The sequence below is a fragment of the Pseudomonas sp. 2995-3 genome, assembly GCF_002742565.1.
Lineage (GTDB): Bacteria > Pseudomonadota > Gammaproteobacteria > Pseudomonadales > Pseudomonadaceae > Aquipseudomonas > Aquipseudomonas edaphica.
Map to the genome: position 1 here is coordinate 225074 of NZ_LJSB01000038.1, position 57074 is coordinate 282147.

Below are 57074 nucleotides of genomic sequence, written 5' to 3' on the forward strand. Positions count from 1 at the left end.
GCATCGAAATCGGTGAAACCGTGCAACTGGCCTGCGTGGATCAAAGCCGCGAAGACCTGGACGGCAGCAAAACGGTATTCCAGCAAGTCTCCGAGGGTTCCGACCAGATCCGCATCGGCAACTATGAGATTCCGTCGCGCACTTACGTCGGCCGTTTCAACTTCAAGGGCGGCGATCAACAGAAGTTCGTCAAGGACCTGTCCGGTGGTGAGCGCGGTCGCTTGCACCTGGCACTGACCCTGAAAGAAGGCGGCAACGTGTTGCTGCTCGACGAACCGTCCAACGACCTCGACGTTGAAACCCTGCGTTCCCTGGAAGAGGCCCTGCTGGACTTCCCGGGCGCCGCCATTGTGATCTCTCACGATCGGTGGTTCCTTGACCGCGTCGCGACGCACATCCTGGCGTACGAAGATGACTCCCAAGCGGTGTTCTTCGAAGGTAACTACACCGAGTACGAAGCGGACCGTAAGAAGCGTTTGGGCGATGCTGCTGCCCAGCCGCACCGTGTACGGCACAAAAAACTGGCCTGAGTTGGCTGGTTTGAAAAAGCGGAGCCTTCGGGCTCCGCTTTTTTTTGCGTGTGTTTCAGGAAGACCGAGGTGGATTTATCGCAGGCAAGCCAGCTCCCACCTTCGACCGCATTTCACATTGGCAACCCGATCAAATGTGGGAGCTGGCTTGCCTGCGATAGCGGTTTCACGGTTGGTGCATTTACTGATTTGAAATCCCCTTATTGGTGCAAAAAATCAAAGTAATTTATATATAAAGCACCATTTAAATTCACAAAGGCGACATTTTGCGCTTTTCAGGTGCAACATGAATTGCTAAGGTCCGGCTCAATCTCATTTAAAAACAATCAATTTGCCGAGACTTCTCCATGATCGAATCTGTCGAATCCTTCCTTTCGCGCCTCAGGAAACGCGACCCCGACCAGCCGGAGTTCCACCAGGCCGTAGAAGAAGTCCTGCGCAGCCTGTGGCCGTTTCTTGAAGCCAACCCCCACTACCTGACCTCGGGCATTTTGGAGCGCATCTGCGAGCCGGAACGCGCGATCACCTTCCGGGTGTCGTGGGTGGATGATCACGGCAAGGTGCAGGTCAATCGCGGGTTTCGCATCCAGATGAACAGCGCCATCGGCCCCTATAAAGGCGGCCTGCGTTTTCACCCGTCGGTGAACCTGGGCGTGCTGAAATTCCTCGCCTTCGAACAGACCTTCAAAAACTCCCTGACCTCGCTGCCCATGGGCGGCGGCAAAGGCGGCGCGGACTTCGACCCCAAGGGCAAGAGCGACGCCGAAGTGATGCGCTTCTGCCAGGCGTTCATGAGCGAGTTGTACCGCCACATCGGCGCAGATGTGGATGTGCCGGCTGGCGATATCGGCGTGGGTGCGCGTGAAATCGGCTTCCTGTTTGGCCAGTACAAACGCCTGAGCAACCAGTTCACCTCAGTGCTGACCGGCAAAGGCATGGCCTACGGTGGCAGCCTGATCCGCCCTGAAGCCACCGGCTTTGGTTGCGTGTACTTCGCTGAAGAAATGCTCAAGCGCAACGGCCAGCGGGTTGAGGGCAAGCGCGTGGCCGTCTCCGGTTCCGGCAACGTCGCGCAATACGCAGCGCGCAAAGTCATGGACCTGGGCGGCAAGGTGGTTTCCCTCTCCGACTCCGAAGGCACCTTGTACGCCGAAAGCGGTTTGACCGAGGAGCAATGGTCGGCGCTGCTGGAGCTGAAAAACGTGCAGCGCGGCCGCATCAGCGAACTGGCCGTGCGTTTCGGCCTGGAGTTCCGCCAAGGCAAAACCCCTTGGGAGTTGGCCTGCGACATCGCGCTGCCCTGCGCGACCCAGAACGAACTCGACGCCGACGCCGCCCGCACGCTGCTGCGCAACGGCTGTCTCTGCGTGGCCGAAGGCGCCAACATGCCGACCACTTTGGAGGCTGTGGATATCTTTATCGAGGCGGGCATTCTGTTCGCACCGGGCAAAGCCTCCAACGCCGGTGGCGTGGCCGTGAGTGGCCTGGAAATGTCGCAGAACGCCATGCGCCTGCTGTGGACCGCGGGCGAAGTCGACAGCAAGTTGCACAACATCATGCAGTCGATCCACCATGCCTGCGTGCATTACGGCGAAGAAAACGGCCGGGTCAACTACGTGAAGGGCGCGAACATCGCGGGCTTTGTGAAAGTCGCTGATGCGATGCTGGCCCAAGGCATCGTCTAGGCCTCGGGTTCGACCCGCAGCACTTCGATCAACTGATCGCCGACGGGGCGCTTCCACAGTACTTCGTCGCCGACCTGGGCGCCCAGCAATGCGCGGCCCAGCGGTGAGCCCCAGTTGATCAGGCGGGCGTGGGCGTCGGCCTGGTCTTCGCCGACCAGTTGAATGCGCTGCTGCTCGTCCTGCTCGTTGGCGAAGGTGACCCAACTGCCGATTTGCACCTTGTCGGTAGACGTCGCTGGTGGCATCACCTGGGCGCTTTGCACACGCTGGTTGAAGTAGCGCAAATCGCGCTCAAGGTCCGCCAGCCGCTGCTTATTGTCCCGGGCGGATTCGAGGCTGTATTCCTGCTGCAACTGCGCAACCTTGGCCTGCAACTGCGCTAACCCTTGCGCGGTGAGACGATTGGGCTGTTCACTCACCAGGCGCTCCACCGGCTGGTCGGCCTGGGCGGCGGCGTTGTCCTCATTTACAAAAGCTCGGCTCATGGAGTTCTCCCTCTATGGAGTTTGGGCCATGATCGCCGCGTGATCGTTCCCACGCTCTGCGTGGGCATGCAGCCCTGGACGCTCTGCGTCCGCTTTTCAGAAAAACCACCTACTACTGGCGATAGACGCGGGCAGCGTCGCGATCCTTCTCCTGTTGCCAGGCGCGTTCACGGTCATCCCAGTGGTTGTCCTTGTAGTCGCGCAACTCCTCGTTCTCGCGCATGGCCTTGCACTGGCGAAAGCCATCTTCCCAGCCTTCGGCGTATTGACGGTCTTTGAGATAGCGCGGCACATTCTTGCGAAACTCCCCACTGATGACCCCAGCGGCCTGGCGACCACTGCTGCAACCGTCGTCAAAGCCATCGGCAAAGGCCGGAGGATAACCCTTGGCGATCAAATCCTGATGGGTGGACTGGCAACCCGACAACCACACTAGCGCACACAGCATTACTGCAGACCGCCACATGGCGTACTCCCTGGCCGCTTTACGGCTGATAGGGGAAGTCTAGTCAGGGATTTGTCGGGGAGGCGTGAAAGGGCGGTGAGAAAAGTGTTGAGTTAAAGGGCCAGGCCACGCTCTGCGCGGGAACGACCTAAAGACAGGCGCTGTCCTGTGGCGAGGGAGCTTGCTCCCGCTGGGGCGCGGAGCGGCCCCAAAAGATCGGGGCTGCTGCGCAGCCCAACGCAGGGCAAGCCTGCTCGCCACAAAGGGGGTTATGTCGTCTGGTCGGTCGTCAGTGCGGCATGTTCAGCCAGCTCTTGCTGAATAAACGCCGCAATCATTGCGCGATACACCTGCTCAGTGACCTCAGGGTTGGCGCCCACCGCCTCGGATAAACCCCGCACTTTGGCGATCACCTGTTCAACCCGTTGTGGCGCCTTGACGCCATCGGCGTCTTTCTTAAAGCGCGCAGCCTGGGAAACGTAGTGGCCGCGCTCGGCCAGCAGGGTGACGATTTGTTGGTCGAGGCGGTCGATGTTTTCGCGGACTTGTTCAAGGGAGGTGCAGTTAACAGCCATGTTGATGGAACTCCTGATTGCGATGTGTCGGGATATGCACGGACCAAATGTGGGAGCGCGCGTGCTCGCGAAAGCGGTGAGTCAGTCAATGCATCATTACCTGGACGACCGCCATCGCGGGCAAGCCCGGCTCCCACCTTTGAACTGTGAACGGCGCAGAGCTCAAGTCAGGCGCAAAAAAGTGTGGGAGCTGGCTTGCCTGCGATAGCGGTATGTCAGCTAAAAATCAACAACTGACACTCCGCCATTGATCGCTCCCACGCTCTGCGTGGGAGCGATCTGGGGTGGTTAGTAGTGATACCACTTCACTTCAAGCATCACTTCATTCACTGGCGTCGACAAATGGCTGTACTCACGCTGGGCACTCAACCGCAGGCCCAGGTTGCGCGACAATTCCCACTGCTGGTTCAGGCTGATACTGCGCCGCACTTCGCCATTGGTGAAGAAATCACCCTTGGCCTCAAGGCTCAGATTCCCCAGCGGGTTTTTCCACAGCACGCCGGTGTTGAACCCGGCAGCCGGTGAGATGGCTTCGCTGAAGTCGTTGTTATGTTCCACACGCACGGTGCCGAGGGCAAAACCCAGCATGTCGTCGGTGAGTTGCCAGGTACCGCCGGCGCCGCCGTTGACATGGGCGACGAGGGTTTCGTCGTCGTGCTTGCCCGGCACGCGCTCCAGGCCGCCGGTCACTTGCCATGACCACGGCTGCAACAGCGCATTACGCGGGGTCAGGGAGCGGATGGTGGCCAGGTCCAGCTGTTGCAGTTGCCAGTGGTTGCCTTCGTATTGGCGCAGTTTCATCTGCAAAATTTCAATCTGCGCGCCCAGCGGGAAGCCTTCGGCGTTGTCATTGAGGTCGTGGTAGGCCATGCGCAGGCCGTATTCGCCGAAGGTTTTGCTGCCGCGGGTGCCGATGCCGGCTTGCCAGGTGCGCGACTCGTGGCCGTCTTCGGGCAGGCCGGGGCGTTCGATTTTAAGGTCGGGCGCCGGGTTCTGGTTGATCGCGCGCAGCAGTTCGAAGCTGCGTTGCGAGCGTTCGGTGTCGCGCTCCAAGCCATTGGCGCGGTAGCGGCCGAGGCGATAGGCGGCGTCGATAATCAGTGCCTGACGCTCGCGGGGCAGGGCTTTGAAGGCCGGCTCCTGCAATTGCTTCTGGTCATCGCTGATTTTCAGCACCCATTGCTGCTCGTCGCCATCCAACGGTTTGGCGCGTTCGAGCAGTTCACGTTCGCGGGACGGGCGATAGTCGATTTTCTCCACCAAACCCGCTTCTTTTACCGCTTTAACGGTGTCGGTGGGGATCGCCGTGAGCGGGAATTGCTCGGTCAGGCGCAGGCTCGGGCGCGCCACTTGCAGCAGCTCCAGCAGGCGATAGGAGCAGTTTTCATCGAAGAAGAAGTAGTCGAACTGGATCTGCTTGAGCTCCCACACGTGCCGGACCATGCGCTCGGTCTCAAGCTGGGTCAGGTTGAGGCGGTATTCCCACAGGTCGCGGTTTTCGAGGCTACGGTATTCCGAGAGCTTTTCCTGGTACGGCACCAGCGCAAACAGGCCGGGATAGCCGCCCATCAGGCCTTTCCAGGCATAGAGAATGCTGTTGTCGGAGCCTTCGATATAGGCGCCGAAGTTGATCGCGTAGCTCAGCAGCGCGGTGTTGTTGCTCTGCACGTCAGCCTGGTCGATACGCAGCAGGGTGTGGCCGAACATCGACGACGGGCTGTTGAGGTAGGCCGCCGGGAAGATCATCACCGCGCTGTGGGGCGCGACGTCCTTGAACCATTGGGTGAATTCTTTGCACTCCAGCGCGGGCAAGTCGGTGAGGTTCAACTGACTCTTGAGCCAGCGGGTACGTGCGGGGTAAACGCATTGGGCGTGCTTTTCGCCGAGGCTGGCCGGGGCGTACAGCGCCTCAACGGTGGCCTGCAGTTCCTGGTCCGGGTGGTGGGCGCCATCGGGGGCGAGGAAGAACTTTTTGTCGCTGACATAGCTGCGCCAGCCCTTGAGCTTGCCGGCTTCGTAATGGCCCAAAGACAGCCAGAACGGATCGTTGGCCAGTTGCTGCAAACGTTGATCATCAATATGCGGCGCCGCGTACAGCGGGGCGCAGGCGAAGAGTGCCAGCCAGGCAAAGCGTTTGAGCATAAGGGCAACTTAAGTCGGAAGTAGTGAGACCCAAAGGGGAGGCGGGCCCAAAAATAGAACCAAAAATAGAACCAAAAATAAAACCAGAAATAAAACCCGCGCCTCGAAAGGCGCGGGCCAGTCGAGCTTAAGCCTGGGTGGCGTATTTGGCCAGGCGGGTATCGCTTTTCAGTACAGCCAGGGTGTTGTTGTGCACGTCGTCGGCGGTCACGTCAGCTTTGCTGAAGATCTGCTGGAAGTGCTCGTGGGTCACGGCCGCGAAGTGCTCGCGATCTTCCGGTGCAACGCCCAGTACCACCGCGTAGGTGGTCAGCGCTTCGCCGTTGCCTTTGGCCATGTCTTCGGACAGCTCGTTCATCATGCCATTCATGGCAATCCAGGACTTGCCGCCGTAGGTCAGGGCGCTGTTGGTGCTGCAACCGTTGGTGCCCGAGGTCATGCCGAAAGTGGCGTTACCCGAGGTGCCGTTGGTGGTGGAAGCGAGGAAGTGAGCGGGAGTACCGCGCTGGCCTTCGAACAGCATGTTGCCCCAACCGCAGTTCGGGCCACCTGGCGATTCAGCCATTGCATTGAGGGAGACAACGGTGAAGAGAGTACCAAGAAGGATCCGTTTCATAGCTTTGTTCTCTTTGTGTGCAAACCAATGGACAAGGGTTCAGGCGCGTCGCAGCGCCCTAGGGGCCAGTTATTAGTCCAACCCGCGCAGTTTGGAGTTTAGGCACGTTCCTAGGGTTCCGTTATTTTTTATAAAACAATCCGTGTGGTTGTCGAGCGTGGCAGCGATTTTTTTGTAAGACGCATCCCCTGTCTATGCTTTCCCACAGGCTCGCCTTGCCAGAGCGCGTCAGCGAGAGCCAGAATGCCGTCATCTGCCCCGCCTGATGTAAGGAAGCCCGATGCCTGATCCTGTTGCTGCCAGCTTGCGTCTAGCGCCCGAAGCGCTGACTCGCCCTTTCTCCGCTGAACAGTTCAGCTTCTCGACCACCAATGATTTGGAGCCCTTTCGCGGTGTGCTTGGCCAGGAACGCGCAGTAGAAGCGTTGCAGTTCGGTGTGGCGATGCCACGCCCCGGTTACAACGTGTTTGTCATGGGCGAGCCCGGTACCGGCCGCTTTTCGTTCGTCAAACGCTACCTGAAAGCCGAAGGCAAACGCCTGCAGACCCCGGCGGACTGGGTCTACGTCAACAATTTTGACGAGCCGCGCGAACCGCGTGCCCTGGAATTGCCGGGCGGCGCTGCGGCGGCGTTCATCGCCGATATCAACGGCTTGGTCGACAACCTTGTCGCCACGTTCCCGGCCGTGTTCGAACACCCGACCTATCAACAGCGCAAAAGCGCCATCGACCGCGCCTTCAACCAGCGTTACGACAAGGCGTTGGACGTGATCGAGCGCCTGGCGCTGGAAAAAGACGTGGCGCTGTACCGCGACAGCTCCAACATCGCCTTCACGCCGATGCTCGACGGCAAGGCGCTGGACGAAGCCGAGTTCTCGCAACTGCCGGAAGTCGATCGCGAGCGCTTCCACACGGATATTTCCGAGCTGGAAGAGCGCCTCAACGAAGAACTGGCCAGCCTGCCGCAGTGGAAGCGTGAGTCCAACAACCAACTGCGCCAATTCAACGAAGAAACCATCACCCTGGCCCTGCAACCTTTGCTGGCGCCTCTGTCGGAAAAATACGCAGAGAACGCAGGCGTTTGCGGTTACCTGCAAGCCATGCAGGTCTACCTGCTGAAAACCGTGGTTGAGCAATTGGTCGACGACGCCAAGACCGACGCCCAGGCGCGCAAGCTGCTCGAAGAGCAATATTGCCCAAGCCTGGTGGTGGGCCATTCGGTCAATGGCGGCGCGCCGGTGGTGTTTGAACCGCACCCGACCTACGACAACCTGTTCGGCCGTATCGAATACAGCACCGACCAAGGCGCGCTCTACACCACCTATCGCCAGTTGCGTCCGGGCGCGTTGCACCGCGCCAATGGCGGTTTCCTGATCCTGGAAGCCGAGAAAATGCTCAGCGAGCCGTTTGTGTGGGACGCGCTCAAGCGCTCCTTGCAGTCGCGCAAGCTGAAGATGGAATCGCCGCTGGGCGAGCTGGGCCGCTTGGCCACCGTGACCCTCAACCCGCAGATGATCCCGTTGCAGGTCAAGGTCATCATCATCGGCTCGCGCCAGCTGTACTACGCGTTGCAGGACGCCGACCCGGACTTCCAGGAGATGTTCCGCGTGCTGGTGGACTTCGACGAAGACATCCCGATGGTCGACGAAAGCCTGGAACAGTTCGCCCAGTTGCTCAAAACCCGCACCTCGGAAGAAGGCATGGCGCCGTTGACCTCGGACGCGGTGGCGCGGTTGGCCACTTACAGCGCACGGTTGGCGGAGCACCAAGGGCGTCTGTCGGCGCGCATTGGCGACTTGTTCCAACTGGTCAGCGAGGCGGACTTTATCCGCCACCTGGCGGGCGACGAGATGACTGATGCCGGCCATATCGAACGGGCGCTCAAGGCCAAGGCCACGCGCACCGGGCGTGTATCGGCGCGGATTCTCGACGACATGCTCGCCGGGGTCATCCTGATCGACACCGCCGGTGCGGCGGTCGGCAAGTGCAACGGGCTGACCGTGCTGGAAGTCGGTGATTCGGCGTTCGGCGTGCCGGCGCGGATTTCCGCCACGGTGTACCCGGGCGGCAGCGGCATTGTCGACATCGAGCGCGAAGTTAACCTCGGCCAGCCGATCCACTCCAAGGGCGTGATGATCCTCACCGGTTACCTGGGCAGTCGTTATGCCCAGGAATTCCCGCTGGCGATCTCGGCCAGTATCGCGTTGGAGCAGTCCTACGGTTACGTGGACGGTGACAGTGCGTCGTTGGGCGAGGCGTGTACCTTGATTTCGGCCTTGTCGAAAACGCCGCTCAAGCAGTGTTTTGCCATCACCGGCTCAATCAACCAGTTCGGTGAAGTGCAGGCGGTGGGTGGGGTCAACGAGAAGATCGAAGGCTTCTTCCGCCTCTGTGAAGCACGCGGCTTGACCGGCGAGCAGGGCGCAATCATCCCGCAGGCCAACGTGGCCACGCTGATGCTCGACGAGAAGGTGCTGCAAGCCGTGCGCGACGGGCAGTTCCATATCTATGCCGTGCGCCAGGCCGACGAGGCGCTGAGCCTGTTGGTGGGCGAGCCTGCCGGTGAGCCGGACGAAGAAGGGCAATTCCCCGAAGGCACAGTGAATGCGCGCGTGGTTGAGCGGTTGCGTGCGATCGCCGAGATGATCAGTGAGGATGATTTGAAGGAGGCGGAGAAGGAGCTGGCCCAGCAGGCGTTGGCGCAAACCCAGCCAACCTGATCTGCTGTTCGGAACGCGGTAAATGTGGGAGCTGGCTTGCCTGCGATAGCGGTGGGTCAGCCAGCAGAAGTGTCGGCTATGAGTCAGTCATCGCAGGCAAGCCAGCTCCCACATTGGATCGGTGGTGTTTCGTCACAAAATTGACTCCCATTTCAGGGACCAACGCCCGTTGGTCCCTACAACCTTGGTTTGTACTGGTTTTCTTCTATTCTGACTTTTAGGGATATCCACAGGAGTCGCAGGACAGAGACAGCCTCCCCGCGTGATTGAGGCTGAACACCGATCTACCGAGGGGCGCCGCCATGTCGCGCAACCTTTGCCTTACCCGCCAATGCCTGGGCCTGGTCACCCGTATCGAATGCTCCATTCGCCCGCTTGCGGGGGATAACGGCATGTGGACCTTGTTGTTTGCTGCCGGCATGACCGGCGAGCAGCCGTCCACCATCAAGTCCCAAGGCCCTTTCCATGGGCCATTCGTGGCAGAAACCATTCTGGAGTCGATTGTGCAAAGCCTGACCTTGCACGGCTATGCGCTGGCCGATGACCCGCAGATCTGGTGCCTGCACCTGCAGGCCCATCTGCGACAACTCAACGGCGGGCGCTCGCATCCGGTCAGCGATACTCACCATTGATCGTTCCCACGCTCCGCGTGGGAATGCCGCTCCGGACGCTCCGCGTCCCGCAGCCAGCGCATGTTCAAGCCGTGTGCAGGTGACGCGGAGCGTCACGGGATGCATTCCCACGCGGAGCGTGGGAACGATCGATAGCCTGACGTTGCATGGCTATGCGCTGCTGATGACCTGCAGATCTGCGACAACTCAACGGCGGGCGAGGGCGATTGGCGCTGTGATGATCGTTCCCACGCTCCGCGTGGGAATGCCGCCCCGGACGCTCCGCGTCCCGCAGCCAGCGCAGGTTCAAGCCGTGGGCAGGTGACGCGGAGCGTCACGGGATGCATTCCCACGCGGAGCGTGGGGAGGATCGGCGGGGTTACTTGCTCTCGGGCTTATCCAGCTTGACCTCAAAACCGTATTGCACGGTGTTCAGTTCGGTGCGCTGGTAGCTTTCCAGGCTGGTCGGCTGGCCGTAGAAGTAATGCACATCAAACAGCGCCGTGCCGTATTCCTCGGCGCGGTGGCTCACGCCGAGGATTTCCTTGAGGTACTTGCCCGTGGCGTCCTTGGCGTAGAAGCGCCAGCTGTCGGCGGGGAATTCCTTTTGGTCGACGATCAGCGCGTTGTCCTTGAGCGACAGGCCTTTAGGCAGCTTGGCCACGTCTATCGTGTTTTTTTCGATGGTGGCCAAAAACAGCGGCACCGAGCCCACCACAAAGGCCGGGTTTTCCGGGAACAGGTTGAGGTCATAGGTGAGTGTGCCGCTGCCGGCGTTCAGCTCGAAGGCCTCGGTGGGCAGTTCAATCGGCTCGCCGCGCTCGCCTTTGTCGTCCGCCGTGAAGAAGGTGATGGGCGCGTCGCTGTTGTTGCGATCAGCACCGACCAGGTCGTCATTGAACGTGAACGGGTGGTCAAACACGATCTTCGCCGCGCTGGCGTCTTCGGTCGACTGGGTGATGGTCACGCTTTTTTTCAGCTGGTCCTCGGTCATGGCGGCGTCTTTAAGCCAACTGGCGGCGCTGTCGTCGTACACGGTGACCGGCATCGGCAGCGCTTGCACGCTGCTTTGCAGGCTGTTCTTGTCGAAGCGCTGCACCGGCAGGTCCAGGTCTTTGCGGGTGAGGGTGGCTTTGGAGAAGTCCAGTACATCGACCTGCAGGGTGTCGATCAGGCCATTGAAATACACCTTGGCGTAGTGGCTGCTCTGTTTGTGCTCGAAGGCTTTTTGTTCGTCGGTGAGTTGTTTTTCAAAGGCATCCGACCAGGCATTCTGCTTTTGCATCTCGGCCAGTTGTTTCTCGTAGAACGCCACTTGCGCGGCATTTTCGTTGATTGAACCCGAGCGGGTCAGGTACTGCCCGGTGCTGTCGCGGGCCTGCACCAGCAATGGGTTGGGCGATTCATCGCCGACTTCCGGCGCCAGCGGTTCGCTGTTGGTCAGTTCAATCTCGGCGTAGTTTTTTTCAAGCAACAGCAGGTTGAGGGTGATATTGCCTTCGGTGCGCTTGTGGCCTACGTCTTTTTTCGACAGGTCGAAGGTCAGCACCTTGCCCGGCGCGACCACTTCAACCGAGCCTTTGAGGCTGACTGGCTGCGGCTGGCTCTTGTTGTCGGTCTCGACGCCTTCGATAAACGGGTAGGTTACGGTCAAGTCATCGGGGTTGGTCAGGTTGGAGCTGCTGGGGCTCAACTGGATACCCGGGTCGGTTTCCGACCATTCCGGCTGGAAGGGGATGACTTTATTGTTGCTCAAGGTCACCGACTGCCATTCCAGGCCGTGGGGGAAGGGGAACTGGTCGGGGCTGTTGGAGCTGAACGGGAATACCGGCTGCAAATCGGTCAGGTAGTCGGAGTGCGAGGCTTTGCGCAGCACGAACAGGCCGTTGATGTAGGTGTCGACCAAGGCTTGGGGCGTGGGGTAGTGCGTGAGCAGGGCCAGGGTATCTTCACCGTATTCGGCTTCGATAGGCTTGTTGGCGAGCTTGACGCGCGCCCGTTCCAGCAACAACAGGGAGCCGCCGAGGTCGGCGATGGCGTCTCTGAGTTTGGGGTCTTGAATGCTGTCCAGCGATTGTTCGAACTTTGCGGTTTTCTCTTCGAGGGTGGCCTGCTTCTGCTCTTCTTTCGGGGAGCAGCCACCAGCCATCAGCAACACCGCACACAGGCCAAGGGTGGCCAAAGGGGATCGCACATCCGTCATCTGAATCTTCCTGTCCGACATCATCGAGCCGAGTGAGAGGACTCGACACTAGCAGAAAAATTCTCTTACAGATGCCGTACAGATCAGTTTTCTCGTGGTTCCAGCTGTTTGGAGGCGGCTGGTATACTCGCGGCCATTTTTAGCCTGGCTGTGTGAGATCTGATGGAACGCTTTATCGAAAATACGATGTACGCCTCGCGCTGGCTGCTGGCGCCGATTTACCTGGGGCTTTCCCTGGGTCTGCTGATCCTGGCGCTGAAGTTTTTCCAGGAAATCATCCACGTCCTGCCCAACATCTTCACCATGTTGGAATCGGAAGTGATCCTGTTGCTGCTGTCGTTGATCGACATGGCGCTGGTCGGCGGTTTGCTGGTGATGGTGATGATTTCCGGCTACGAGAACTTCGTCTCGCAGCTGGATATCGATGAGAACAAAGAGAAGCTCAACTGGCTGGGCACCATGGACTCTTCGTCGCTGAAGATGAAAGTGGCGGCTTCCATCGTGGCGATTTCGTCCATCCACCTGCTGCGCATCTTCATGGACGCCAAGAACGTCGATCCGCAGCATTTGATGTGGTACGTGATCATCCACATGACCTTCGTGGTCTCGGCGTTTGCCATGGGTTACCTGGACAAGCTCACCAAGCATTGATGCCCCGCGTTAGCCTTACTGCGTCACAAAGTAGTAAGGCTGGCGGCCGATCTTCATTTCCTTGATCACGTTGACCTTCTCGCTCAACTGTTCGGTGCGGTCCAGCAACGCAATGTTGCCGGGCTTGGCGGTGAGGAAGCTGCGCAACTCGGCTTCGGTCTGCAGGATCGGCAAGTACGCCTGCAGATAGAACACGCTGGCCCCGGCGATACGCTCGTTAGGCTGGAACAGCACCACGTCCTTGCCTTCGGTTTGAAAGGCTTTGGCCTGGCTGATCACCGGCACGAACGACTCGCGTTTGTCGGCCTTTGGCGCGAACCAGAACGCGGCGCTCATATAGCTGAGGATGGCCAGGGTAAAAGCACCGACGATCACGCGCCGGTGGTAGCGGTAAATCGCCGGTTTGTGGGCTTTAAGCCATTCCAGCAACACCCCGGCATATTCCGCGGCCAGCACGGCGGCGGCTGGCGTGAGGGCCATCAAATAAACCGTGCGTTTACTCGACGCCAGGGTCAGCAGGGTGAACTGCGCCACCAGCCACACGCTGAAAAACAGGCGGTAGCGGTTGCGCACCAGGCTTTTGCGAAAGTGCCACAGGCCCAGGTACACCAGGATATTCCACGGCAAAAAGGCTTCGGGCAGCTTGGCGATGTAGTAGTAGATCGGTTCGTAATGCCCGGCCTCGACGAAGGAGCCGCTGAAGCGTCCTACGCTGTTGGTCCACAGCACTTCAGCCACCGCCTGCATACCGCCGCGCTGGAACAGGAAGCCCAGCCAGATCAACAGCGGCACCAGCGCCAGCAGCGTGAACAACGCCGGCTTGAGCCAGTCGCCGATGCGCAGGCGTTTATCCATCAGGCTGGTGCTGAGCAAATACACAAAAATCACAATGCCCGGCATCGCCAGGCCCAGCACGCCTTTGCTCAACGTGGCGATGACCATGCCGACGGTAAACATCGCCCAGGCCCAACCACTTGAGCCTTCGCGATCAGTCCGCACGGCCTGGTAGAACCCCAGCAGCGCTGTGGTCACGCCGAGGCTGAGCAATGAGTCCTCACCCACGCCGCGCACATTGCCCCAGTAACTGGCCATGGTCGCCAGGATCAGCGCGGCGCAGAACGCCAGGGTTTGCGGCCGCCCGAACTTGCGCAGCATCGCGTAAAACAGCATCACACTGAACAACCCGGCGAACGCCGACGCCAGGCGCACCGCCCAACTGGTGCCGCCAAACAGGCGAATGGCGCCAGCATCCAGCCACAGGCTCAGGGGTGGTTTTTCCAGGAAGGGTTCACGGAACAGGCGCGGGATCACCCAGTCATTGTCCAGGTGCATGGCCATGGCGATCCCGGCGACGCGGGCTTCAGTGGAGCCTTGCAGCTCATGGCTGCCAAGGGCGAAGAAGAACAACACAGCAACGAGAAGGAGCAGCAGAGGAACGGGACGCGTCATGGTTCTGGCTACCGAAGCAGGGGACCGCTCGGGGGAGCGGCCATGTTAATCGGTCAGTATATGTATCCGTTTCTTAACATTTCGTGAACGAGTGTGGGGTTTTTGTACGGCTCGCTCAGCCCCGTATTCAAGGCAGTTTCAAGCTGGGCAGCGCCGCTTTGCCTGGCTCGGTGAGTACCGGTTCCAATTGCGCCCAGGTGAAGCTCAACTCATTGTCGCAGCCGTCGCCCGTGGCGCGTGTGGAGAGTTGCAAGCCTTGGGTGTTGAAGCTCAGGTCGAAGCTGTCGTAACTGGTGATTGCCGGGCAGCCCTCGTCGGTGGTGGTTTGTTTGGCCAGCCAGGCGCTGAAGGTGGCAGGCAACTTCACGTGCCCGGAGTAGACGTCATACCCTTGTTGTTGGCCACCGAGCCAGGTCCACGGGTCAACACGTTCGCCGGTTTGCAGGTTCCAGGAGTGCAGGCCCCAGCTGATGCCCCGCGCGCCAGTGCCCGCCGCCCAGCGATAGAACTTTACGGTGATGAATTGCGATGACCAATACGTAGGCTCGACGTCGATTTCGCTGGTGTAGCCCGAGCCGTTTCGTGCGAGGTACTCACGGCGTTCCTGGAAGTAATCCGCCTGCGCCTCATCGTTGACGGCCAGAGCCGCGAGTTGCTGGTTGATCTTCTGAATCGCCGGGCTGTCGCCCTCGAGCTTGATCGTGACCTGTGCGCCTTGGGCCTTAAGCAGATACGCGTGGTTTTCGAAGCTTTTTTTCTCGGTCTTCACCGGCAGCGGCGCGGCTTCCATGGGCGCGTTGTAGGCGTCGCTGCCGCAGCCGTCGGTGCTGATGCGTTTCAAGGCCAGTGGCAGCGATTTGGCGTCCTTGGTTTTGCTCCAGGCGCCCGCGAGCGTATCGCCCTGAGGTTTGTCCAGCTTCCACAGCCCGGTATTGCCGGCTTCCACCCACGGTGCGTTGTCGTTGGCCTGGGTCAGTTGGATCGGCGTGAGAATGCGCTGGTAGTAGTAACTGCCCTGTTCGCCGTCGGCGCCGTTGAAACAGGCGGTGATGGCGGATTTACCCAGCGTGCCCTGCCACACGCCCGCGAGGTCGGCGGCGTTGGCGAGAAAGGGCGTGAAGGCGAGGGCGATGACGGCGAGGGGCTTGAGCACGGGTATCTGACTTCCGGTTGTCTGATAAAGGTCGTCAGGGTAATGGGAAAGAGGTGCCTACGAAACCTGGGGCGATTCAAACACCTTCTTTTTAGATAAGGTAACTCTCGGTTTTTATATCCTTAGTCATTAAGAATATTGGTGCCTGGCAGGTTGGCAGGGTACTAATCGCTACTTTGCCCCTTGGCAGTTCGGGCGTTCTACTGCTGCTTAACCAAGGCCTGTCACCCATGGAAAGTCCGAGCATCGAATACACCGACAAACAGCGCTGGTTTGCCTTAACCAAGATCAATACCCTCTCGGCACTCTCGCAGATCGTGCAGATCGGCACCGTTACGCCACTGCTTTCGCTGTCGCTGGAACAGCAAGGCGTGGAGCCGGCCAAGATCGGCGTGATCGTCAGCGCCTCGTGGCTGGCGATCCTGCTGCTGTACAAATGGGTGCCGCGTTTGCTCGCCCACCTGGGGCTGGTCAAGACCAACATCCTCAGTGCGCTGCTCACCGTGGGCGCATTGATCGGCATGACCTTGACTCACCACCTGGTGCTGATTTTTGCGCTGAATTTTGTCCTCGGTATCGGCCTGATCCTGCGCTGGATCGCCTGCGATACCTGGATCGTCGCCGTCGCTTCCAAAGACGAACGCGGCCGCGCGATTGGCGTACACGAAACCCTCATGGGCCTGGGCATCGCCGTCGGCCCGCTGCTGCTGGTGGTCTTCGGCGTCGGCAGCGCCGCGCCTTACTACGCCTGCGCCGTCATCGTCCTGCTCTCCGGCCTACTGGCACTCACCCTCAGACCCTACGACACCCAACCACAAACCCCGGCAGAAAAACGCCACGGCAAATTATTCAGCGTCATCCCCACCGCACTCTGCGGCGCATTTATCGCCGGCTTCGCCGAAACCTCATCCGTATCATTCCTGGCCAGCTACAGCCTCTCGGCCGGCTACCTGCTCACCGCCGCGACCCTGCTGATCTCCGTCTTCGGCATCGGCGGCACCCTGCTGCAACTGCCCATCGGCTGGATGGCCGACCGCAGCTCCTACAAAATCGGCCAACTGGTCTGCGGATTGATCCTGCTGCTAGGCACATTCGCCATTCCATTCAGCCAGCCGCTTCCCTGGCTGGCGACGCTCATCGTGTTTCTGTGGGGCGGGGCGATTGGCGGCATGAACACCCTGGCGGTGATTGAGGCGGGGGATCGGGTGGGGGAGCATCAGGTCTCTACGGCGATGACGGCGATTGCGATGTTTTATACGTTGGGGAGTGTGTTGGGGCCGATTGTTACGGGGGGGATGGTTTCTTATGTGAGTGGGCATGGGTTGATGATTGCGGTGGGGGTGGTGGGGGTGGTTTTTGTGGGGATGTTGGCGTTGCGCAGAGAGCCGGCGCGGGGGTGATTGGGGGCGAATTTCAGGTACAAAAAAAGACGTCCGTGGACGTCTTTTTTGTTGAAGGGCCTTCGGCGTAAATGCCGTTGAGCTGTAGGTATGGTGGTTTACTAAAATTGGATGTTTCATTTGGCGAAAATTCTCGCCACAAAGAAGGGGTGAAATCAAGCAGCGTTCATTCTGCTGGGGGCGCTCCAAGAATAGACGGATCGACTCGGAACCTCTTTTTTGGCGCTCTCGTCGAGTGGCGTTCAGCAGGTCTATTGCTGAAGCAGAGGGGCGTCAATTGACCCGATGAGTGAATGATTTCGCTATGTGAAGGGTTTTTTTTGCTTTCCTTAATAAGTAAGGTTGTTTTTTATTTATGCCTTAAAAATATATATAAACTTGTCAAAAATAGTTGAATATTTAATTCATCTGCGCGCGTTCAGCATCTAATCTATAAACTCAATTACGGAGGGGGATTTATGTTGATCTTTATGAAGTCGATGATTATCGGACTGTGCATAGCAGCCCCCGTCGGCCCAATAGGCCTTTTATGTATACAGCGCAGCCTTATGCGAGGCTGGAGGTCAGGTTTTGCAACAGGGTTAGGGGCAGCAACCGCCGACGCAATGTATGGCTTTATAGGCGCGTTAGGGATCACCGCGATTATCACAACACTGATTATGTTCAAACCCTGGCTGTGCATTTTCGGCGGGCTTTTTCTGGCTTACATCGGCTACCAGACGATAAAGTCAAAGGAGCCTGCAACCGCCTTGTCGGGCGAACGGGCCGGCATGATGAAAGCCTATTCGACGACATTGCTTTTGACCTTATCGAACCCGATGACCATCTTGTCGTTCATCGCCATATTCGCGTCAATGAGCGATGGCATGGTCGGCGACCAAGGCCAGCCTTCAGTGTGGCCAATGGTGACCGGTATATTTCTAGGTTCCGCGGTTTGGTGGCTTGGATTAAGCGGTTTTTCCTCCGCATTCAAAACCAGAATATCCAAGTCAAAACTCAAATTGATTAACTACTTTTCCGGATCGACCATCACCGTCCTTGGTGCGTATCAAGTGGTCACCGGTGTCATGCTTGCCGCTGCTGCATAAGGGCCACAGGGAGCGTGCAGCGGCCCCTATTAAAGCGCTAGGGGCTGCATTTTTAACTCGATATAGGCTTTCAAACGTCCTATCGCGAGATAGATGTCTGATACGGTTGCACTGCTAAAAGTAAGCGTCTGCCCAACACATCTTGCTCAATGTTCAGCGTTTGTCTGGGAGAAGGAAATCTACCTCGTAGATACCCCGTGCCGCACGGATGGTCACAGGGGGTGTGACTGGCCTTATGTCACTCAACTCCCATGCGAGCCAGCCGTCCTCAAAATAGCTTGCACAGGCCGCTTGCATATCAGCGAGGATGAAGGGACGCACGGCTTTCACGCGCACAATTGCCACGGCAATACCGTTATCGTCTTCGTCCCCATCGTTATGGAGAAATCGCTCGTTTTCCACAATCAGGAGATCCTCGCAAGGATCTAAGTCTGGAAGCCAACGACGGACTTCGAGGATTTTCTCGCCAGAAGCGATTCGGCCGCCACTGGGCCGTACAATTGATAAAGCCTTTATGGCTTTCTCCTAAAAATTAGACGCTTGGAAAATAGTCGCTTCGACAGGATTCCACTTATGCGGCAGAAGCTCGGTAATCTTCACTCTGTTGGGCAACGTTTCAAAAGTGAAGCAGTTCGTCGTTTGTTTTTTTTTGTAGAGTTTTCATGGGCTGAAAATAGGCTAGCACTTACTACTTTTTTGATGGATTATTTTTTAATGGAAATTGTATGAGCTTCATTAAAATTTTCACCTTTTTTCACGGAAGACCTTCATGGATCGTATAGACATCAAAATCTTGAGCGTGGTGCAAGATTTGGGGCGCATTTCCATTACCGAATTGTCAAAGCACGCGGGCCTTTCCATTCCTGCCACAACTGACCGTCTGCGAAAGCTCGAGGATGGGGGAATCATTTCTGGCTATTGTGCTCAGGTTGATCCAGCGAAGCTGGGGTTTGGCATATCAGCCGTTGTCGGCATGACGACCTTCAAACCATCAAAATCCAAGTTGATCGCGACGCTCAACGACATCCCAGAGGTCGTTGAATGCCTGCACGTTACGGGTAATGACTCTTACCTTATTAGAATCTATGCCAAGTCGATGGCAGACATTGAGAGCGTTATCGCGAAGATCAATAACTATGGCGAGACGCGCACCAGCATCGTTTTATCGGTGCCAATCGAGAGAAGGAAACTGGTACTCGTCGACAGATAGAAGCTGGTTACAAAGGGGGGGACCCTCCTGCATGCCAAGATGAGTGCCAGGCCAGTGCCGCCAGATCCTTAGTCGGGTGCGATGTTTATGTGGTGGCAGGAGAATGACTGGCCGTCAGTCATGTGCAGTCCATACCTCGAGCTCTGCCCAGCGGGTCAACGGCCGCCGATAGCCTGCTTGTTTTGAACCAAGGTGCGCCGAGGATTGAAGGTTCTTAAGGCCGAGTTGCTGCGTAGCAAATCGGCCTTTTGATTTTTACTACTGCGGGGAAGGTGACGTGCCGGTTGTGGGGTGAAGTACGGACAACACCCGCTCGATCAATAACTCACCCAGCACGATCAATTGTTGGCTACCCAATAGCTTCTGACGGTTTTCACCTTCGAGCTCGAAGGCCAGATCGGTGGTGATAGCGTTAAGCGAGGCCAGAGTTTCGCTGGCTTGAATCAGGAGGGTTTCGGTGTCGATATCTTGAGCGACCGTGAAAAGGTTCGCTGGGGGATTTGGGGTGATTTTTTTCATGGCGCAAACTCCTTGATTGGTGGAGTCGCCAGGCATCGCTGCTAAACGAAGAGGGTGGCGACTGTACGCGGGTTAGCAGACCAGGAATCAAGGAACCCAGCGCACCCGAAAGTGCCCCACGCACAGCCGCCATAACGCAGTCCAGCTGATGCTGAACGGATGGTGGCGTTGCAGGCCTTGATATTAACCGAGCTGCTAAACCCGGTCGCTGATTTTGCAGCGACAGGAGGAGGTTAGCCGTGTAGGGGGAGTGGGAACAGTTCACCAACGGCGCGACATCTTGAAGGAAAAATCCGAAGGCCCGCCGGCTGGGCTTTCCAGCCTCCAGAAACAACAAAACCCGCACTAGGCGGGTTTTGTCGATGCTTCGAATTGGTGGAGCCGGGGGGATTTGAACCCCCGTCCGCCAGTACTCCGCTGTCGGTACTACATGCGTAGCCGTTTCTATTAAGTTAACCCTCAGCGACCCGAAGGGCAGGGTGCTTTGGGCGAGTTGTGTAAGTTTTAGCCGCTTCGTCCACAACGTACTGCACGGCGATTCTGTTCTATATGACAATCACTTTGGGTTTACAGACATCCCCTGGTGATTGCTGGACCCGAAGGTACCAGAAGCTCAGGGCTAAGGCTGCTTACGCAGCGAGAGCGAATTCCTGGCCGTAGTTTTCGTCATTGGCAACTATAAGAAGTTGCAACAGTGGATTTACGAGTTCTGTTACCAACTCGGCATGCACCTAAAGTTTCGCGACCGGCGTCGAATCCTAAACGGCCCCGTGCTTGTAACTCGTTGTTTCTTAGTGAGTGACAAGCCTGTGCAGTGTACGCCAAACCGTCACGGAAGGCCAACCCGAAGGTTGGCCCTCAGCGAGTGAACCGCTTATTGGCCGCCTTTGTCGCCGTTCTGCAGATCTTGCAGGGCCTTGGAGGTGATCTCGATGCATTTTTTGTCATCGCCAGCGGCGTGCGCGGCTTTGGCCTGGGACACGGCGGTGTCAATTTCGCCCTTTTTGCCACTGGTGTCGGTGGCGAGCAGGGCTTGGCCGTTGTTGATTTTGTCCAGGTTGATTTTGCACAGGTCCGGCTCGCCGGCAGCAAAAACAGGCGAGGCCAACATTGCGGCGGTGATGAACACGCCAGCAAGAGCAGTACGCTTCATGGGGTATCTCCTTGAGCAAATAAGGCTCGATGCTGCGCCGAGGCGGGGCAGCCAGCGAGGTCACGGATGAGCCTCGTTCGCCGAGGCCTATTCAAGTGACTGCGCCGGCACGCAGGGGTTCTGTTTTATTTGCAGGTTTCATGGGCGCGGGCCTGGGTGACGCGGTCTACGAGGTAGACCAGGCCGTGGTAATCGATACCGCCATGCTGGCTCAGGCCGATCTCGCAGGTGCGGCTGGTGGAAATGCCTTCGCTGCAATGTTGCACCGCGTCCTTGAGCGAGCGCAGTGAGTGGGCGTTGAGTTCCGGGGTGGTGAAGCCTTTATCGCCAGCGAAGCCACAGCAGTGAATGCCTTCCGGGATCACCACGGTGGTGGCGCAGCGCCGCACAAGGTCGATCAAGGCCTGGCTTTCGCCCAGGTGCTGGGTGCTACAGGTGACATGCACGGCGATGGGGGCTTGCTGTGGCGTGAAGTCGAGGCGGTCCATCAGGTGGGTGCGGATAAAACGCACCGGGTCGTAGAGGTCCAGGCGGGTTTCGCCGAGGTCTTGCACCAGCCGCAGGGTGCAGGGGCTGGTGTCGCAGTAGATCGGGTCGAGGCCGCCACGGCTGGCGTGGAGCAGGGCGCCGATCAGCTCCTGGCGCTTGTGCTCGGCTTGTTCGGCGTAGCCTTTGGAGGCAAATGGCTGGCCGCAGCACAGGCTGTCCTGGTTGTCGGGAAACACGACTTGGTAACCGGCTTTTTCCAGCAGGCCGCGGGTTTTGTCGTACAGCGACATCTGCTCTTTATCGTCGGCTGATGGGCCCATGGCGCGTGAGACGCAGGCGGCCAGGTAAACCACGCGCGGGCGCTCGTCTTCAACTGCCGGGCTGAAGCGGATGGCTTTTTCCGGCTGTGGCATGGCATTGCTCCACTGCGGGATCTGCCCCTTGGACAGCTGTGTGATTTTTGCCGAGAGCTTCGCCAGGCGAGGCGCGCCCAGCAGCATGCGCGCGCCATTGGCGACATGCAGGGTAAAGCGCGCACCTTGCATGGCCGTGGAGAAATGGCCGGCCAGCCAGTCGGCGGTTTTCGTACGGTCGGCGTCGCGAGCACGCAGCTTTTTCACCAGGTCGCCGGTATTGATGCCGACCGGGCAGCGTTGCGCACACAACCCGGTGGCGGCGCAGGTGTCGATGCCTTGGTAATGGTAGGCCGCTTCCAGTTCGGTGGTGTCGACGCCTGCGCGTCTCTTTGCCTGGATATCGCGCCAGATCACGATGCGCTGGCGCGGGCTGAGCGTCAGGCCTTTGGAGGGACACACTGGCTCACAAAAACCACACTCGATGCACTTATCCACAAGCTCGTCGGCCGCAGGCAGCGGTTTAAGGTGCTTAAGGTGGATTTGCGGGTCTTCGCTCAGCACCACGTCGGGGTTAAGGATGCCGTTGGGGTCGAGCAGGCGTTTAAGCTGCCACATCAACTGGTAGGCATCGCTGCCCCATTCCAGCTCGACGAAGGGCGCCATATTACGGCCGGTGCCGTGTTCGGCTTTCAGCGAACCTCCGAACTCCACGGCTACCAACTGCGCCACATCGTCCATGAACGCCTGGTAGCGTGCGACTTCTTCACTGCTGTTGAAGCCTTGGGTGAACACGAAATGCAGATTGCCTTCCAGGGCGTGTCCGAAAAGGATTGCTTCGTCGTAGTGATGTTTGTCGAACAGCTCGATCAAGCGGTTTACGCCGATGGCCAGTTGCTCGACCGGGAAGGTCACGTCTTCGATGATCACCGTGGTGCCGGTTTTACGCACGGCGCCGACGGCCGGGAACGTGTCTTTGCGGATGGCCCACAGGCGGGCGTTTTCCAGCGGGTCTTGGGTGAAGTCGACCTGTTTTTCTACCGGGAAGGCGGCCAGGGACGCCATGATCAGCGCCAGTTGTTCCTGGAGTAATGAAGGTGATGCGGCACGGGATTCGATCAGCAGCGCGCAGGCGTTTTCCGATAGCTGCTGTACGAAAGCCGGCATGCCGGGTTTGTCCTGCACCGAGCGCATGCTGCGCCGGTCCAGCAACTCAACGGCGGAGACGGGTTGGGTTTTGAGCACCGTCACGGCATTGCAGCAGGTTTCCACGTCCGGGAACACAATCAGCGCCGAGGCCTTGTTCGGGTGGTCGATCACCGTGTCGTAGGTCACTGCGCTGATAAAACCGAGGGTGCCTTCGGAACCCACCAGTAGGTGGCTGAGGATATCCAGAGGTTCATCGAAATCCACCAAGGCGTTGAGTGACAGGCCGGTGGTGTTTTTCAGACGGTATTTGTGGCGGATTTTTGCAGCCAGTTCGGCATTTGCCCGCGTCTCCCGGCCCAGCGTGGCCAGGCGCTCCAGCAGCTCGCCATGCTGTTGGCGAAAGGCGCTGACACTGGCCGCGTCCTCGGTATCCAGGCGGCTGCCATCAGCCAGTACCAGGCGGATGCCGGCCAGGGTGTGATACGTGTTTTGCGCGGTGCCACAGCACATGCCGCTGGCATTGTTGGCGACGATGCCACCGATCTTGCAGGCGTTGATCGAGGCCGGGTCGGGGCCGATCTTGCGCCCGAACGGCGCCAACCACGCATTGGCCTGGGCGCCGATCACGCCGGGTTGCAGGCGGATCTGCGTGCCTTGGCCACGAATTTCGCGGCCATTCCAATTGTCGCCCAGCACGATCAGCACCGAGTCGCTGATGGCCTGACCGGACAAGCTGGTGCCGGCTGCGCGGAAGGTCACGGGTACGCGGTCGCGCTGGGCCAGGTGCAGCAGCGCCACGACTTCGTCTTCTGACTCCACGCGAACCACCAGCTGTGGGATCAGTCGGTAAAAGCTGGCGTCAGTGCCGAAGGCGAGGGTGGAAAGAGGGTCGTCGAAGCGACGATCTTTCGGGATCAGTTGTGCGACGTCGCTCAGGAAAGCAGCAGGCAGGCTCATCGGTCCTCCAGAAATAGCTGACGCCGGCATCGTTGTCCGGCGTCGATTCTTACCCTGTTACGCGCAGGTTTTAGTGCACCAGCATACCGGTGAACCAGTAGGCCTGCGCCAGCGTGATCAGCCCGACGATGGTGGCAAAAAACAGGCTGTGCTTGAGGGTAAAGCGGAACAGGTCGGACTCTTTGCCCACCAGGCCGGTGGCGGCGCAGGCCACCGCGATTGATTGTGGCGAGATCATCTTGCCGGTCACACCGCCGCTGGTATTGGCTGCTACCAGCAAGGTGTCGTTGACGCCGATCTGATGCGCCGTGGTGGCTTGCAGCGAGCTGAACAGGGCGTTGGACGAAGTGTCGGAGCCTGTCAGGAAAACCCCCAGCCAGCCGAGGAACGGCGAGAAGAACGGGAAGGCAGCGCCGGTGCCGGCCAATACCAGGGCCATGGTCGAGGACATGCCGGAGTAGTTGGTGACGAAGGCAAACGCCAACACCATGCCAATGGACAGGATCGGCCAGCGCAGTTCGTAGAAGGTCTCTTTTAAAGTGGTAAGACCAGTCTTGAGGTTGATTTTCAACACCAGCATCGAAATCAGTGCAGAGAAGAAAATCGCGGTGCCGGTGGCTGAAATCGGGTCCAGCTTGAACACGGCCGGAATCGCCGTGGGGTTGGTGACGATCGGGGCGACCTTGATCACCAGTTGATCCAGGTGCGGGATCGCGAAGTTGAACACCCAGCTGTACATCGAACCGCCGGCGGCGAACATCGCTTTGAACGGCTTGAGCGTCCAGATAGTGACCAGCACGGTGAGGATCAGGAACGGCGACCAGGCTTTGAAAATCTGCCCCAGGCTGTAAGGCGAGGCGACGGTTTGGCGTGGCTGGCCGAAGCCACCTGCGCTGGCGGTGACCGCTGCGGCGGAGGTGGCGCCGGCAATTTGTGCGCCGGCGCTGCGTTTGGGCTGCCAGACTTTCAGGAACAGCGTCAGCGCTACCAGGCTGGCCAGGGCCGAGGTGATGTCCGGCAGTTCCGGGCCGATGAAGTTGGAGGTGAAGTATTGGGTGACGGCAAAGCTCAGGCCCGCTACCAGTGCGGCTGGCCAGGTTTCGCGAACGCCGCGCAGGCCGTCCATCATGAACACCAGCCAGAACGGCACGAACAGCGACAGCAGCGGTAACTGGCGGCCGGCCATGGCGCCGATCTTGAACGAATCGATACCGGTGACTTGCCCGGCGACGATGATCGGAATGCCCAGCGCGCCGAACGCTACAGGCGCGGTGTTGGCGATCAGGCACAGGCCGGCGGCGTACAGCGGGTTGAAACCCAGGCCCACCAGCAGTGCGGCAGTAATTGCCACAGGGGCCCCAAAACCGGCTGCGCCTTCAAGGAAGGCGCCGAAGCAGAAGCCAATCAACAGCACCTGCAAGCGCTGGTCATCGGTAATCGACAGGACCGAGCTGCGGATGATTTCAAACTGCCCGCTCTTGACCGTCAGTTTGTAGAGGAATACGGCAGCGACGATGATCCAGGCGATGGGCCACAGGCCATAGGCAAACCCGTAACCGGCGGCGGCCAGCGCCATGTCTACCGGCATCTGGAACGCGAAAATCGCCACCAGGATCGACAGCGCCAGGGTGATGCTGCCTGCCACGTGGCCTTTTAGGCGGAACACGGCCAGTGCCAGGAAGAAAAATACGATCGGGATAACGGCGGCCAGTGCGGACAGGCCAAGGCTGCCGAGTGGGCTGTAGAGCTGTTGCCAGGTTTGCATAATGGGGTGGCCCCTGATTGTTGTTGTTTGGTCAGCTTGGATAATTGGTAATACCAATTTACAGTCGCTGTCGGCTAGAGTAAAAGCCTTGGCAGGGGTGTGTCAATTTGCCGCCCACGAAACTTTGGTCGTAGCGGTGTGGGTGAGGTGTTCTGGTTGGGTCAATCGAAGGCGTTCTGATAGGTGCCGCAAGCGCGGCGATAGGCGAGAATAGAGGGCCTGGCGAGTGGTCGGGTTTGTGGAGAGTGAGTTATGGGGTTTGATCAGGTGCGTCAGCGCCGTTTGTCTGACGATATTGTCGAGCAGCTTGAGGGCATGATCCTCGAGGGCACGCTCAAGTCGGGCGAACGCTTGCCGGCCGAGCGCGCTTTGGCTGAACAGTTTGGCGTGTCGCGCCCTTCGCTGCGGGAGGCGATCCAGAAGCTCGCGGCCAAGGGGTTGTTGGTCAGCCGCCAGGGCGGCGGTAACTATGTGGCGGATTCTCTGGGCTCGACCTTCAGTGATCCGTTGCTGCACCTGCTGGAAAATAACCCGGAGGCTCAGCGGGATTTGCTGGAGTTTCGTCAGACCCTGGAAGCGTCCTGTGCTTACTACGCCGCATTGCGTGCTACTGAGGTCGACCGCGAGCGGCTGACCGCAGCGTTTGAGGCGCTGCAGGATTGCTACACCCGCGCCGATGAAGTTAGCCGGCTGGAAGAGGGCGCAGCGGATGCGCGCTTTCACCTGGCCATCGCTGAGGCCAGCCATAACGCCGTGTTGCTGCACACCATTCGTGGGCTGTTCGATTTGCTCAAGCGTAACGTGGTGACCAATATCGGCGGCATGTACCAGCAGCGTACAGAAACCCGCGACATGCTCATCAGTCAGCATCGGGATTTGTATTTGGCAATTATCGAAGGGCGGGCCGAACAGGCGCGGGAAGTCTCAACACGTCACCTGCTGTATGTGCAGGAAGTGTTGGAGGAGGTGCGGCAGGAAGTTCAGCGCGTGGCTAGGGCGGAGCGACGTAAAGGGATGTAGCCCGCGTGGGCTACACCGTCACAAGGATTACTCTTCCTTGCCCTTGTTGCGCACGGCGCGATGCAACTCACGGTTGGAGTCGCGCTCACGCTCGGTATCGCGCTTGTCGTATTCCTTCTTGCCCTTGCCCAGCGCGATCTCGCACTTGACCAGGTGCTTGCTCCAGTACCAGGACAGGCAGATACAGGCATAGCCTTTCTGCTGTACGGCGGCAGAGAGCTTTTCCAGTTCGCGGGCGTTGAGCAACAGCTTGCGCGTGCGCACCGGGTCGGCAATCACGTGGGTGCTCGCGGTGGTCAGCGGGGTGATATGACTGCCCAGCAGCCATGCCTCGCCATCTTTGAGCAATACGTAGCTGTCGACCAGTTGCAGCTTGCTGGCGCGCAGACTTTTTACTTCCCAGCCGGCCAGGACCAGACCAGCCTCGAACCGATGTTCGATGAAGTAATCGTGTCGCGCCTTTTTATTTTGCGCGATGGTCCCTGTGGGGTGTTTCTTTTGTTTAGCCATAGGGGCGGCATTATAGGGAGTTGCGAGCGTGTCGGCTACGGTCAACCTGCGTGCTTGAGCGTGTTGGACGAATCCCGGACAATACCGGCAGTTCTCTGGTTTTTTTCTCTCGCGGATCGGGCTGTTCTTTCGCGATGTTTGCCTCAAGCAGTGGAAGTAACGCTCACATGACGACGCATATTCAACGTTCGGCTTTATTGCCTTATCCGGCTCAGGCGCTCTATGACCTGGTCAATGACGTAGCGCGTTACCCGGAATTCCTGCCTTGGTGCTCAACCGCCGAAGTGCTGGAAAGCAGTGATGAGCATATGGTCGCCAGTGTCGGGGTAGCCAAGGGTGGGCTTAGCCAGCATTTTGTTACGCGCAATGTGCTGGTGCCGGGCAAATCCATTGAGATGAACCTGCAGGAAGGGCCGTTCACCCAGTTGCATGGGGTATGGGTATTCAAGGCGCTGACCGACAAGGCCTGCAAGATCAGCCTGGACCTGTCCTTTGATTACGCCGGCCCGATTGTGCGGGCGACCTTGGGGCCTTTGTTCAACCAGGCGGCCAACACCCTGGTGGATGCATTCTGTCAGCGGGCCAAACAACTGCATGGTTGAGATTGAAGTGGTGTACGCCGCTGAGGACCGCCAGGTCTTGCTGGCGGTGACGGTGCCTGCGGGCACCAGCCTGAGGGCTGCGGTGCTGGCGTCGGGGATTGCTGAGCAATTTCCAGGCTTGGTATTGGCGGATTGCCAACTGGGCATATTCGGCAAAGTGGTCGCCGATGCGCACGTGCGTGTTGCGCAGCCAGGTGACCGAATTGAGATTTATCGGCCCTTGCTGGCAGACCCCAAGGAAGTGCGCAGGCTGCGTGCGGCCAAGGCGGCCTTGGCGCGGCAGCAGAACCCATAAGGCTGCCAATCGGCAGGCAACAAAAAGCCCGGCATGCCGGGCTTTTTATCGAGCGCCGCAAAATTACTGCGGGCTGGTGTCCAGAGGCTGTGGCGTCGGGACAGGAACGGTCTGCACGCCGTCGACGTCCTTCTGGATCTGATCCAGCAAGGAGCCAGGCTTGGCCGGTACTTCGGACTTAGGCTTCTCTGCTTCCTGCGCTGGCGCAGTCACATTGGTGCCGTTGTCCTTGCCGAGCAAGGCTTCATCACGGCTTACGCCGGGCATGAAGTCACCGGACAGGCTCACAAGCTGGTCATTGCCATTGAAGATGACACTGACGCGCTCCTGCTGGCGCTCACCGCCACCTGGCTGGATGCTGTAGAGATAATCCCAGCGATCGGCATGAAAAGTGTCGGTCAGCAGGGGGTTGCCCATAATAAACCGTACTTGCCGTCGGGTCATTCCCGGGCGTAACTGGTCTATCATGTCCTGCGTGACGACATTGCCCTGCTGGATGTCGATTTTGTAAACCCCGGGGAATGAACAACCGGCGAGTGCGAGCAGTCCCACAAGGGTGAAACTGGTTAGCAAGAGCTTGGTGTTTTGCATCGGTGGGCGACTTCCACTATCTTGGCTGGGACAACGTAAACGCCGATCATACCCGTATTAAGAGAAGCTGCGAAGCAGCATCCGCGAGAAAGCTAACCATGGTTGAAAATAGCGAACTACGCAAAGCCGGTCTTAAAGTGACTCTGCCACGAGTCAAGATTCTACAAATGCTCGATTCTGCTGAGCAGCGCCACATGAGTGCCGAGGATGTTTACAAGGCGCTGATGGAGTCTAACGAGGACGTTGGCCTGGCCACGGTTTACCGTGTGCTGACCCAGTTTGAAGCCGCAGGGCTGGTGGTTCGTCATAATTTCGACGGCGGTCATGCAGTGTTCGAATTGGCTGACGGTGGTCATCACGATCACATGGTTGACCTGGATACCAATGAGGTTATCGAGTTCACCAGCCCGGAAATCGAGAAGCTCCAGCACCAGATCGCTGAGCAGCATGGATTCGATTTGGTGGACCATAATCTGGTCCTGTACATCCGTAAGAAAAAGTAAAAATCGACACAGATTTGCTCTGTGAAACGATAGAAGGCGACCCTAGGGTCGCCTTCGTGCTTTCTACAAGAGAGAAAATAGAGCGAAAAAAGCTCGGTTCAAGCCTTGGCTGCCACTACCATCTTCTTCGCGTGGGCCAGGGACTCTTTCGTCAGGTCGATGCCGCCCAACATCCGCGCCACTTCTTCTACCCGCTCCGATTTGTTCAGCTTGGACACGGCCGTATGCGTCGCATCGCTGCCGCGCACTTTGTGTACAAATAAATGCTGATGCCCTTGGGCGGCCACTTGCGGCAAGTGAGTCACGGTGAGCACCTGGCCACGCTCCCCAAGGCGGCGCAGCAGTTGGCCGACAATCTCCGCCGTCGGCCCGCCAATCCCCACGTCCACTTCGTCGAATACCAGCGTGGGTACCCGCGAGGTCTGGGCGGTAATGACCTGAATCGCCAGGCTGATCCGCGACAGCTCACCGCCGGACGCCACTTTCGCCAGTGCCTTGAGCGGCTGGCCAGGGTTGGCGCTGACCAGCAGCTCCACCTGTTCCAGGCCATGGGGTTGCAGCTCGTTGCTGGTGTTGGCGTGCAGCTCAATGGTGAAGCGCCCGCCAGGCATGCCCAGGCGTTGAATTTCCTGCTCCACGGCACTGGCCAGGCTGGTAGCGGCTTGCTGGCGCAGGTGGCTGAGCTCGCGGGCCTTTTCCTGGTAATGGCGGGCGAAGGAGGCGAGTTCATCGCCCAGCCTTTCAATGGATTCATCATTGGCGTTGAGGGTTTCGATCTCATCCAGCAGCTTTTGCTGCATCGTCGCCACTTCGGTCGGCTGGATGCGGTGTTTGCGCGCCAGGGTATAGATAGTGTCCAGGCGCTCTTCGATTTCTTGCAGGCGCGCGGGGTCGGCGTCGAAGTGGTCCAGGAAGCGATTCAGTTCCCCAACGGCTTCTTCTACCTGGATCTGCGCACTGGTCAGCAGGGTGGTGGCCTCGCTCAAGGAGCCCGACCCGCTGTTCACGCTCGATAGGCGATTGAGGCTGGCGGTCAGTGCGTTCAGTACATTGCCCGAATCACTTTCGCTGCATTGCTCCACCACTTGGCGGCAGATACCCAGCAGGGTTTCGGCGTTGGTCAGGTTTTTGTGTTCCTGCTCAAGTTGCTCCAGCTCGGTTTCGCCAAGGCCCAGGCTCTCCAGCTCTTCAAGCTGATAGCTGAGCAGTTGATGGCGAGCGCGTTGTTCGTCGCCGGAATTGGAAAGTCGCTCCAGCTCCTGGCGGGTTTGCCTCCAGCGCTGGGCGGCAAGCTGCACCTGGCGCGCCAGGTCGGTGGCGCCGGCGTATTCGTCGAGCAGGCGGCGATGAGTGTCGGTTTTCAGCAAGGATTGGTGTTCGTGCTGGCTGTGGATATCGATCAGCAACTCGCCCAGTGCCTTTAAATCGCCAAGCGGGCAGGGCGTGCCATTGATGTAGCCGCGTGAACGACCTTCCGCCGTAATGACGCGGCGCAGGATGCACGGGCCTTCATTATTAAGGTCGCGCTCGGCCAGCCAGGCCTCAGCTTCGGGAATATCGGCCAGGTCGAACGTGGCCAGAATGTCGGCCTTGTCTGCGCCGGGGCGTACCACGCCACTGTCGGCGCGGTCGCCCAGGGTCAGGCCCAGGGCGTCGAGCATGATCGATTTGCCGGCGCCGGTTTCGCCTGTGATTACGCTCATCCCGCGATCCAGTTCGAGATCCAGGTGTTCAACGATGGCGTAGTTATGTACGGACAGGTGCACCAGCATGACGGCCGCTCCCAGGCTTTAGGTCTGGTTATTTATACAGTGTTTTATTCAGGGCTGGCAATCCTGGTGCTTAGCTCAATTTGCTTGAGTGCGCGGATTTTTTAGCGCAAAGCGCAATGACGCTGCCGGAATTGATCCAGAGCAAGCGAAAGACTTTTGGTAACGCCTGCGCCCTTGAACCTGAAAATTGTGGCCCCATATACCGGAACAGAAGCGCGAGTTGAGTTCGCGCATGATTTTGAAAGGAGAAATCTATGGCTGACGAACAGACGCAGGATACGCAAACTCCAGACGCCAATTCGGCTGCCGGTGATGAACTGGCAACTCGTGTGCAAGTGCTCGAAGAGCAATTGGCCGCTGCGCAGGATCAATCTTTGCGTGTTGCCGCCGATCTGCAGAACGTCCGCCGCCGTGCCGAGCAGGATGTCGAGAAAGCTCACAAATTCGCGCTGGAAAAATTCGCCAACGACCTGCTGCCGATTATCGACAGCCTGGAGCGTGGCCTTGAGTTGTCCAACCCGGATGACGAAAACATCCGTCCGATGCGCGAAGGGATCGAGCTGACCCTGAAAATGTTCCAGGACACCCTGAAGCGTTATCAGTTGGAAGCCATCGATCCGCAAGGCGGTGAGCCGTTCAATGCTGAGCATCACCAAGCCATGGCCATGCAGGAAAGCCATGACCTGGAGCCCAACAGTGTACTGAAAGTGTTCCAGAAGGGTTATCAGCTCAACGGTCGCTTGCTGCGCCCGGCGATGGTAGTGGTGAGCAAGGCTCCTGCACCCGTTGCACCTTCTATTGATGAGCAGGCTTGAAATCAGTCGTAACGGCCCCATCTATAAGTCAAGCGTTTAAGTGCTACCGCAGTTAGCCACCACTGCTGCGGCAACCTAATTAAAGTTTCGGGAGAGTAAATCATGGGCAAAATTATCGGTATCGACCTGGGGACTACCAACTCCTGCGTCTCCGTGCTGGAAAACGGCGTTGCTAAAGTTATCGAAAACGCCGAAGGCGCGCGTACCACGCCGTCGATCATTGCTTACGCCAACGACGGTGAAATCCTCGTCGGTCAGTCGGCCAAGCGTCAGGCTGTCACCAACCCGCACAACACCCTGTACGCGGTTAAGCGTCTGATCGGTCGTAAGTTCGACGAAGAAGTCGTACAGAAAGACATCAAGATGGTCCCTTACAAAATCGCCAAGGCTGACAACGGTGACGCCTGGGTTGAAGTAAACGGCCAGAAAATGTCGCCGCCGCAAATCTCGGCTGAAATCTTGAAAAAGATGAAGAAAACCGCCGAAGACTACCTCGGTGAAGCCGTGACTGAAGCGGTGATCACCGTTCCGGCCTACTTCAACGACAGCCAGCGTCAGGCGACCAAAGACGCCGGCCGCATCGCTGGCCTGGACGTAAAACGTATCATCAACGAACCCACCGCAGCCGCTCTGGCCTACGGTATGGACAAGGCCAAGGGCGACCACACCGTGATCGTTTATGACCTGGGTGGTGGTACTTTCGACGTCTCCGTCATCGAGATCGCTGAAGTTGACGGCGAGCACCAGTTCGAAGTGTTGGCCACCAACGGCGACACCTTCCTGGGTGGTGAAGACTTTGACATTCGTCTGATCGACTACCTCGTTGACGAATTCAAGAAAGAAAGCGGCATGAACCTTAAAGGTGACCCGCTGGCGATGCAGCGCCTGAAAGAAGCCGCTGAAAAAGCCAAGATCGAGCTGTCTTCGGCTCAGTCGACCGACGTGAACCTGCCGTACATCACTGCAGACGCCACTGGTCCTAAGCACTTGAACGTGAAAATCTCGCGTTCCAAGCTCGAAGCGCTGGTTGAAGACCTGGTACAGCGCACCATCGAGCCTTGCCGCATTGCGCTGAAAGACTCCGGTATCGATGTTGGCTCGATCAACGACGTGATCCTGGTTGGCGGTCAGACCCGTATGCCACTGGTTCAGAAGCTGGTCACCGAGTTCTTCGGTAAAGAAGCACGTAAAGACGTGAACCCGGACGAAGCGGTTGCCATGGGGGCTGCGATCCAGGGTGCGGTATTGGCCGGCGACGTGAAAGACGTTCTGCTGTTGGACGTCAGCCCGCTGACCCTGGGTATCGAAACCATGGGTGGCGTGATGACCGCGCTGATCGAGAAAAACACCACGATTCCTACCAAGAAATCGCAAGTGTTCTCGACTGCCGACGACAACCAGGGCGCTGTGACCATTCACGTGCTGCAAGGTGAGCGTAAGCAAGCCGCTCAGAACAAGTCCCTGGGCAAGTTCGACCTGGCTGAGATTCCACCAGCGCCACGTGGCGTGCCGCAAATTGAAGTGACCTTTGACATCGATGCCAACGGTATCCTGCACGTAGGTGCCAAAGACAAGGCGACCGGCAAAGAGCAGAAGATCACCATCAAGGCCAACTCCGGTCTGTCTGATGAAGAAATTCAACAGATGATTCGTGATGCTGAAACCAACGCCGAGGCTGACAAGAAGTTTGAAGAGCTGGCCGCTGCCCGTAACCAGGGTGATGCACTGGTTCACTCGACACGCAAAATGATCTCCGAAGCGGGCGACAAAGTAACCGCCGAAGAGAAAACCGCGATCGAGGCTGCTCTGGTTGCCCTGGAAGCCGCCGTTAAAGGTGACGACAAGGCTGCCATCGAAGCCAAGGTTGAGGAGCTGTCGAAAGTCTCCGCGCCGGTTGCCCAGAAAATGTACGCCGAGCAAGGCCAGCCGGCAGAAGGCGCTGCACAGCACGCAGAGCCTGAAGCCAAGCACGATGATGTTGTCGATGCCGAGTTCGAAGAAGTCAAAGAGCAGAAGTAAGTTGGTTGCCCGGTTGACCGCTATCAAGCGGTGACTGGTAGGATGTCGCCGCGCGGGAGCTTGCTCCCGCGTTGGCGTGTCTGGGGTATGTGAATTTTTACAGCATGCGACAAGGTTCGGGTGCTGGCGGTGTGATCGGGAATGCTCCTGCTTTCCGAGCAGTAAATACCGCATTTTTGGCCGGGTCCCTGGCTAAAAAGTAGTTATGACCAGGATCGTTGAATTGACGTGAGTTGGGTCCGGGCCTGTATTGGGGCTCAACGAGTTCGGCAAGGCTCAGGAGGGCCGGGCTGAACGTCCTTAAGAGTGCAAAGACTTATGGCAAAGCGTGACTATTACGAAGTGTTGGGTGTGGAGCGCAGCTCCAGCGAGGCGGACCTGAAAAAGGCTTACCGTCGCCTGGCGATGAAGCACCACCCGGACCGTAATCCGGATAGCAAAGAATCCGAAGAGATGTTCAAAGAGGCCAATGAGGCCTACGAATGCTTGTCTGATTCCAGTAAACGCGCGGCCTACGACCAGTATGGTCATGCCGGTGTCGACCCGAGCATGGGTGGCGGCGGTGCCGGTTTTGGTGGTCAGAACTTCTCCGATATTTTCGGCGACGTGTTCAGCGACTTCTTTGGTGGCGGCCGTGGCGGTCAGCGCGGCGGTGCCCAGCGTGGCAGTGACTTGCGTTACACGCTGGAGCTGAACCTGGAAGAGGCTGTGCGCGGTACCACGGTCAATATCCGTGTACCGACACTGGTCAATTGCAAGCCGTGCGACGGTTCGGGGGCCAAGAAGGGGTCCTCGCCGATTACCTGTCCGACCTGTGGCGGTATTGGCCAGGTGCGCATGCAGCAGGGCTTCTTCTCGGTGCAGCAGACCTGCCCGCGCTGCCATGGCCAGGGCAAGATCATTTCCGATCCGTGCGACTCCTGCCACGGCGAAGGTCGTGTCGAAGAGTACAAGACCCTTTCGGTGAAAGTGCCGGCGGGTGTTGATACCGGTGACCGTATTCGCCTGTCTGGCGAAGGCGAGGCGGGCACTCAAGGTGGCCCGACGGGCGACCTGTACGTGGTGATCAATGTGCGTGAGCACTCGATCTTCCAGCGTGATGGCAAGCACCTGTTCTGCGAAGTGCCGATCAGCTTTGTCGACGCGGCATTGGGTGGTGAGCTGGAAATTCCGACCCTTGATGGTCGGGTCAAGCTCAAGATCCCGGAAGGCACCCAGACCGGCAAGCAGTTCCGTATCCGTGGCAAAGGCGTTGCGCCGGTGCGCGGTGGCGGTGCTGGCGACTTGATGTGCCGTGTGGCGGTGGAAACGCCGGTCAATCTGGGTCGCCGTCAACGCGAACTGCTTGAAGAGTTCCGCAGCTCGTTGGAAGGCGATGACTCCCATTCGCCGAAAACTACCGGCTTCTTCGATGGCGTGAAGCGCTTCTTCGGCGACTTGTAAGGACGTGAATATGCGACGTATAGCCGTAATGGGCGCTGCCGGGCGCATGGGCAAGACGCTGGTCGAGGCGGTGCAGCAGCGCTCGCCGGCCTCCGGGCTGACGGCGGCGATTGTTCGCCCCGGCAGCACGCTGATCGGTGCGGACGCCGGTGAGCTGGCCTCGCTGGGTCGCATCGGCGTTTCGTTGTCGGGCAACCTGGAGCAGGTGGCTGACGAGTTTGATGTGCTGATCGACTTCACCTTGCCGGAAGTGATGCTGAAAAACCTGGCGTTCTGCCGCAAGGCTGGCAAGGCCATGGTCATCGGCACCACAGGCTTGAATGCAGAGCAGAAGCAGTTGCTGGTGGAGGCGGGCAAGGATATTCCGATCGTCTTCGCCGCCAACTTCAGCGTCGGCGTGAACTTGTCGCTCAAGTTGCTGGACCTGGCCGCGCGCGTGTTGGGTGATGAGGCGGATATCGAGATTATCGAGACCCACCATCGCCACAAGATCGATGCACCGTCGGGTACTGCGCTGCGCATGGGTGAGGCGATTGCCGATGCCCTGGGGCGCGACCTGTCTAAAGTCGCTGTTTACGGGCGTGAAGGCCATACCGGTGCGCGTGCCCATGACACCATCGGCTTTGCCACTGTGCGCGGTGGTGATGTGGTGGGTGATCACACCGTGCTGTTTGCAAGTGAAGGCGAGCGCCTGGAGATCACGCACAAAGCCTCCAGCCGCATGACATTTGCCAAGGGTGCGGTGCGTGCGGCGCTCTGGCTGGAAGGTCGTGAGCCTGGTCTGTATGACATGCGCGACGTGCTGGATCTGCACTAAGAGTAGCCAAAACCGGGCCTCAAGCTTATGCTTAGGCCCCGTTTTTACCCGCTAGGCGACGTCCTGTCGCATTCCCCTGCCTTTAAGGCTCATTAGCGGTGGACCAAAAAAGCCTTTTTCTGTAAGCTACAGCTTTAGTGTGTCCACTAAAAGCGCGCAGAATAATTCAGTGAAGAAGCGGGGTGACGTGTCCATACGTCACTCCGCTTTTTTACAACCTGCGATCGCCCTTTCAGGCTTTATTTACGGGAGGTCTTCTTGACTAAGCCAGCCATACTCGCCCTTGCTGATGGCAGCATTTTTCGCGGCGAAGCCATTGGAGCCGACGGTCAAACCGTTGGAGAGGTAGTGTTTAACACTGCCATGACCGGCTATCAGGAAATCCTTACCGATCCTTCCTACGCCCAGCAAATCGTTACCCTGACCTATCCGCACATCGGCAACACCGGTACTACACCGGAAGACGTCGAGTCTGATCGTGTCTGGTCGGCCGGTCTGGTCATTCGTGATCTGCCACTGGTTGCGAGCAACTGGCGTAACACGATGTCGCTGTCCGATTACTTGAAAGCCAACAATGTTGTGGCGATCGCCGGTATCGATACGCGTCGCCTTACACGCATCCTGCGTGAAAAAGGCTCGCAGAACGGCTGCATCATGGTCGGTGACAATATCTCCGAAGAGGCGGCGATTGCCGCTGCCCAAGGCTTCCCTGGCCTGAAGGGCATGGACCTGGCGAAAGTTGTCAGCGTCAAAGAGAAGTACGAGTGGCGCTCCACTGTCTGGGACTTGAAGACCGACAGTCACGCGACCATCGACGCCAGCGAGCTGCCATACCATGTTGTGGCCTACGACTACGGCGTGAAGTACAACATCCTGCGCATGCTGGTTGAGCGCGGCTGCCGCGTGACCGTGGTGCCGGCGCAAACGCCTGCGAGCGATGTGCTGGCCCTGCAACCGGACGGCGTGTTCCTGTCCAACGGCCCGGGTGACCCTGAGCCATGCGACTACGCCATCCAGGCCATCAAGGACGTGCTGGAAACCGAGATTCCGGTATTCGGTATCTGCCTCGGTCACCAGCTGCTGGCCCTGGCGTCCGGCGCCAAGACCCTGAAAATGGGCCACGGCCACCACGGTGCCAACCACCCGGTACAAGACCTGGACACCGGCGTTGTGATGATCACCAGCCAGAACCACGGTTTTGCGGTGGATGAAGCAACCTTGCCGAGCAACGTTCGCGCCATTCACAAGTCGCTGTTCGACGGCTCCTTGCAAGGCATCGAGCGCACCGACAAGAGCGCGTTCAGCTTCCAGGGCCACCCTGAAGCCAGCCCTGGCCCGAACGACGTAGCGCCGCTGTTCGACCGTTTCATCAATGAGATGGCCAAGCGACGCTGACTGAGAGGCCTGCGGGCGGCCCCGTACCTCGGTGGCCCCCGCAGGCTCTTCAACGATTGTTCAAGACGGCTTGCCGACTGACCTGCGGATTTGAGTGACAAACCCATGCCAAAACGTACAGACATAAAAAGCATCCTGATTCTCGGCGCTGGCCCGATCGTGATCGGCCAGGCTTGCGAATTCGACTACTCCGGCGCCCAGGCTTGTAAGGCCCTGCGCGAAGAGGGTTACCGCGTCATCCTGGTGAACTCCAACCCGGCCACCATCATGACCGACCCGGACATGGCCGACGCCACTTACATCGAACCGATCAAGTGGCAGACCGTTGCCAAGATCATCGAGAAAGAGCGTCCCGACGCGCTGCTGCCGACCATGGGTGGCCAGACCGCACTCAACTGCGCCCTGGACCTGGAGCGCGAAGGCGTTCTGGAGAAGTTCGGCGTAGAGATGATTGGCGCCAACGCCGACACCATCGACAAGGCTGAAGACCGTTCGCGTTTCGACAAGGCCATGAAGTCCATCGGCCTTGACTGCCCGCGCTCCGGTATTGCCCACAGCATGGAAGAGGCCAACGCGGTTCTCGAAAAGCTGGGCTTCCCGTGCATCATTCGTCCGTCCTTCACCATGGGCGGCACCGGTGGCGGTATTGCTTACAACCGTGAAGAGTTCGAAGAAATCTGCGCCCGTGGCCTGGACCTGTCGCCGACCAAAGAGCTGCTGATCGACGAATCCCTGATCGGCTGGAAAGAGTACGAGATGGAGGTTGTCCGCGACAAAAAGGACAACTGCATCATCGTCTGCTCCATCGAAAACTTCGACCCGATGGGCGTGCACACCGGCGACTCGATCACCGTTGCTCCGGCGCAGACCCTGACGGACAAGGAATACCAGATCATGCGTAACGCCTCGTTGGCGGTACTGCGTGAGATCGGCGTTGAAACCGGCGGTTCCAACGTTCAGTTCGGTATCTGCCCGGACACCGGTCGTATGGTCGTGATCGAGATGAACCCGCGTGTGTCGCGTTCTTCGGCACTGGCTTCGAAAGCGACCGGCTTCCCGATTGCGCGCATCGCCGCCAAGTTGGCGATCGGTTACACCCTGGACGAGCTGCAAAACGAAATCACGGGCGGCGCTACACCGGCGTCTTTCGAGCCGTCCATCGACTACGTCGTGACCAAGCTGCCGCGCTTTGCCTTCGAGAAGTTCGCCAAGGCCGACGCACGCTTGACCACTCAGATGAAGTCGGTTGGCGAAGTAATGGCCATCGGCCGGACCTTCCAGGAATCCCTGCAGAAAGCCCTGCGCGGCCTGGAAGTGGGTGTTTGCGGCCTGGATGAAAAGCTCGACCTGAGCAACCCGGAAAGCATGAGCGTGCTCAAGCGCGAGCTGACCGTGCCGGGCGCCGAGCGTATCTGGTACGTGGCCGATGCTTTCCGCGCGGGTATGACCGTCGAACAGATCTTCGGCATGAACATGATCGATCCGTGGTTCCTGGTGCAGATCGAAGATCTGATCAAGGAAGAAGAGAAGGTCAAGACCCTCGGTCTGTCCTCTATCGACCGCGACCTGATGTTCCGCCTCAAGCGCAAAGGTTTCTCCGATCAGCGTCTGGCCAAGCTGCTGGGTGTGACCGAGAAGAACCTGCGCACCCACCGCCACAAGCTGGAAATCTTCCCGGTCTACAAGCGCGTTGATACCTGCGCGGCCGAGTTCGCCACCGACACCGCGTACCTGTACTCCACTTACGAGGAAGAGTGCGAGGCCGCGCCGTCGGGCCGCGACAAGATCATTATCCTGGGCGGCGGTCCGAACCGTATTGGCCAGGGTATCGAGTTCGACTACTGCTGCGTACACGCCGCCCTCGCGCTGCGCGAAGACGGGTACGAGACCATCATGGTCAACTGCAACCCGGAAACTGTTTCGACTGACTACGACACTTCCGACCGTCTGTACTTTGAGCCGGTAACCCTGGAAGACGTGCTGGAAATCTGCCGCGTCGAGAAGCCGAAAGGCGTGATCGTGCAGTACGGCGGCCAAACCCCGCTGAAGCTGGCGCGTGCCCTGGAAGCGGCCGGCGTGCCGATCATCGGCACCAGCCCTGACGCCATCGACCGTGCCGAAGACCGTGAGCGCTTCCAGCAAATGGTCGAGCGCCTGAACCTGCGTCAGCCGCCAAACGCCACCGTGCGCAGCGAAGACGAAGCCATCCGCGCCGCCAGCAAGATTGGCTACCCGCTGGTGGTGCGTCCGTCCTACGTATTGGGCGGCCGGGCGATGGAAATCGTCTACGAAGAAGAAGAACTCAAGCGCTACCTGCGTGATGCGGTGAAAGTGTCGAACGACAGCCCGGTGCTGCTGGACCACTTCCTCAACTGCGCCATCGAAATGGACGTGGATGCGGTGTGCGACGGTACCGACGTAGTCATCGGCGCGATCATGCAGCACATCGAACAGGCTGGCGTTCACTCCGGTGACTCCGCTTGCTCGCTGCCGCCGTACTCGCTGCCAGCGCACATCCAGGACGAGATGCGCGAACAGGTCAAGAAAATGGCCTTGGAACTGGGCGTGGTCGGCCTGATGAACGTTCAGTTGGCGCTGCAAGGCGAAGACATCTACGTCATCGAAGTGAACCCGCGTGCTTCGCGTACCGTGCCATTTGTTTCCAAGTGCATCGGTGTGTCCCTGGCCATGATCGCTGCCCGCGTGATGGCGGGTAAGACCCTGAAGGAAATCGGCTTCACCAAGGAAATCATTCCTAACTTCTACAGCGTGAAAGAGGCGGTGTTCCCATTCGCCAAATTCCCTGGTGTGGACCCGATCCTGGGCCCAGAGATGAAGTCCACCGGTGAAGTAATGGGCGTGGGCGATACCTTCGGTGAAGCATTCGCCAAGGCCCAGATGGGCGCCAGCGAAGTGCTGCCGACCGGCGGTACTGCGTTTATCAGCGTGCGTGATGATGACAAACCACTGGTTGCAGGCGTGGCCCGTGATCTGATCAACTTGGGCTTTGAAGTCGTGGCAACTGCCGGGACCGCCAAGCTGATCGAAGCTGCCGGCCTGAAAGTACGTCGCGTGAACAAGGTGACGGAAGGCCGTCCGCACGTGGTCGACATGATCAAGAATGACGAAGTCACGCTGATCATCAACACCACCGAAGGTCGCCAGTCGATCGCGGACTCCTACTCCATTCGTCGTAATGCCTTGCAGCACAAGATCTACTGCACCACCACCATTGCTGCTGGCGAAGCCATCTGCGAAGCGCTCAAGTTCGGTCCGGAAAAGACCGTGCGTCGCTTGCAGGATCTACACGCAGGATTGAAGGCATGACCAAATACCCAATGACCGTTCAGGGCTTCAAGGCCCTGGAAGAGGAGCACGCCCATCTGACCAAGGTCGTCCGCCCGAAGCTGAGCCAGGACATCGGTACGGCCCGCGAGCTGGGTGACTTGAAGGAAAACGCCGAATACCACGCTGCTCGAGAGCAGCAGGGTATGGTTGAGGCGCGGATCCGTGATATCGAAGGCCGCCTGCAGAACTCGGTGGTGATCGACGTAACGACCATTCCTAAAACCGGCAAGGTGATTTTCGGCACCACCGTGGAAATCGCCAACGTCGAAACGGACGAAAGCGTGGTTTACCACATCGTCGGTGAGGACGAGGCTGACTTCAAGCTCGGCAAGATCTCCGTCGGTTCGCCACTGGCCCGCGCCTTGATTGCCAAGGAAGAGGGTGATGTGGTGACCGTTAAGACGCCAGGTGGCGTTACCGAGTACGAGATTGTTGAAGTTCGTCACGTCTGAAAGGCGGCGCCCGCTTCGTGCGGGCGCCATGCTTTGGCAGCTCGCCCAGATGCTTTGGGTGGGTGGCCTATGGTTGTTGCACATCGGTGTGCTGCCGGTGTTGGGCCTGATTGGCTTGGCACCGCTGCTGATCGATGAGCTCAACGGAATGCTGAGTGCGCTGCTGGTGGGTTTTTCAGCGGCGTGCGTGACGCTCCAGGCATTGGTGCTGGTCAAGACCGAGGGTTTGAGGAGCTTGTGGCGGGATATTCGCGGCCAACTGCTGTTGATGGCGCTGTATGCGTGCGCAATGTTTTGCGTGGTGCATGTGTGGCTGCCGCAAGCGTTGCGCTGGCAGCTATTCAGCTATCTTGTGCTAGGGTTCTCCGGCCTGGTGCTGGTTATACAGCCGGCACCGGGATGGAGCGGCGGGGCGCGCGAAGCACGCCCGTGACCCTTGTATTACTTGAAGCGGTGTACGTTCGACAGCTGCTTGTTGACGCTGAAGTTCTTGCGATACAGCAGTGCCATCTTGCCGATGACCTGTACCAGGTCCGCTTTGCCGACCTTGCACAGTTCTGCAATGGCGGCCAAACGCGCTTCGCGGTCAAGGATGTTGACCTTGATCTTGATCAGTTCATGATCGCCCAATGCGCGTTCCAGTTCGGCTAACACACCTTCAGTCAAACCGTTGTCTGCCACAATCAGAACTGGTTTCAGATGGTGGCCAATGGATTTGTACTGTTTCTTCTGCTCTTGAGTGAGCGGCATAATCTGACCCCTGCGTCTGATCTTGTAAAAAGCGGCGGCCAGTTTACCCGAGCGAGTCCGGGACCGCCCAGTTAATCACGACCCGTTTTATTTTCGAGGTGGCCCGTGGCCCGTTCCAAAACCAGCCTTAAGTGGCTACAAGAACATTTCAACGATCCTTACGTCAAAAAGGCGCAAAAGGACGGCTACCGTTCCCGGGCCAGCTACAAACTGCTGGAGATCCAGGACAAGGATAAATTGATTCGTCCAGGCATGAGCGTTATCGACCTTGGCGCAGCCCCTGGTGGCTGGTCCCAAGTGACCAGTCGTCTGATTGGTGGGCAAGGTCGATTGATCGCTTCAGACATCCTTGAGATGGACAGCATCCCGGATGTGACCTTTGTACACGGCGACTTCACCCAGGATACGGTGTTGGCCGAGATCCTTGAGGCTGTGGGAAATTCGCAGGTAGACCTTGTGATTTCCGACATGGCCCCCAATATGAGTGGATTACCGGCCGTTGATATGCCGCGAGCCATGTTCCTGTGCGAGTTGGCACTGGATCTGGCGGGTCGGGTTTTGCGTCCCGGTGGTGATTTCCTGGTGAAAGTCTTCCAGGGCGAAGGTTTTGACGAGTACCACAAGAAGATTCGCAAATTGTTCGACAAGGTACAGACGCGCAAACCAGACTCTTCGCGAGACCGGTCACGCGAGCAATACCTGCTGTGCCGCGGCTTCCGTGGTGTCGAAGGGGCGGAGAGCGAAGAGCGTTTTTGAGGAATTCGAGGAGGGCGATAGGTTTTTTTATATCGCTTTCGTCACGAAGCTTTACGAATATTGTGTAGTCAAAGTTTCACAAAGGGTTACAGACGGCGCCTGCCAGAGTTGTAGGTAATGTAGTAAGTTAGGCCGGTGAATATCATGCGAAGCGCGCGCCAGTAGCGGAGCTTGCTTCAGAGGGTAGTTAATTGAACGATATGGCAAAGAATCTGATCCTGTGGTTGATCATCGCGGCTGTCCTGGTGACGGTGATGAACAACTTCTCCAGCCCTAACGAGCCGCAGACCCTCAACTATTCCGACTTCATCCAGCAAGTTAAGGATGGCAAGGTCGAGCGCGTAGCGGTTGATGGCTACGTGATCACCGGCAAGCGCAACGATGGCGACAGCTTCAAGACCATTCGTCCGGCAATCCAGGACAACGGTCTGATCGGCGACTTGGTGGATAACCATGTAGTGGTTGAAGGCAAGCAGCCTGAACAGCAGAGCATCTGGACTCAGCTATTGGTAGCGAGCTTCCCGATCCTGGTGATTATCGCCGTGTTCATGTTCTTCATGCGCCAGATGCAAGGTGGTGCGGGAGGCAAGGGCGGGCCGATGAGCTTCGGCAAGAGCAAGGCGCGCCTGCTCTCTGAAGATCAGGTGAAAACCACCCTGGCTGACGTCGCAGGTTGTGATGAAGCCAAGGAAGAAGTCGGTGAGCTGGTTGAGTTCCTGCGTGATCCGGGCAAGTTCCAGCGCCTGGGCGGCCGCATTCCTCGCGGCGTGCTGATGGTCGGTCCTCCGGGTACCGGTAAAACCTTGCTGGCCAAGGCGATTGCCGGTGAAGCCAAGGTGCCGTTCTTCACCATTTCCGGTTCTGACTTCGTCGAGATGTTCGTCGGTGTTGGTGCCAGCCGTGTTCGCGATATGTTCGAACAGGCCAAAAAGCACGCACCGTGCATCATCTTCATCGACGAAATCGACGCCGTGGGTCGCCATCGTGGCGCCGGCATGGGTGGCGGTCACGATGAGCGTGAGCAGACCCTCAACCAATTGCTGGTTGAGATGGACGGCTTTGAAATGAATGACGGCATCATCGTCATCGCCGCGACTAACCGTCCCGACGTGCTCGACCCAGCGTTGCTGCGTCCAGGCCGTTTCGACCGTCAGGTTGTGGTGGGGCTGCCGGATATTCGTGGTCGCGAACAGATCCTGAAAGTACACATGCGCAAAGTGCCAATGGGTGACGACGTGGCTCCGGCCGTGATTGCCCGTGGTACGCCAGGTTTCTCCGGTGCCGACCTGGCCAACCTGGTCAACGAGGCTTCGTTGTTCGCTGCCCGTACCGGCAAGCGCATTGTGGAAATGAAAGAGTTCGAACTGGCCAAAGACAAGATCATGATGGGTGCCGAGCGCAAATCCATGGTCATGTCCGAGAAAGAGAAGCAGAACACCGCTTATCACGAAGCCGGTCACGCCATTGTTGGTCGCGTTGTGCCTGAGCACGACCCGGTCTACAAAGTGTCGATCATTCCTCGTGGCCGTGCGCTGGGTGTGACCATGTTCCTGCCGGAAGAGGATCGTTACAGTCTCTCCAAGCGTGCGCTGATCAGCCAGATCTGTTCTCTGTATGGCGGCCGGATTGCTGAAGAGATGACGCTTGGCTTCGACGGTGTGACCACCGGTGCTTCAAACGACATCATGCGTGCCAGCCAGATTGCGCGGAACATGGTGACCAAGTGGGGGTTGTCGGAAAAACTCGGTCCTTTGATGTATGCCGAGGAAGAAGGCGAAGTGTTCCTGGGTCGTGGTGGCGGCGGTCAAGCTGCCAGCTTCTCGGGTGAGACGGCCAAGCTGATCGACTCCGAAGTGCGCAGCATCATTGACCAGTGCTACGGCACGGCCAAGCAGATCCTGACGGATAACCGCGACAAGCTCGATGCAATGGCTGATGCGCTGATGAAGTACGAAACCATTGATGCCGATCAGATTGACGACATCATGGCGGGTCGCGCACCGCGTGAGCCTCGTGATTGGGAAGGTGGTTCGGGCACTTCGGGCACCCCGCCTGTGGTACAGAACGAACGTCCTGAAGCCCCGATCGGCGGCCCCGCAGCTGACCACTAAGGTTTGAAATGACTTCTGCGCTGTCCTCCACCCGGTTGCCTTGCGGCAACCGGGTTCTTGATTTGGCCCATACGCATGTCATGGGCATTCTTAATGTAACCCCCGATTCTTTTTCTGACGGCGGCCGCTTCAATCAGCAGGATGCCGCGTTGCGTCATGCCGAGGCGATGGTGGCGGCCGGCGCGACCTTGATTGATGTCGGTGGTGAGTCAACTCGACCGGGCGCTCGCGTGGTTTCTCCCTTGGAGGAGCTGGAGCGGGTCGCGCCAATCGTCGAGCGGATTGCCCGTGAGCTGGATGTGATCATCTCGGTGGACACCTCGACTCCCGCAGTAATGCGCGAGACAGCGCGCCTCGGTGCGGGGCTGATCAACGATGTGCGCTCCCTTCAGCGTGATGGCGCGCTGGATGCGGCGGCGGCAACCGGACTGCCGGTGTGCCTTATGCATATGTTGGGAGAGCCCGGCAATATGCAGGACAGCCCGCATTACGATGATCTGGTTGGTGAGGTGAGTGGGTTTCTTGCGCAAAGAATGACTCAATGCGCCAAGGTGGGCATCGCAGCCGAAAAGATTATCCTGGATCCCGGGTTTGGCTTCGCCAAGACCCTGCAACACAACTTGAGCCTGTTCAAGCATATGGAAGCTTTGCACGCCCTTGGTCGACCCTTGTTGGTCGGCGTGTCGCGCAAGAGCATGATAGGGCTGGCCCTGAATCGCCCTGTGGGTGAGCGGTTGTACGGTGGCCTGGCGTTGGCGGCACTCGCCGTGACCAAGGGCGCGCGTATTTTGCGGGTGCATGATGTCGCCGAGACGGTTGATGTGGTGCGCATGCTGGCCGCGGTAGAATCAGCCGAATAAGAATGATGGAGCACTTATGACTAAAAAATATTTTGGCACCGACGGTATTCGTGGTCGGGTCGGCGAATTCCCGATTACTCCTGATTTCATGCTCAAGCTGGGTTGGGCGGCCGGTATGGCGTTCCGCAGCATGGGCGCTTGCCGCATCCTGGTGGGCAAAGACACTCGCATCTCGGGTTACATGTTCGAATCTGCGCTGGAGGCGGGGCTGTCTGCCGCAGGCGCCGATGTCATGCTGCTGGGGCCCATGCCGACGCCGGCAATCGCTTACCTGACGCGTACCTTCCACGCTGAAGCCGGTATCGTGATCAGTGCCTCGCACAATCCCCATGATGACAACGGCATCAAGTTCTTCTCGGGCCAGGGCACCAAGCTGCCGGACGAGATCGAGCTGATGATCGAAGAGTTGCTGGACGCGCCGATGACCGTGGTTGAGTCCAGCAAGCTGGGCAAGGTCTCGCGTATCAATGACGCCTCAGGCCGTTACATCGAGTTCTGCAAGAGCAGTGTGCCGACCAGCACCAACTTTGCCGGCCTCAAAATTGTTGTCGACTGTGCTCACGGTGCAACCTACAAAGTGGCGCCCAGCGTATTCAAGGAGCTGGGTGCCGATGTGACGGTGCTGTCGGCCCAGCCAAATGGTTTGAACATCAACGATAACTGCGGCTCGACGCATATGGAGCAACTGCAGGCTGCTGTCCTGGCCGAGCACGCTGACCTCGGTATTGCCTTCGATGGCGACGGTGACCGCGTATTGATGGTGGATCACACCGGTGCGGTGGTTGATGGCGATGAGCTGTTGTTCATCATTGCCCGCGACCTGCATGAGCGTGACAAGCTGCAAGGCGGTGTGGTTGGCACGCTGATGAGCAATCTCGGGCTTGAGTTGGCCTTGGCCGAGCTTGGGATTCCGTTTGTACGCGCCAATGTCGGTGACCGCTATGTCATCGCCGAGCTGCTGGAGCGTAACTGGCTGGTGGGCGGAGAGAACTCGGGGCATGTGGTTTGCTTCCAGCACACCACCACGGGCGATGCCATTATTGCTGCGCTGCAGGTATTGCTGTCCTTGCGTCGTCGCAAAGAGAGTCTCGCTCAAGCGCGCCAGGCGCTGCGCAAGTGCCCGCAGGTTCTACTGAATGTGCGCTTTGCCGGTGGCGAAAACCCTATCGAGCACCCTGCTGTCAAAGACGCCTGCGAGCGTGTGACCCTTGCAATGGCTGGGCGTGGCCGCGTGTTGTTGCGCAAGTCCGGCACAGAGCCGCTGGTGCGTGTCATGGTCGAAGGCGAGGACGAAACACAGGTTCGCGGCCACGCCGAAGACCTGGCAAAACTGGTAACTGAAATTTGCGCCTGAATTCGGCTTGCCAGTGATGGTGTGGTTGGGTAACATCTGCGCCCACTTTGACCGACGAGGTACAGCATGCGTCGCACTATGGTAGCTGGTAACTGGAAGATGCACGGTACCCGCGCCAGTGTCGCTGAGCTGATCAATGGCCTTCGTCACTTGGCCTTGCCTAGCGGTGTTGATGTTGCGGTTTTCCCGCCTTGCTTGCATATCAACCAGGTGGTTGATGGTTTGAAAGGCAAGTCGATTCAGGTCGGCGCGCAGAACTCTGCGGTGGAACCCATGCAAGGTGCGTTGACCGGTGAGATTTCACCGAGTCAGCTGGTTGATGCGGGTTGTTCCTATGTGCTTGTCGGGCACTCCGAGCGCCGTCAGATGATGGGCGAGCGTGATGGGACACTCAATCGCAAGTTCGCAGCGGCACAGGCTTGTGGCTTGATTCCAGTGTTGTGCATAGGGGAGACCCTGGAGCAGCGTGAATCGGGCAAGACTCTTGAAGTTGTCTCGCGTCAGCTGGGCAGTATCATCGAGGAGCTGGGTGTTGGTGCATTTGCAAAGGCAGTAATTGCTTACGAGCCGGTCTGGGCCATTGGCACCGGGCTGACTGCTACACCGCAACAAGCGCAGGATGTGCATGCAGCCATCCGCGCGCAGTTAGCGGCAGAGAATTCTGAAGTCGCGCAAGGTGTGCGGCTTCTATACGGCGGCAGCGTGAAGGCGGCCAATGCGGTCGAACTGTTCGGCATGCCGGATATCGATGGGGGGCTCATTGGTGGAGCTTCCCTGAATGCAGATGAGTTCGGTGCGATCTGTCGCGCCGCGGGAAACTGAAAAAATGCTGGAAACAGTCGTAGTCGTTTTTCATCTGTTGGCTGCCCTGGGCGTAGTTGCCCTGGTTTTGTTGCAACAGGGTAAAGGTGCGGATGCTGGTGCGTCTTTCGGTGCAGGTGCTTCAAATACTGTGTTCGGAAGCCAAGGTTCCTCTACCTTTCTTAGTAAGTTTACTGCTATACTTGCCGCCGGTTTCTTCATAACCAGCTTGGGGTTAGGTTACTTTGCTAAAGAGAAAGCTCATGTGCTGACTCAGGTAGGTCTCCCAAACCCAGCAGTTTTGGAAGTACCAAAAGCAAAACCGGCTTCTGATGATGTCCCGGTGCTTCAAGAGCAAAAGTCGGCTACTCCAGCGACTGACGTACCTCCAGCTCAAGAGCAGAAGTAAGAAGGGTTGTAAACGCTGTATTGCCGAGGTGGTGGAATTGGTAGACACGCAACCTTGAGGTGGTTGTGCCCATAGGGTGTAGGGGTTCGAGTCCCCTTCTCGGTACCAATTATCAGGAGAGCCCGCTGTTGCGGGCTTTCTTGTAGGTGGAAGGTTACATTGACCCTGTAAGGGATCGGTCGTATACTTCCGCCCCAGCTTTGTCGCGGGGTGGAGCAGTCTGGTAGCTCGTCGGGCTCATAACCCGAAGGTCGTCGGTTCAAATCCGGCCCCCGCAACCAGTTTTAGCGGAGCCCCTTTTAAAGGGGCTTTTTGTTAGCTGGACACTTTCAACGCCGCTGTTCGACGGCGTTTCAAGGATGGGCGTTTCGCCCATTTTTTTATTTTGCACAGCATGCACATACATGCACGAGGGGGTTCAGGTGTCGAGCAAGCTAGAAGAGTTGCAGGCCTTGCTGGCCCCGGTGGTCGTGGCCCTAGGCTATGAATGCTGGGGTATTGAGTTTTCGGCTCAAGGTCGCCACTCAATGTTGCGCGTTTATATCGATAAAGAGGGCGGCGTGCTGGTGGACGATTGTGCCATTGTCAGCCGTCAGATCAGCGGTGTGCTGGATGTTGAAGATCCAATCGCCGTTGAATACACCCTCGAAGTTTCCTCGCCAGGCATGGAACGCCCACTGTTCACTATTGATCAGTTTGCAAAATTTGCCGGTGAACAAGTGAAGATCAAGCTGCGCTCACCCTTTGAAGGGCGACGCAACTTTCAGGGCCTTCTGCGCGGTGTAGAAGAACAGGATGTCGTGGTGCAGGTAGAAGACCATGAGTTCCTGTTGCCGATCGATATGATCGACAAGGCCAACATTATTCCCAGTTTTGACTGAGACGCGGATCCCGCGGATCCAATGGCTTGCGAAAGGCGAGGCGTACGATGAGCAAAGAAGTACTGCTGGTTGTTGAGTCGGTATCCAATGAAAAGGGCGTACCGGCAAACGTGATTTTTGAAGCGCTGGAGCTGGCCCTGGCCACTGCTACCAAAAAGCGTTTTGAAGACGAAGTTGATCTGCGTGTGGAAATCAACCGCCACACCGGTGCCTATGAGACTTTCCGTCGCTGGACGGTCGTCGAAGAAGCCGATCTTGATGATCCGGCCATCGAAACCTGGCCGAGCAAGGTTGCGCAAACGCATCCGGGCGCCCAGGTCGGTGATGTCGTCGAAGAAAAGATCGAGTCGATCGAATTCGGCCGTATTGCTGCACAGACTGCCAAGCAAGTCATCGTGCAGAAGGTTCGCGAAGCTGAGCGCGCTCAAGTCGTTGACGCTTATCGCGAGCGCCTGGGTGAAATCATCTCCGGCACCGTGAAAAAAGTTACTCGTGACAATGTGATCGTTGACCTGGGCAACAACGCTGAAGCGTTGCTGGCCCGCGAAGACATCATCTCTCGCGAAACCTTCCGTGTCGGCGTGCGTCTGCGTGCGCTGCTCAAGGAAATCCGCACCGAGAACCGCGGCCCTCAGTTGATCCTGTCGCGTACCGCGCCGGAAATGCTGATCGAACTGTTCCGCATCGAAGTGCCGGAAATCGCCGAAGGCCTGATCGAAGTCATGGCTGCGTCTCGCGACCCGGGTTCGCGCGCCAAGATCGCGGTCCGCTCCAAGGACAAACGCATCGACCCGCAGGGCGCTTGCATTGGTATGCGCGGTTCGCGCGTCCAGGCAGTGTCGGGCGAGTTGGGCGGTGAGCGTGTGGATATCGTGCTGTGGGACGATAACCCGGCGCAGTTCGTGATCAACGCCATGTCGCCAGCTGAAGTGGCGGCAATTATCGTTGACGAAGATGCCCATGCAATGGACATCGCCGTTGGCGCAGACAATCTGGCTCAGGCCATTGGTCGTGGTGGTCAGAACGTGCGTCTGGCCAGCCAACTTACCGGCTGGACCCTGAACGTGATGACCGAATCGGACATCCAGGCTAAGCAGCAAGCTGAAACCGGTGACATCCTGCGCAACTTCATCGACGAGCTGGAAGTCGACGAAGACCTGGCGCAGGTGCTGGTAGATGAAGGCTTCACCAGCCTGGAAGAGATTGCCTACGTACCGTTGGAAGAAATGCTCAACATCGACGGCTTTGACGAAGACACCGTCAACGAGCTTCGCGCTCGAGCCAAGGATCGCTTGTTGACTAAAGCCATCGCTACTGAGGAAAAGCTGGCAGACGCCCATCCGGCCGAAGACCTGCTCTCGCTTGAGGGTATGGACAAGGATTTGGCGATGGAACTGGCGGTGCGCGGCGTAATTACCCGCGAAGACCTGGCCGAGCAGTCTATTGACGATCTGCTCGACATCGACGGCATTGACGAAGATCGTGCCGGCAAGTTGATCATGGCCGCCCGAGCCCATTGGTTCGAGTAACTAGGCGCGGCCTGAGGAGAGAAGTGCATGACGCAAGTCACGGTGAAACAACTGGCCGATGAGGTCAAAACACCGGTAGAGCGCCTGTTGCAGCAGATGCGTGAGGCAGGTCTGCCGCACACCGCCGCCGATGAAGGTGTGAGCGATAGTGAGAAGCAGTCTTTGCTGACTCACTTGAAGAGCAGCCACAAGGCGAAAGTGGAAGAACCGCGCAAGATTACATTGCAGCGCAAAACCACCAGCACCCTGCGTGTTGCTGGTAGCAAAAGCATCAGCGTTGAAGTGCGCAAGAAGAAAGTCTTCGTACAGCGCAGCCCGGAAGAAATCGAAGCCGAGCGCAAGCGCGAGCTGGAAGAACGTCGCGCAGTAGAAAATGCTGCTCGTCAGAAGGCTGAAGAAGAAGCCAAGCGTCGCGCCGAAGAAGAAGCGCGTCGCCAGCCTGCTGCTGCGCAACCTGCTGCCACTGAAGCAGCCGCTGCGCCTAGCGCGCCAGTTGAAGCTGTGCGTGAGGCCGCCCCGGTTGCCGCAGCTCCTGCAGCTGACGCTCGCAAGCGCGACGAACCTCGTCGTCCGGACAAACCACGTGCCGACGATAACAATCGTCGCGGTGGTGGTGGCGATGGTGAGCGTAAAAACGCTCCGCATCGTGCTTCGGTCAAAGAGAAAGCGCCTGCTCCACGCGTTGCCCCACGTACTACCGACGAAGAAAGCGATGGCTTCCGTCGTGGTGGTCGCGGCAAGGCCAAGCTGAAAAAACGCAACGCCCACGGTTTCCAGAGCCCAACCGGCCCTGTCGTGCGTGAAGTGAAGATCGGCGAGACCATCACTGTTGGCGATCTCGCCCAGCAGATGTCGGTCAAGGCAGCTGAAATCATCAAGTTCATGTTCAAGCTGGGCACTCCAGCCACCATCAACCAGGTACTGGACCAGGAAACTGCCCAGTTGGTTGCTGAAGAGCTGGGCCACAAAGTGACCCTGGTCAGCGACACCGCCCTGGAAGATTCCCTGGCTGAGTCCCTGAAGTTTGAAGGTGAGGCTGTTTCCCGTGCACCGGTTGTGACCGTAATGGGCCACGTTGACCACGGTAAAACTTCCCTGCTCGACTACATCCGTCGTGCCAAGGTTGCTGCAGGCGAAGCCGGCGGCATTACCCAGCACATCGGCGCGTACCACGTTGAAACCGAGCGTGGCATGGTGACTTTCCTCGACACCCCTGGTCACGCTGCGTTTACCGCAATGCGTGCCCGTGGTGCCAAGGCTACCGACATCGTGATCCTGGTCGTTGCAGCGGACGACGGCGTGATGCCGCAAACCATCGAAGCCGTTCAGCACGCGAAAGCGGCTGGCGTACCGCTGGTGGTTGCAGTGAACAAAATCGACAAGCCGGGCGCTGATCTCGATCGCATCCGTAGCGAACTGTCGGTTCACGGCGTGACTTCTGAAGAGTGGGGTGGCGAGACGCCATTCGTGTCGGTATCCGCAAAAATGGGTACTGGCGTTGACGAACTGCTCGAAGCTGTTCTGTTGCAAGCCGAAGTACTCGAGTTGACCGCTACTCCATCGGCCCCTGGTCGTGGTGTTGTGGTTGAATCGCGTCTGGACAAGGGCCGTGGCCCGGTTGCGACCGTTCTGGTTCAAGACGGTACCCTGCGCCAAGGCGACATGGTGCTCGTTGGTTCGAACTACGGCCGTGTACGTGCCATGCTCGACGAGAACGGCAAGCCAATCAAGGAAGCCGGCCCGGCTATCCCGGTCGAGATCCTCGGCCTGGACGGTACCCCGGACGCTGGCGACGAGATGAGCGTAGTTGCCGACGAGAAGAAAGCCCGTGAAGTGGCTCTGTTCCGTCAAGGCAAGTTCCGCGAAGTCAAGCTGGCCCGTGCTCACGCCGGCAAGCTGGAAAACATCTTCGAGAACATGGGCCAGGAAGAGAAGAAGACGCTTAACATCGTCCTCAAATCTGACGTTCGTGGCTCCCTCGAAGCGTTGAACGGCGCCTTGAACGGCCTGGGTAACGACGAAGTGCAAGTGCGCGTTGTGGGTGGCGGTGTCGGTGGTATCACCGAATCCGACGCCAACCTGGCACTGGCTTCCAACGCTGTACTGTTCGGCTTCAACGTGCGTGCCGATGCTGGCGCTCGCAAGATCGTCGAGCAGGAAGGCCTGGACATGCGTTACTACAACGTCATCTACGACATCATCGAAGACGTCAAGAAAGCCCTTACCGGCATGCTTGGCAGCGATGTCCGGGAGAACATCCTGGGTGTTGCCGAGGTGCGTGACGTGTTCCGCTCGCCGAAATTCGGTGCGATCGCCGGTTGCATGGTTATCGAAGGTACTGTGTACCGTAACCGTCCGATCCGTGTACTGCGTGAAGACATCGTTATCTTCGAAGGCGAGCTGGAATCCCTGCGCCGCTTCAAGGATGACGCTTCCGAAGTACGTGCCGGCATGGAATGCGGTATCGGCGTCAAGAGCTACAACGACGTCAAGGCTGGCGACAAGATCGAAGTCTACGAGAAGGTCCAGGTTGCTCGCAGCCTCTAACTCGCGCACTTCCGGAGCCACGCCGCGTGTGGGCATGCAAATGCCCCGCGCAGCGTACGGACTCTAAACGCAACGCCCGGTCTGGCTTTTGTCAGGCCGGGCGTTTGCCGCTTTCAGACCCCACGGGTTTCACCGTGTGGCAGTAACAGGTAACAAGACATGGCAAAAGAATACAGCCGTACCCAACGTATCGGCGATCAGATGCAGCGTGAGCTGGCCCAACTGATCCGTCGCGAAGTCAAAGACCCGCGCGTTGGCCTGGTCACCATCACCGCCGTTGAAGTGAGCCGTGACGTGGGTCACGCCAAGATCTTCATCACCGTGATGGGGCAGGACAACAGCGAAGAAATCGCGCAAAGCATCAAGGTGCTCAACTCGGCTGCAGGCTTCCTGCGTATGCAGTTGGCCCGTGAAATGAAGCTGCGCAGTGTTCCCCAGTTGCACTTCCACTACGACGAAAGCGTCGTGCGTGGTGCGCACCTGTCGGCATTGATCGAGCGCGCCGTGGCTGAAGACAGCCAGCACCCGTCCACACCTGAAGACGCCAAGGAGTAAGCGGTGGCTCAGGTCAAACGTATCCGTCGCAACGTCAGCGGCATCATTCTGCTCGACAAGCCCATTGGCTTTACCTCCAATGCCGCGCTGCAGAAGGTTCGCTGGCTGCTCAATGCCGAGAAGGCCGGGCACACCGGCAGCCTCGACCCATTGGCCACCGGTGTACTGCCGTTGTGCTTTGGCGAGGCCACCAAGTTCTCGCAATACCTGCTCGATTCCGACAAGGGTTACGAAACCCTCATGCAACTGGGCAAGACCACCACCACGGCCGATGCCGAAGGTGATGTTCTGCAGGTTCGCGACGTGACCGTTGGTCGTGCTGATATCGAGGCCGTTTTACCCGCTTTTCGTGGGCAAATCAGTCAGATACCGCCGATGTACTCGGCGCTCAAGCGTGATGGCCAGCCTCTTTACAAGCTGGCACGTGCGGGCGAAGTAGTGGAGCGTGAACCGCGTTCTGTTACTATTGCGCGGCTTGAATTGCTCGCCAGTGAGGGCGACACCGCACGATTGTCGGTGGACTGCAGCAAAGGCACCTATATTCGTACCCTGGTGGAAGATATCGGTGAGCAACTGGGCTGTGGTGCATACGTTGCAGAGCTGCGACGTACTCAAGCCGGACCTTTCACCCTGGCCCAGACGGTCACGCTGGAAGAGTTGGAAGCGGTACATGCCGAAGGCGGCAATGAAGCGGTTGATCGCTTCCTGATGCCATCGGACAGCGGTTTGCTGGATTGGCCATTGCTGCACTTCTCGGAGCACAGCGCGTTCTACTGGCTAAACGGTCAGCCGGTACGTGCCCCGGACGCTCCGAAGTTCGGTATGGTGCGGGTACAGGATCATAACGGTCGCTTTATCGGTATCGGTGAAGTGAGCGAAGACGGGCGTATAGCGCCGCGTCGACTGATTCGGTCAGAATGACCGAACGAGTGTGGCTGTTAACAGGCACGGTCAACACTCATTTTTAGATACAGGGATTTGTCCCTGGCCTGTTGAAACTGCCCTTTGGGTGGTTTCCTGAAAAAAGGATTGCCTCATGGCTCTCGACGTTCAAGAAAAAGCACAAATCGTTGCTGACTATCAGCAAGCTGTTGGTGACACTGGTTCGCCAGAAGTGCAAGTTGCACTGCTGACCCACAACATCAACAAGCTGCAAGGTCACTTCAAGGCCAACGGTAAAGATCACCACTCCCGTCGTGGTCTGATCCGCATGGTAAACCAGCGCCGTAAGCTGCTGGACTACCTGAAAGGCAAGGATCTGGGTCGTTATCAGGCTCTGATCGGTCGCCTGGGTCTGCGTCGCTAATAAGCGATTGCGCTAGAGGTTGGTTGTCTGCCGTGTGTCAGTGGGATTTCCGCTGGCCCATGGCAGGCTCCCAGCCTCAAGTTTTATCTGGATACACGTTTTACCCTGGACGAGCGTCGGGCCGATTCCCGGCATTGCCCAAGAATTTCGCAAGAAGACAAGTTCCCCCAAGAGCCACAAAGAAGGTAGGACACCGTGAACCCGGTTATCAAAAAATTCCAGTTCGGTCAGTCGACCGTTACCCTCGAGACAGGCCGTATCGCCCGTCAAGCCTCCGGCGCAGTGCTGGTTACCGTTGACGACGACGTTACCGTATTGGTGACCGTTGTTGGCGCAAAGACCGCAGACCCGAGCAAAGGCTTTTTCCCTCTGTCCGTTCACTACCAGGAAAAGACTTACGCTGCCGGTAAGATCCCTGGCGGTTTCTTCAAGCGTGAAGGCCGTCCTTCCGAGAAAGAAACCCTGACTTCCCGACTGATCGACCGTCCGATCCGTCCGCTGTTCCCAGAAGGCTTCATGAACGAAGTGCAGGTTGTCTGCACCGTCGTTTCCACCAGCAAGAAGACCGATCCGGACATCGCTGCGATGATCGGTACCTCGGCTGCCCTGGCCATCTCCGGCATTCCTTTCGATGGCCCGATTGGCGCTGCGCGCGTTGCTTTCCATGAAAGCACCGGCTACCTGCTGAACCCGACTTACGAGCAACAGAAAGCTTCGAGCCTGGACATGGTCGTTGCCGGTACCTCTGAAGCCGTATTGATGGTTGAATCGGAAGCCAAAGAGCTGACCGAAGACCAGATGCTGGGCGCTGTACTGTTTGCTCACGACGAATTCCAGTCCGTGATCAAGGCCGTTAAAGAACTGGCTGCCGAAGCTGCCAAGCCAACGTGGGCCTGGGCTCCACAGGCTGAAGCGACTGAACTGCTGGGCGCTATCCGCTCCGAGTTCGGTGCTGCCATCTCCGACGCCTACACCATCACCGTCAAGGCCGACCGTTACGCGCGCCTGGGCGAGCTGAAGGATCAGGTTGTAGCCAAGCTGTCCGGTGAAGAAGGCCAGCCTTCTTCCAGCGAAGTCAAAGCGGCCTTCGGTGAAATCGAATACCGCACCGTTCGCGAAAACATCGTTAACGGCAAGCCACGTATCGACGGTCGCGACACTCGCACCGTGCGCCCACTGAACATCGAAGTCGGCGTTCTGCCGAAGACTCACGGTTCGGCGCTGTTCACCCGTGGCGAAACCCAGGCTCTGGTCGTTGCAACACTGGGTACTGCCCGTGATGCACAGCTGCTGGACACCCTGGAGGGCGAGAAAAAAGACCCGTTCATGCTGCACTACAACTTCCCTCCGTTCTCGGTGGGCGAGTGTGGTCGCATGGGTGGCGCTGGTCGTCGCGAAATCGGTCACGGCCGCCTGGCTCGTCGTTCGATCTCCGCGATGCTGCCTGCTGCTGACGTGTTCCCGTACACCATCCGTGTTGTGTCGGAAATCACCGAGTCCAACGGTTCCAGCTCCATGGCTTCCGTTTGCGGTGCTTCCCTGGCACTGATGGACGCTGGTGTACCGATGAAGGCACCGGTTGCCGGTATCGCCATGGGCTTGGTTAAAGAAGGCGAGAAGTTCGCCATCCTGACCGACATCCTGGGCGACGAAGACCACCTGGGCGACATGGACTTCAAAGTAGCCGGTACCGCCAAAGGTGTTACCGCGCTGCAGATGGACATCAAGATCAAGGGCATCACCGAAGAAATCATGGAAATCGCCCTGGGCCAAGCCCTGGAAGCGCGCCTGAACATCCTCGGTCAGATGAACCAGATCATTGGTCAGTCGCGCACCGAACTGTCGGAAAATGCTCCGACCATGATCGCGATGAAAATCGACACCGACAAAATCCGTGATGTTATCGGTAAAGGCGGCGCGACCATCCGTGCGATCTGTGAAGAAACCAAGGCTTCGATCGATATCGAAGACGACGGCTCGATCAAGATCTTCGGCGAAACCAAGGAAGCTGCTGAAGCTGCACGTCAGCGCGTTCTGGGCATCACCGCTGAAGCCGAGATCGGCAAGATCTACGTGGGTAAGGTTGAGCGCATCGTCGACTTCGGCGCATTCGTCAACATCCTGCCGGGCAAAGACGGTCTGGTGCACATCTCCATGCTGAGCGACGCTCGCGTTGAGAAAGTGACCGACATTCTCAAAGAAGGCCAGGAAGTGGAAGTGCTGGTACTGGACGTGGACAACCGCGGCCGTATCAAGCTGTCCATCAAGGACGTAGCAGCAGCCAAG

General features: G+C 58.4%; 51 protein-coding genes, 2 tRNA genes and 1 other RNA gene (2 of these 54 running past the window's edge). 36 read left to right on the forward strand and 18 right to left on the reverse strand.

From position 1 onward, the window contains the following. Positions 1–530, forward strand: the final stretch of a protein-coding gene (ettA, locus tag AOA62_RS01280; RefSeq protein WP_056858231.1) for an energy-dependent translational throttle protein EttA. 1135 nt of this gene lie to the left of the window's left edge; the window shows 530 of its 1665 coding nt (coding positions 1136–1665); its start codon lies off the left edge, out of view; the stop codon is at positions 528–530. Positions 531–877: 347 nt separating this feature from the next. Continuing rightward, on the forward strand, positions 878–2215 hold the full coding sequence (gdhA, locus tag AOA62_RS01285) for an NADP-specific glutamate dehydrogenase (protein ID WP_099547621.1): 1338 nt from the start codon (positions 878–880) through the stop codon (positions 2213–2215). Here the strand turns inward: gdhA and AOA62_RS01290 are convergent. From AOA62_RS01290 to AOA62_RS01310, 5 genes are all read right to left on the reverse strand, one after another. Continuing rightward, positions 2212–2700, reverse strand: a complete 489-nt coding sequence (locus AOA62_RS01290; RefSeq protein WP_099547622.1) for a GreA/GreB family elongation factor — start codon at positions 2698–2700, stop codon at positions 2212–2214. The genes gdhA and AOA62_RS01290 overlap by 4 nt on opposite strands. A 112-nt stretch (positions 2701–2812) precedes the next feature. Beyond that, positions 2813–3166 (reverse strand): hypothetical protein, encoded by a 354-nt coding sequence (locus AOA62_RS01295; RefSeq protein WP_099547623.1) that lies wholly within the window; start codon positions 3164–3166, stop codon positions 2813–2815. Between the two features lie 248 nt (positions 3167–3414). Further along, positions 3415–3720: a chorismate mutase gene (locus tag AOA62_RS01300; RefSeq protein WP_017139296.1), complete on the reverse strand. Its 306-nt coding sequence runs from the start codon at positions 3718–3720 to the stop codon at positions 3415–3417. A gap of 288 nt (positions 3721–4008) precedes the next feature. Then, positions 4009–5862: a DUF4105 domain-containing protein gene (locus tag AOA62_RS01305; RefSeq protein WP_099547624.1), complete on the reverse strand. Its 1854-nt coding sequence runs from the start codon at positions 5860–5862 to the stop codon at positions 4009–4011. 127 nt (positions 5863–5989) lie between these two features. Then, a complete protein-coding gene (locus AOA62_RS01310; RefSeq protein WP_017139294.1) occupies positions 5990–6478 on the reverse strand; it encodes a DUF3015 domain-containing protein in 489 nt (162 codons plus the stop codon). Between the two features lie 280 nt (positions 6479–6758). Between AOA62_RS01310 and AOA62_RS01315 the strand changes: the two genes are divergently transcribed. Continuing rightward, positions 6759–9197, forward strand: a complete 2439-nt coding sequence (locus tag AOA62_RS01315; RefSeq protein ID WP_056858239.1) for a Lon protease family protein — start codon at positions 6759–6761, stop codon at positions 9195–9197. 302 nt (positions 9198–9499) lie between these two features. Then, positions 9500–9829 carry a hypothetical protein gene (locus tag AOA62_RS01320; RefSeq protein ID WP_099547625.1) on the forward strand — a complete coding sequence of 110 codons (330 nt, stop codon included), beginning with the start codon at positions 9500–9502 and terminating at the stop codon, positions 9827–9829. Between the two features lie 358 nt (positions 9830–10187). On the opposite strand, the gene AOA62_RS01325 is transcribed toward AOA62_RS01320, so the two are convergent. After that, positions 10188–12011: a hypothetical protein gene (locus tag AOA62_RS01325; protein ID WP_099547626.1), complete on the reverse strand. Its 1824-nt coding sequence runs from the start codon at positions 12009–12011 to the stop codon at positions 10188–10190. Positions 12012–12173: 162 nt separating this feature from the next. On the opposite strand from AOA62_RS01325, the gene AOA62_RS01330 reads away from it, so the two are divergent. Further along, a complete protein-coding gene (locus AOA62_RS01330) occupies positions 12174–12662 on the forward strand; it encodes a TIGR00645 family protein (RefSeq protein ID WP_017139291.1) in 489 nt (162 codons plus the stop codon). A 15-nt stretch (positions 12663–12677) separates the two neighbouring features. On the opposite strand, the gene AOA62_RS01335 is transcribed toward AOA62_RS01330, so the two are convergent. Together AOA62_RS01335 and AOA62_RS01340 are read right to left on the reverse strand one after the other, a co-directional pair. Further along, positions 12678–14111 carry a glycosyltransferase family 39 protein gene (locus tag AOA62_RS01335; RefSeq protein WP_017139290.1) on the reverse strand — a complete coding sequence of 478 codons (1434 nt, stop codon included), beginning with the start codon at positions 14109–14111 and terminating at the stop codon, positions 12678–12680. Positions 14112–14238: 127 nt separating this feature from the next. After that, positions 14239–15264 carry a hypothetical protein gene (locus AOA62_RS01340; RefSeq protein WP_099547627.1) on the reverse strand — a complete coding sequence of 342 codons (1026 nt, stop codon included), beginning with the start codon at positions 15262–15264 and terminating at the stop codon, positions 14239–14241. 230 nt (positions 15265–15494) lie between these two features. Between AOA62_RS01340 and AOA62_RS01345 the strand changes: the two genes are divergently transcribed. Together AOA62_RS01345 and AOA62_RS01350 are read left to right on the forward strand one after the other, a co-directional pair. Beyond that, positions 15495–16664, forward strand: a complete 1170-nt coding sequence (locus tag AOA62_RS01345; RefSeq protein ID WP_099547628.1) for an MFS transporter — start codon at positions 15495–15497, stop codon at positions 16662–16664. Positions 16665–17122: 458 nt separating this feature from the next. Continuing rightward, a complete protein-coding gene (locus AOA62_RS01350; RefSeq protein ID WP_017139287.1) occupies positions 17123–17752 on the forward strand; it encodes a LysE/ArgO family amino acid transporter in 630 nt (209 codons plus the stop codon). 153 nt (positions 17753–17905) lie between these two features. Here AOA62_RS01350 and AOA62_RS01355 read toward each other — a convergent pair whose 3' ends face one another. Further along, entirely contained in the window at positions 17906–18268 is a 363-nt protein-coding gene (locus tag AOA62_RS01355; protein WP_099547629.1) for an ASCH domain-containing protein, read from the reverse strand. 57 nt (positions 18269–18325) lie between these two features. Between AOA62_RS01355 and AOA62_RS31680 the strand changes: the two genes are divergently transcribed. Both AOA62_RS31680 and AOA62_RS01360 read left to right on the forward strand, forming a co-directional pair. Then, positions 18326–18481, forward strand: a complete 156-nt coding sequence (locus AOA62_RS31680; RefSeq protein ID WP_158235110.1) for a hypothetical protein — start codon at positions 18326–18328, stop codon at positions 18479–18481. Between the two features lie 40 nt (positions 18482–18521). Beyond that, positions 18522–18962 (forward strand): Lrp/AsnC family transcriptional regulator, encoded by a 441-nt coding sequence (locus AOA62_RS01360; RefSeq protein WP_099547630.1) that lies wholly within the window; start codon positions 18522–18524, stop codon positions 18960–18962. 258 nt (positions 18963–19220) lie between these two features. Here AOA62_RS01360 and AOA62_RS01365 read toward each other — a convergent pair whose 3' ends face one another. The 5 genes from AOA62_RS01365 to AOA62_RS01385 form a co-directional block, all read right to left on the reverse strand. Then, positions 19221–19481 carry a DUF6124 family protein gene (locus tag AOA62_RS01365; RefSeq protein WP_099547631.1) on the reverse strand — a complete coding sequence of 87 codons (261 nt, stop codon included), beginning with the start codon at positions 19479–19481 and terminating at the stop codon, positions 19221–19223. Positions 19482–19854: 373 nt separating this feature from the next. Beyond that, positions 19855–20251: a transfer-messenger RNA gene (gene ssrA, locus AOA62_RS01370) on the reverse strand. Between the two features lie 104 nt (positions 20252–20355). Continuing rightward, complete coding sequence (locus AOA62_RS01375; protein WP_017139272.1) at positions 20356–20634, reverse strand: hypothetical protein; 279 nt, start codon at positions 20632–20634, stop codon at positions 20356–20358. Positions 20635–20759: 125 nt separating this feature from the next. Beyond that, positions 20760–23582 (reverse strand): FAD-binding and (Fe-S)-binding domain-containing protein, encoded by a 2823-nt coding sequence (locus tag AOA62_RS01380; RefSeq protein WP_099547632.1) that lies wholly within the window; start codon positions 23580–23582, stop codon positions 20760–20762. A gap of 70 nt (positions 23583–23652) precedes the next feature. Continuing rightward, positions 23653–25347, reverse strand: coding sequence for a lactate permease LctP family transporter (locus tag AOA62_RS01385; protein ID WP_017139270.1), 1695 nt, complete (start codon positions 25345–25347; stop codon positions 23653–23655). 252 nt (positions 25348–25599) lie between these two features. Between AOA62_RS01385 and AOA62_RS01390 the strand changes: the two genes are divergently transcribed. Beyond that, positions 25600–26367: a GntR family transcriptional regulator gene (locus AOA62_RS01390; RefSeq protein WP_017139269.1), complete on the forward strand. Its 768-nt coding sequence runs from the start codon at positions 25600–25602 to the stop codon at positions 26365–26367. A gap of 27 nt (positions 26368–26394) precedes the next feature. Here the strand turns inward: AOA62_RS01390 and smpB are convergent, their stop codons facing one another. Beyond that, the gene (smpB, locus tag AOA62_RS01395; RefSeq protein ID WP_099547633.1) at positions 26395–26877 is read right to left on the reverse strand and encodes an SsrA-binding protein SmpB; all 483 of its coding nucleotides are present in this window, start codon (positions 26875–26877) and stop codon (positions 26395–26397) included. Between the two features lie 167 nt (positions 26878–27044). Here smpB and AOA62_RS01400 point away from each other — a divergent pair, with 167 nt between their 5' ends. Together AOA62_RS01400 and AOA62_RS01405 are read left to right on the forward strand one after the other, a co-directional pair. Then, positions 27045–27479, forward strand: a complete 435-nt coding sequence (locus AOA62_RS01400; protein WP_005791512.1) for a type II toxin-antitoxin system RatA family toxin — start codon at positions 27045–27047, stop codon at positions 27477–27479. Then, on the forward strand, positions 27472–27774 hold the full coding sequence (locus AOA62_RS01405; RefSeq protein ID WP_017139268.1) for an RnfH family protein: 303 nt from the start codon (positions 27472–27474) through the stop codon (positions 27772–27774). The genes AOA62_RS01400 and AOA62_RS01405 overlap by 8 nt, the downstream gene beginning before the upstream one ends. Positions 27775–27837: 63 nt before the next feature. Here the strand turns inward: AOA62_RS01405 and AOA62_RS01410 are convergent, their stop codons facing one another. Then, the gene (locus tag AOA62_RS01410) at positions 27838–28365 is read right to left on the reverse strand and encodes an outer membrane protein assembly factor BamE (protein WP_017139267.1); all 528 of its coding nucleotides are present in this window, start codon (positions 28363–28365) and stop codon (positions 27838–27840) included. A gap of 98 nt (positions 28366–28463) precedes the next feature. Between AOA62_RS01410 and fur the strand changes: the two genes are divergently transcribed. After that, positions 28464–28868 carry a ferric iron uptake transcriptional regulator gene (gene fur, locus AOA62_RS01415; RefSeq protein WP_017139266.1) on the forward strand — a complete coding sequence of 135 codons (405 nt, stop codon included), beginning with the start codon at positions 28464–28466 and terminating at the stop codon, positions 28866–28868. A 98-nt stretch (positions 28869–28966) separates the two neighbouring features. On the opposite strand, the gene recN is transcribed toward fur, so the two are convergent. Then, positions 28967–30640: a DNA repair protein RecN gene (gene recN / locus AOA62_RS01420; protein WP_099547634.1), complete on the reverse strand. Its 1674-nt coding sequence runs from the start codon at positions 30638–30640 to the stop codon at positions 28967–28969. A 254-nt stretch (positions 30641–30894) separates the two neighbouring features. Here recN and grpE point away from each other — a divergent pair, with 254 nt between their 5' ends. The 8 genes from grpE to AOA62_RS01460 all read left to right on the forward strand — a co-directional run bounded on the left by grpE (position 30895) and on the right by AOA62_RS01460 (position 41362). Then, complete coding sequence (grpE, locus tag AOA62_RS01425) at positions 30895–31455, forward strand: nucleotide exchange factor GrpE (RefSeq protein WP_017139264.1); 561 nt, start codon at positions 30895–30897, stop codon at positions 31453–31455. Positions 31456–31557: 102 nt separating this feature from the next. Beyond that, positions 31558–33474, forward strand: coding sequence for a molecular chaperone DnaK (gene dnaK, locus AOA62_RS01430; protein ID WP_099547635.1), 1917 nt, complete (start codon positions 31558–31560; stop codon positions 33472–33474). Positions 33475–33792: 318 nt separating this feature from the next. Beyond that, complete coding sequence (gene dnaJ / locus AOA62_RS01435) at positions 33793–34917, forward strand: molecular chaperone DnaJ (protein WP_099547636.1); 1125 nt, start codon at positions 33793–33795, stop codon at positions 34915–34917. A 10-nt stretch (positions 34918–34927) separates the two neighbouring features. Continuing rightward, entirely contained in the window at positions 34928–35734 is an 807-nt protein-coding gene (dapB, locus tag AOA62_RS01440; RefSeq protein WP_017139261.1) for a 4-hydroxy-tetrahydrodipicolinate reductase, read from the forward strand. Between the two features lie 258 nt (positions 35735–35992). After that, complete coding sequence (carA, locus tag AOA62_RS01445; protein ID WP_017139260.1) at positions 35993–37129, forward strand: glutamine-hydrolyzing carbamoyl-phosphate synthase small subunit; 1137 nt, start codon at positions 35993–35995, stop codon at positions 37127–37129. A 105-nt stretch (positions 37130–37234) separates the two neighbouring features. Continuing rightward, positions 37235–40456, forward strand: coding sequence for a carbamoyl-phosphate synthase large subunit (carB, locus tag AOA62_RS01450; RefSeq protein ID WP_017139259.1), 3222 nt, complete (start codon positions 37235–37237; stop codon positions 40454–40456). Continuing rightward, the gene (gene greA / locus AOA62_RS01455; RefSeq protein ID WP_017139258.1) at positions 40453–40929 is read left to right on the forward strand and encodes a transcription elongation factor GreA; all 477 of its coding nucleotides are present in this window, start codon (positions 40453–40455) and stop codon (positions 40927–40929) included. Before carB ends, greA begins: the two co-directional genes overlap by 4 nt. A gap of 28 nt (positions 40930–40957) precedes the next feature. After that, positions 40958–41362 carry a hypothetical protein gene (locus AOA62_RS01460; protein WP_026013857.1) on the forward strand — a complete coding sequence of 135 codons (405 nt, stop codon included), beginning with the start codon at positions 40958–40960 and terminating at the stop codon, positions 41360–41362. Between the two features lie 8 nt (positions 41363–41370). Here the strand turns inward: AOA62_RS01460 and AOA62_RS01465 are convergent, their stop codons facing one another. Next, positions 41371–41679 carry a YhbY family RNA-binding protein gene (locus AOA62_RS01465; protein ID WP_017139256.1) on the reverse strand — a complete coding sequence of 103 codons (309 nt, stop codon included), beginning with the start codon at positions 41677–41679 and terminating at the stop codon, positions 41371–41373. Between the two features lie 105 nt (positions 41680–41784). Between AOA62_RS01465 and rlmE the strand changes: the two genes are divergently transcribed. The 15 genes from rlmE to pnp all read left to right on the forward strand — a co-directional run. Beyond that, on the forward strand, positions 41785–42435 hold the full coding sequence (gene rlmE, locus AOA62_RS01470; protein WP_099547637.1) for a 23S rRNA (uridine(2552)-2'-O)-methyltransferase RlmE: 651 nt from the start codon (positions 41785–41787) through the stop codon (positions 42433–42435). A gap of 200 nt (positions 42436–42635) precedes the next feature. Beyond that, the gene (ftsH, locus tag AOA62_RS01475; protein WP_032865933.1) at positions 42636–44546 is read left to right on the forward strand and encodes an ATP-dependent zinc metalloprotease FtsH; all 1911 of its coding nucleotides are present in this window, start codon (positions 42636–42638) and stop codon (positions 44544–44546) included. An 8-nt stretch (positions 44547–44554) separates the two neighbouring features. Next, a complete protein-coding gene (folP, locus tag AOA62_RS01480; protein ID WP_017139253.1) occupies positions 44555–45406 on the forward strand; it encodes a dihydropteroate synthase in 852 nt (283 codons plus the stop codon). A gap of 16 nt (positions 45407–45422) precedes the next feature. Next, positions 45423–46760, forward strand: a complete 1338-nt coding sequence (gene glmM / locus AOA62_RS01485; protein ID WP_017139252.1) for a phosphoglucosamine mutase — start codon at positions 45423–45425, stop codon at positions 46758–46760. Positions 46761–46826: 66 nt separating this feature from the next. Further along, on the forward strand, positions 46827–47582 hold the full coding sequence (tpiA, locus tag AOA62_RS01490; protein WP_003194193.1) for a triose-phosphate isomerase: 756 nt from the start codon (positions 46827–46829) through the stop codon (positions 47580–47582). Positions 47583–47586: 4 nt separating this feature from the next. Then, positions 47587–47970: a preprotein translocase subunit SecG gene (gene secG, locus AOA62_RS01495; protein ID WP_010206600.1), complete on the forward strand. Its 384-nt coding sequence runs from the start codon at positions 47587–47589 to the stop codon at positions 47968–47970. Between the two features lie 22 nt (positions 47971–47992). Then, positions 47993–48078, forward strand: a tRNA-Leu gene (locus tag AOA62_RS01500). 96 nt (positions 48079–48174) lie between these two features. Next, positions 48175–48251, forward strand: a tRNA-Met gene (locus AOA62_RS01505). Positions 48252–48392: 141 nt separating this feature from the next. Next, positions 48393–48851 carry a ribosome maturation factor RimP gene (rimP, locus tag AOA62_RS01510; RefSeq protein ID WP_032865935.1) on the forward strand — a complete coding sequence of 153 codons (459 nt, stop codon included), beginning with the start codon at positions 48393–48395 and terminating at the stop codon, positions 48849–48851. Between the two features lie 47 nt (positions 48852–48898). Continuing rightward, positions 48899–50380, forward strand: a complete 1482-nt coding sequence (nusA, locus tag AOA62_RS01515) for a transcription termination factor NusA (protein ID WP_017139250.1) — start codon at positions 48899–48901, stop codon at positions 50378–50380. Positions 50381–50407: 27 nt separating this feature from the next. Then, on the forward strand, positions 50408–52927 hold the full coding sequence (infB, locus tag AOA62_RS01520) for a translation initiation factor IF-2 (RefSeq protein ID WP_017139249.1): 2520 nt from the start codon (positions 50408–50410) through the stop codon (positions 52925–52927). Positions 52928–53086: 159 nt separating this feature from the next. After that, positions 53087–53482 carry a 30S ribosome-binding factor RbfA gene (gene rbfA, locus AOA62_RS01525; RefSeq protein ID WP_003176137.1) on the forward strand — a complete coding sequence of 132 codons (396 nt, stop codon included), beginning with the start codon at positions 53087–53089 and terminating at the stop codon, positions 53480–53482. A 3-nt stretch (positions 53483–53485) separates the two neighbouring features. Continuing rightward, positions 53486–54403 (forward strand): tRNA pseudouridine(55) synthase TruB, encoded by a 918-nt coding sequence (gene truB, locus AOA62_RS01530; RefSeq protein WP_017139248.1) that lies wholly within the window; start codon positions 53486–53488, stop codon positions 54401–54403. Positions 54404–54518: 115 nt separating this feature from the next. Beyond that, on the forward strand, positions 54519–54788 hold the full coding sequence (gene rpsO / locus AOA62_RS01535) for a 30S ribosomal protein S15 (RefSeq protein WP_003176135.1): 270 nt from the start codon (positions 54519–54521) through the stop codon (positions 54786–54788). A gap of 195 nt (positions 54789–54983) precedes the next feature. Continuing rightward, on the forward strand, positions 54984–57074 hold the 5' portion of the coding sequence (gene pnp / locus AOA62_RS01540; RefSeq protein ID WP_017139247.1) for a polyribonucleotide nucleotidyltransferase. The gene runs 15 nt beyond the window's last position; the window shows 2091 of its 2106 coding nt (coding positions 1–2091); the start codon lies at positions 54984–54986; its stop codon lies off the right edge, out of view.

Excerpts from the sequence above, each read along its gene's own strand:
- gdhA (WP_099547621.1), top strand. The coding sequence starts at position 878 with ATGATCGAATCTGTCGAATCCTTCCTTTCGCGCCTCAGGAAACGCGAC.
- AOA62_RS01290 (WP_099547622.1), bottom strand. The coding sequence starts at position 2,700 with ATGAGCCGAGCTTTTGTAAATGAGGACAACGCCGCCGCCCAGGCCGAC.
- AOA62_RS01295 (WP_099547623.1), bottom strand. The coding sequence starts at position 3,166 with ATGTGGCGGTCTGCAGTAATGCTGTGTGCGCTAGTGTGGTTGTCGGGT.
- AOA62_RS01300 (WP_017139296.1), bottom strand. The coding sequence starts at position 3,720 with ATGGCTGTTAACTGCACCTCCCTTGAACAAGTCCGCGAAAACATCGAC.
- AOA62_RS01305 (WP_099547624.1), bottom strand. The coding sequence starts at position 5,862 with ATGCTCAAACGCTTTGCCTGGCTGGCACTCTTCGCCTGCGCCCCGCTG.
- AOA62_RS01310 (WP_017139294.1), bottom strand. The coding sequence starts at position 6,478 with ATGAAACGGATCCTTCTTGGTACTCTCTTCACCGTTGTCTCCCTCAAT.
- AOA62_RS01315 (WP_056858239.1), top strand. The coding sequence starts at position 6,759 with ATGCCTGATCCTGTTGCTGCCAGCTTGCGTCTAGCGCCCGAAGCGCTG.
- AOA62_RS01320 (WP_099547625.1), top strand. The coding sequence starts at position 9,500 with ATGTCGCGCAACCTTTGCCTTACCCGCCAATGCCTGGGCCTGGTCACC.
- AOA62_RS01325 (WP_099547626.1), bottom strand. The coding sequence starts at position 12,011 with ATGACGGATGTGCGATCCCCTTTGGCCACCCTTGGCCTGTGTGCGGTG.
- AOA62_RS01330 (WP_017139291.1), top strand. The coding sequence starts at position 12,174 with ATGGAACGCTTTATCGAAAATACGATGTACGCCTCGCGCTGGCTGCTG.
- AOA62_RS01335 (WP_017139290.1), bottom strand. The coding sequence starts at position 14,111 with ATGACGCGTCCCGTTCCTCTGCTGCTCCTTCTCGTTGCTGTGTTGTTC.
- AOA62_RS01345 (WP_099547628.1), top strand. The coding sequence starts at position 15,495 with ATGGAAAGTCCGAGCATCGAATACACCGACAAACAGCGCTGGTTTGCC.
- AOA62_RS01350 (WP_017139287.1), top strand. The coding sequence starts at position 17,123 with ATGTTGATCTTTATGAAGTCGATGATTATCGGACTGTGCATAGCAGCC.
- AOA62_RS31680 (WP_158235110.1), top strand. The coding sequence starts at position 18,326 with ATGCGGCAGAAGCTCGGTAATCTTCACTCTGTTGGGCAACGTTTCAAA.
- AOA62_RS01360 (WP_099547630.1), top strand. The coding sequence starts at position 18,522 with ATGGATCGTATAGACATCAAAATCTTGAGCGTGGTGCAAGATTTGGGG.
- AOA62_RS01365 (WP_099547631.1), bottom strand. The coding sequence starts at position 19,481 with ATGAAAAAAATCACCCCAAATCCCCCAGCGAACCTTTTCACGGTCGCT.
- AOA62_RS01375 (WP_017139272.1), bottom strand. The coding sequence starts at position 20,634 with ATGAAGCGTACTGCTCTTGCTGGCGTGTTCATCACCGCCGCAATGTTG.
- AOA62_RS01380 (WP_099547632.1), bottom strand. The coding sequence starts at position 23,582 with ATGAGCCTGCCTGCTGCTTTCCTGAGCGACGTCGCACAACTGATCCCG.
- AOA62_RS01385 (WP_017139270.1), bottom strand. The coding sequence starts at position 25,347 with ATGCAAACCTGGCAACAGCTCTACAGCCCACTCGGCAGCCTTGGCCTG.
- AOA62_RS01390 (WP_017139269.1), top strand. The coding sequence starts at position 25,600 with ATGGGGTTTGATCAGGTGCGTCAGCGCCGTTTGTCTGACGATATTGTC.
- smpB (WP_099547633.1), bottom strand. The coding sequence starts at position 26,877 with ATGGCTAAACAAAAGAAACACCCCACAGGGACCATCGCGCAAAATAAA.
- AOA62_RS01400 (WP_005791512.1), top strand. The coding sequence starts at position 27,045 with ATGACGACGCATATTCAACGTTCGGCTTTATTGCCTTATCCGGCTCAG.
- AOA62_RS01405 (WP_017139268.1), top strand. The coding sequence starts at position 27,472 with ATGGTTGAGATTGAAGTGGTGTACGCCGCTGAGGACCGCCAGGTCTTG.
- AOA62_RS01410 (WP_017139267.1), bottom strand. The coding sequence starts at position 28,365 with ATGCAAAACACCAAGCTCTTGCTAACCAGTTTCACCCTTGTGGGACTG.
- fur (WP_017139266.1), top strand. The coding sequence starts at position 28,464 with ATGGTTGAAAATAGCGAACTACGCAAAGCCGGTCTTAAAGTGACTCTG.
- recN (WP_099547634.1), bottom strand. The coding sequence starts at position 30,640 with ATGCTGGTGCACCTGTCCGTACATAACTACGCCATCGTTGAACACCTG.
- grpE (WP_017139264.1), top strand. The coding sequence starts at position 30,895 with ATGGCTGACGAACAGACGCAGGATACGCAAACTCCAGACGCCAATTCG.
- dnaK (WP_099547635.1), top strand. The coding sequence starts at position 31,558 with ATGGGCAAAATTATCGGTATCGACCTGGGGACTACCAACTCCTGCGTC.
- dnaJ (WP_099547636.1), top strand. The coding sequence starts at position 33,793 with ATGGCAAAGCGTGACTATTACGAAGTGTTGGGTGTGGAGCGCAGCTCC.
- dapB (WP_017139261.1), top strand. The coding sequence starts at position 34,928 with ATGCGACGTATAGCCGTAATGGGCGCTGCCGGGCGCATGGGCAAGACG.
- carB (WP_017139259.1), top strand. The coding sequence starts at position 37,235 with ATGCCAAAACGTACAGACATAAAAAGCATCCTGATTCTCGGCGCTGGC.
- greA (WP_017139258.1), top strand. The coding sequence starts at position 40,453 with ATGACCAAATACCCAATGACCGTTCAGGGCTTCAAGGCCCTGGAAGAG.
- AOA62_RS01460 (WP_026013857.1), top strand. The coding sequence starts at position 40,958 with ATGCTTTGGCAGCTCGCCCAGATGCTTTGGGTGGGTGGCCTATGGTTG.
- AOA62_RS01465 (WP_017139256.1), bottom strand. The coding sequence starts at position 41,679 with ATGCCGCTCACTCAAGAGCAGAAGAAACAGTACAAATCCATTGGCCAC.
- ftsH (WP_032865933.1), top strand. The coding sequence starts at position 42,636 with ATGGCAAAGAATCTGATCCTGTGGTTGATCATCGCGGCTGTCCTGGTG.
- folP (WP_017139253.1), top strand. The coding sequence starts at position 44,555 with ATGACTTCTGCGCTGTCCTCCACCCGGTTGCCTTGCGGCAACCGGGTT.
- glmM (WP_017139252.1), top strand. The coding sequence starts at position 45,423 with ATGACTAAAAAATATTTTGGCACCGACGGTATTCGTGGTCGGGTCGGC.
- tpiA (WP_003194193.1), top strand. The coding sequence starts at position 46,827 with ATGCGTCGCACTATGGTAGCTGGTAACTGGAAGATGCACGGTACCCGC.
- secG (WP_010206600.1), top strand. The coding sequence starts at position 47,587 with ATGCTGGAAACAGTCGTAGTCGTTTTTCATCTGTTGGCTGCCCTGGGC.
- nusA (WP_017139250.1), top strand. The coding sequence starts at position 48,899 with ATGAGCAAAGAAGTACTGCTGGTTGTTGAGTCGGTATCCAATGAAAAG.
- infB (WP_017139249.1), top strand. The coding sequence starts at position 50,408 with ATGACGCAAGTCACGGTGAAACAACTGGCCGATGAGGTCAAAACACCG.
- rbfA (WP_003176137.1), top strand. The coding sequence starts at position 53,087 with ATGGCAAAAGAATACAGCCGTACCCAACGTATCGGCGATCAGATGCAG.
- rpsO (WP_003176135.1), top strand. The coding sequence starts at position 54,519 with ATGGCTCTCGACGTTCAAGAAAAAGCACAAATCGTTGCTGACTATCAG.